This window comes from Saccharothrix saharensis (assembly GCF_006716745.1).
Lineage (GTDB): Bacteria > Actinomycetota > Actinomycetes > Mycobacteriales > Pseudonocardiaceae > Actinosynnema > Actinosynnema saharense.
Genome location: NZ_VFPP01000001.1, coordinates 7,368,456 through 7,426,126, shown reverse-complemented (window position 1 = coordinate 7,426,126; position 57,671 = coordinate 7,368,456). Strand labels below are relative to the sequence as shown.

The window sequence follows — 57,671 nt, the reverse complement described above, 5'->3', positions numbered from 1 at the left end:
GCACTGCTGGTCACGCTGGACCTGGTGCGCGCCACGATCGCCGCGGCGCTGCCGTGGGTGGACGCGATCTGGCAGGTCCACCTGCTGATCTTCCTGCTGCACGCGGCGTCCGCCGCGTTCACGCCCGCGTTCCAGGCCACCATCCCGGAGATCCTGACCGACGAACGCGACTACACCCGCGCGCTGAGCCTGTCCCGCCTGGCGTACGACCTGGAAAGCCTGCTCAGCCCGCTGGTCGCCGCCGCCGTGCTCGTCGTCCTCGGCCACGACGACCTGTTCCTCGGCACCGCCGCCGGTTTCGTCGGGTCCGCCCTGCTGGTCCTCTCCGCCGCGCTGCCCGCGACCCGCGGACCGCGACGCGACGACCGCCCGTTCACCGCCACCGTCAGAGGCATCCGCATCCACCTGGCCACGCCCCGGTTGCGGGGCCTGCTCGCCGTCCACCTCGCGGTCGCCGCGGCCGGGTCGATGGTCCTGGTCAACACCGTCGGCTACGTCCGCGACCTGCTCGGCCGCGACGACACCGCCGTCGCCGTCGCCCTGGCCGCCAACGGGCTCGGCTCGCTCGTCGCCGCCTTCACCCTGCCCGCGGTCCTCGACCGGTTCACCGACCGGGCCGTGATGCTGCGCGCCTGCGCGGGGCTCGCGGCCGTGCTGCTGCTCGCGGTCCCCGTCACCGCCCTGCTCGGCGACTCGCGCTGGCCCGCCCTGCTCGCGCTGTGGGCGTTGATCGGCGCGGGCAGCTCCCTCGTGCTGACCCCCGGCGGCCGACTCCTGCGCCGCTCGGCCCATCCCGCCGACCTGCCCGCGGTGTTCGCCGCCGACTTCGCCCTCTCCCACGCCTGCTGGCTGCTCGGCTACCCCCTGGCCGGCGGGCTCGCCACCGCCGCCGGAATGCCGGTCGCCCTCGCCGTGCTGGCCGCGGTCACCGTCGCCGCGACCGTGCTGGCCGCCCGGTTCTGGCCGACGCGTGACCCCGAGGTGATCGAGCACGAGCACGACCTGGACCACGACCACCACCACCTGGCCGACGCCGCCCTCGTCGACGGCCGCTGGCGCCACGTCCACCACTACCGCATCGACGACCTCCACCACCGCTGGCCCGCGTAGCCGCGGCGGACGCTCCGGGGGCACCACCCGCGCAGCGAGGACGGCCGGTCACGTGGTCGGCGCACCCGCGACGGGTCGGGCCGGGTCCGGTGCGCCGGGCCGGGTGGGCACGGCGGCGTGGATCAGGCGCGTCTCCTGGATGGTGGGCACGAACGACCCGCCGGAGCCGAACGCGGCGCGCCCCATCATGTTCACCACGAACTGGGACGTCTCGGACAGGCGCCGCTGGGGTTGGTCCAAGCAGTGGGTCAGGGTGCGTGCCCGGGACACGCGGGGCTGGGCGTAGCAGTTGACCTTCGCGCCGAAGGTGAGCACCGAGGCCGTGATGCACCGTGGTGTCAGGGATACGCGCTGTGCCTCAACCGCACAACGCGACGAGGGAATCCATCCCACCCGACCGGCACGCAGCGGCGGCCCTGCCGTTGGTGCTGATCCCGATGAGGACCGCGGCGTGCCTGGTTGTCCATCGGCGCCGGCGGCACGCCACTAGGATCGGGTGGTTGCGACGTTGCGGACGTTGGTGGCGGACTGGTCGGGAGGGCCGCCCGCGAACCGGGAGAACCGCTCGCTCCCGAACTATTTCGGCACGCGGGTAGTGGTGCACCCGTTCGTCCGGCGGCTGGTGCACGGGCTCCTCGGCAGGGCGTCGGTATCGCGGTTCAAGGTACCGGGAGGCGGGGTGCGACGACGTCGGCGCCACCGCCCTCCGCGCCGGCAGGATCTCGACCGTGGACGACTCCGACCTGCTCGCGCTGCGCCGGCAGGAACACGAACGCGCGCCGTTCCCACCCCACCTCCGCGGTCGGGACGTGGACGGCCAGGACATGGTGATGCTGGACGCCGACATCGCCGGCTGCGTCCACGCGTTCCTGACCGGGCGCTTCGACGAGCGACACCGCCGGGTGCTGCTCAGGCTCCTCCCGACCGTGGAGCGGATCCTGCCGGCGCTGGACGACGAGGGCGACGCCTTCCGGTACTACGACCGCCTGCGGGAGATGGCCGTGGTGGTGCTCCGCGAGTCGGACGCCCGACCGACCAGCGGCCGGCGGGATCGCCGCGGTCGACGGAGTCGGTAGGCGCGGATGCTGGTCGTTCCCGCCGGTTGCCGTCCGAGTCCGCGGTGCGGGACCGGAGGGGGATCGCGCCGGGCCGTCCGGCCGCACCTGCTCGGGGGAGCTCGGCGGTGGCGAGCAGCCACGACAGGCAGCCGTTGATGACCACGCGCAGGACGCAGCGGTCCGGGTGGTCGGCGGCGCTGATCCGCGACCAGCGCCGGTACAGCCTCACCGGTGAGCGTCGCCGCAGAGCGCGGATCCGCTCCCGGACGAAGTTCTCGCCCGGGATGACGACGCGCGCCGCCCGTGCCGGAACGTCCGGCACGAGCGGCGCGGGCGTCACGCGACGGCGGTGCCTTCGAGCTCGACCATCAGGCTCGGCAGCGCCAGCCGCGTCACCCCGAGCATCGTGGTGGCCGGGGCCGCACCGGCGGCGCCCAGCCTCGACGCCAGCACCCCGTAGTGCCGGAAGAGCAGGTCCACGTCGGTGGTGTAGACGGTGAGCCGGACGAGGTCGCGCAGGGACATGCCCGCCTCGCCCAGCACCGCCTCCAGGTTGTCCAGGCTCGACGCCACCTGCGCCGCCAGGTCGCCGTCGTGCAGGGGCTTGCCGTCGCCGCTCATCGCGGTCTGCCCGGCGACGTACAGGGTCCGGGTGTGCCCGGAGACGAGCTCGCCCTGGTTGTAGCCCAGGTCCACGGACCACGTCCACGGGTTGACCGCCGTGCGCTCCACAGCCACTTCAGCTCCATTCGGATCATCGACGTCCGGCGGCCCGGTGCCGCTGCTCGGTGACGTCGTGGCGGAAGCCTCGCAACGAATCACGACACCCTGTGTCGTGTATTCCGCTAGCGTTTCCGCGTGCGCGCCGACCGGTTGGTCTCGCTGGTGCTGCTGCTGCGCCGGCACGGCCGGTTGTCGGCCACCGCGCTCGCGCGCGAGCTGGAGGTGTCCACCCGGACCGTGCTGCGGGACGTCGAGGCGCTGTCCGCGGCCGGTGTCCCGGTCTACGCCGAGCGCGGTCGGCACGGCGGGTTCTCGCTGCTGCCCGGTTTCCGGACCGAGCTCACCGGGCTGAACCACGACGAGGCGCTCGCGCTGCTGGTCGCCGGGTCGCGGCGGGGCGCGCAGGCGTTCGGCCTCGGCTCGGCGCTCGCCTCGGCCATGCTGAAGGTGGTCGACGCGCTGCCGGAGGGCCACCGCGACGCCGCCGTCGGCGTGGCCGAGCGGCTGCTCATCGACCCGGAGACCGACCTGCTCTCGCGCCGCGTGGTCGTGGAGGAGGTGCCGGACGCGGTGGTGGCCGAGATCCGGCGGGCGGTGTTCGCCGGGCACAAGCTGCGCATCCACTACGCGGCCGAGGGGCAGCCGGCGCGGTGGCGCACGGTGGACCCGATCGGCCTGGTGACCGTGCGCGACCAGGGCTACCTGTTGGCCACGAGGTCCGGCGAGGACCGCACGTACCGGCTGTCCCGGGTGGTGGCCGCCGAGGAGCTGGCCGAACCGGCGCAGCGACCGGACCGGGTCGACCTGGGCCGGGCCTGGCAGGAGCGCGGCACGCGGTTCCGGGCCGGCGGCGACCAGGTCGCGGTGCTGGTGCTGGTGCACCCGACGCGGCGGGAGGACCTGGTCGCCACCGCGGTGGCCGTGCTCGCCGAGGAGGTCGACGCGGACGGCCGGCTGCGGATGGAGGTGACGTTCCAGGACCCGCGCCACGCCGAGTGGGCGCTGTGGCAGCTCGCCGCGAGCGCCGAAGCCCTCGCCCCGCCGTGGCTGCGCGCCTCCCTGCACGACCGCGCCGCCTCGATCGCCGCCCGCTACGCCCCACCGCCCGGAGGACCGTGACGGTGATGTGGTTCTCCCGCGATGGGGTTCTCCCGCGCCGTTGTCACCCGGTGGGACGGTCGGCGGAGGTCGCCGGTGCAGCAGGTGCTGCCGATCGCACCGTCGGTGCCCAGGCGGGTCTCGGTCCACGGGCCGACGCACAGGTGGAACGGCCCGCCGCGAGCCGACCTCGACCTCGACGTAGCCGTTGCCGCGGGCGCGGCGGTGGCGCCCTGAACTCGGGCCCCGCGTGGCGCCGAGCGATCAGACCTCCAGTGCCCAGCGGACGTGCCGCATCGTCGGCGTGAAGCCGGCCCGCTCGAAGAGCCCGGACGCGCCGAAAGGACTCGCCGAGTCCACTCCGGCACTGGCACGGTCGTAGCCGTGGTCGGCGGCGGCCCGCAGCGCGTGTGCGACCAACGCGCCCGCGACGCCACGCTCCCGGTACTGCCGCAGCGTTCCGATGAGCATGAACCGGGCGTCACGGACGCCGGTCGCCGCCGTGTCGGCGTCCCAGCACATGGTCACCAGCACGCCCACCGCGGTGCCGGTCGCCACGTCCCGCAGCAGGAAGCTGACCTCGGGCCGGAACGTCCGGTTGGTGATCTTGTTCTGCCAGGCGTCCGCGGGCATCGGCGTCGCGCCCCAGTGGTCCCGGTAGGACTCGTTGCGGACCGACCGGAACTCCTCGTCGTTCGCCGCCGACCACGGCTCGACCCGCAGCCCGGCGGGGATCGCCACGTCGGGGATCGCGTCGCCGAGCGGGTGTTCCAGGTACTCGAAGTAGCGGACCGGCTCGAAGCCCCGGGACCGCAGGAGATCGGCGATCCCGGCGATGTGCTCGCCCTTGTGCACGTCGACCACGAGCTTGGCCGCCGGGTGGTGCAGGTCGTGCACGACCTTCGCCGCCGCCACCCCGGCCGCGACGAGTTCGGTCCCCAGGCCCCGGCGCCGGTGGTCGGGGTGGACCCCGCCGTCCAGGAAGACCCGGTGGACCTCGTCCGCGGCCGGCTTGTGGCGGACCTTCATGAAGCCGACCATCACGTCACCGTCGAAGGCCGCGAGGCTCGCGCGCTCCAGGTCGGTGTAGGGGTCGATCAGCTCTTGGAGGGTGTCCTCCTCGGTGTAGTGCTCGCCGATCCGGTCGACGGCCTCCATGGCGTTGAGGAGGTCCGCCGACACCTTGGCGTCGTCCCGGGTGAGCGGCCGCCACGTCAGGGCAGGTTGTGCGCGCATGCGGCGGACGGTATTGGCCGCGCGTGCCGCTGTCGCTCCGATTACCGGGCCGGTTGGCGCAGCCAGGGCGCGCCGGTGCCCGCCATGCTCGCGTAGAACGGGTCGCCCTCGGTGATCTCGCCCCGGGCGACCGTGCGGCCGGTGAACGAGGAGGCGTAGACGGCCGCGACGAACTCCATGGTCACCCTGGTGTCGGCGGTGGAGACCGGGGGCGCCTCGCCGGCGTCCAGGGCGTCCAGCACGGCGGTGAACTGCGCGGTGTGACCGCTGGGCACGTCGGCCGGGTCGCTCTCCCACGCCGACGTGACGTCGGGTCCGGCGGTCAGCGACCAGTTGGCGTTCGTGTAGCCGTACAGGTGTTCCAGGTCGACGGTGGCGTGCTCGAAGTCGAAGCGCAACTGGCTGGTCTGGCGCGGTGACACCAGGGAGTTGACCACCGTGGCCACGGCCCCGGACCGGAAGCGCACGAGCGCGGCGGAGACGTCCTCGGTGTCGGTCGGGCGGGCTTGGCGCTCGGCGAGCGCGGTGACGCTGGACCAGGGGCCGAGGATCGACAGCAGCAGGTCGAACTGGTGGATGCCGTGGCCCATGGTCGGTCCGCCGCCTTCGACGTCCCAGCGGCCACGCCACGGCACGGCGAAGTAGTCGTCGTCGCGGAACCACAACGTGTGCGCGGACGCCACCAGCGGGCGTCCCAGCAGGCCCTCGGCCAGCAGCCGGCGCAGCCGCACGGCCCCGGACCCGAACCGGTGCTGGAACACGGTGGCCACGGGCACGCCCGCGTCGGCCTCGGCGGCGCGCAGCCGGTCGAACTCGGCCAGCGACAGCACCGGCGGCTTCTCCACCACGGGCGACGCACCGGCCGCCAGGCACTCCAGCGCGAGCGGCAGGTGGGTGCCGGGTGGCGTGCACAGGTGGACCAGGTCGGGGCGCTGGGCGTCGAGCAGGTCGGCCGCGGTCGGGTAGGTGGGCACGTCCCACGTCGCGGCGAACGCCGCCGCGCGGTCGGGTCGGACGTCCACGACGCCGACGAGCCGGGCGCGGTCGGGCAGCGCGGCGATCGCCTCGGCGTGCGCGCCGGCGATCGCGCCCGTGCCGATGATCGCGCAGGTGCGGGTGGTCACTGTGCGTGCTCCTCGTCTGCTTCGGCGCGGGCGGTGTCGACCGGGCTCAGGCGGCCGCACATGCCGAACGCCCGCCGTCGGGGAGAGTGGAACACGGCGGCGCGCTCCAGGTGCGGGGCCAGGCCCAGGGAGAGGTCCCCGGTGAGCGCCAGGGTGGCCTCGGCCTGGGCGAGCGGGCCGTCGCGCACGATCGGCGCCCACGAGCGGGCCCGCCGCCGGACCAGGGACGCCGCGGCGGCGTGGAACTCGCGCAGCGGAGCCGGGTCGCCGTTCCGGAGCGCGTCGCGGAGCGGCAGGAAGCCCTCGACGGCCAGGTCACGGCGCTTGCGGGCGTCGGCGGCGCGTTCGGCTTCGGTCGCGCGGGGCGGCAGGGTGGCGGCGGCGCGGTAGCGGTCGGGGTCGGCGACGACGTCGCGCGGGAACGTCATCACCGCGTCACCGGCCTCGGGCAGGCCGGCGTTGGCCATCAGGACGATCACGCGCAGGCCGCCGTGGTTGACCGCGCGGTGGATGGTGCCGGGCGTGAACCAGACGACCGAGCCGGGGCGGAGCGGGATCTCGCGGCAGCCGTCGAGGGTGACCGCGTGCAACTCGCCTTCGCCGCCGACGACCACGTAGCACTCGGTCGACGCCAGGTGCAGGTGCGGGCTGCCGCCCACGACGCCGTCGGGTGCGGGGTCGTCGTAGACGTCCAGGAACGACAGCGACGTGCCGCCCGGGAAGGTGGTCATCGGTGCAGCGCTTCGCGCACGGCGTCGGCGAGGGCGTGCGCGTCGTCCGCCGTGCCGTCGGCCACGCCCGCGCCGTAGCGGAACCGGACGGTGCCGCCGTTCGGGAGGGTGAGTTCCTCGCTGAAGAACGGGGCCGGGTTGAGGCAGGCGAACTCGACGGTCCGGGCGAACCACTGCGGGGGGTGGTGCGGGTTGGCGTCGTGGTCGAGCAACAGCACCAAGGATTCCGCCGCGCCGCCGCCGTGCACGCCGCTGATCCGCGCGTGGCCGTGCAGGCCACCGTCGTGCGCGTCGTGCGCGTCACCGTCGTGCCGGCCCGCGAACGCCATCCACTCGGCCCGCCGGCCGCGCACTTCGTCACCGCCCACGCCCTCGGGCGTGACGACGTTCCCTCCGGTGAACGAGCGGGGGCCGCGCCAGAACAACCCGCCGTACCCCGCGTTCTCCCGGCCTCGGGTGGTCGGCGAGCCGAACGCGATCCCCTCGCCGGAGGTGTTCGTCATGGCGGTGTCGAAGGTGAGGGCCCAGGCGTCGGCGGACAGCAGGGCGGCGGTGATGGTCCGACGCTCCGTGATCACGGTCTGCCCGGATTGAGTGACCCAATCCAACTCATGGGTGAACCAGGCCTGGTCCTCCTGCACGCCGACGTCGATCACGCGCCGGTGGCGCTGGGTGCCGTTGTTGTCGAGCTGGACGTACGACCGGCCGTGGACGTAGGTCGGGCCGCCCCAGAAGTTCTCGTCGTCGACGTTGGGCAGCGACCAGGCGAGGCCTTTGTGCCAGACGTGGTCGTGGGGGCGGAAGAGGCTCACCACCCGGCCGGCGCGGGTGCGGATCGGGTGCAGGTAGGGCTTGGGTGACTCGAGCTGCACGGTGTCGGGGACGTAGACGTAGCGGGCCAGGTCGACGTCGCCGACCGACAGCGTCAGCGCCGATCCGATGTCGTGGCGCACGGACAACCCGATCGTCACCGGCAAGCCTCCAGAGTGCTCACGGAAAGCGCTTTCCGCACCCTATTCGAGCTTCAACCGACCCGTCAAGCCCCACCTCACCGCCCTTGGCCCGTAACGGAAATCGCTGCTCGGGGCCCTCGTAGGCCTCGGTGAGCGCATCGCCGAGCTCCTCGGCGGCGACGTGCCGGGCCGTCGTGGGTGAGGCCGCCGGGGCCGGTGGGTGGCGAAAGGACAGTGGAGGCGGGTGGGAGGTGAGGACGCAGGCGGCGACAGGGCGGACCGAGAGGGCGGACTGGGACGTGGATGCGAGGCGGGTTGGGGGGTGGGTGGACAGGGGTGGGGGTTGAGGGCGGCCTCGTTGTTTCAACCGACGTTTCAGGGCTTTGGTAACGGCGATATTGTTCGGTGGGGCGGCAGATTCACTCGATAGTGAATCAAGTCGGCGCGTTGACCTGCGGAAACGGCGGTCGGGGGCCTCGGGGCGGCTGCCAGTGGGTGTACCAGTCGGCGGCGGCGCGAAGGGGTGTCGGGAGCGGGGGGAGGGTGGGGTACCACGCGCGTTCCCACTCCAGCGACACCCAGCCCGACCAGTGTGCCAGCAGTTCGGCGCATTCGGCCAAGGGGACGTCGCCCTCGCCCGGCGGCACCGGGGTCGGGTCGGTTGCGGTGACGTCCTTCAGCTGGAAGTAAGCCAAGTACTCCCCCAGGACGGCACGCGTCCTCGCCGGTGGCTCGCCGGCGCGCCACGGGTGCACCGCGTCCCACAGCACGGCCACCCGCCCGGGAGCGGCGAACGGTTCGGCCAGGCGCAGGGCGGCCGCGCCGGTCGGGTGGGAGTCGTGGGTTTCGATCAGCAGTCGGACGCCGGCGGCACGCAGGTCGGGGAGGGTGGCCGCGATGTGGTCCAGGGCGCGACCCTCCCCGGTGCCGTCGTCGCCGGGGAAGACGCGGATGGCCGGAGCCCCGAGCAGGTCGGCCAGGTCCACCAGTGCGCGCAGTTCGTCGACCACCGGCCCCGGTCCGCACACCTTCACGTAACCGGCCAGGCACGTGATCTCCAGGCCGGCTTCCGCGACCTGTGCCCGCGCCCGCGCGGCCCGTGCCGTGGGCATCCCGACGTGGACCTCCTCCGACGGGTGCACGCGGACCTCCAGTCCCTCGCAGCCGTGCGCCGCCGCGACCCGGGCGGTCTCGTGCAGAGGTGCGCCGGGAGTGCCCAGGGTGCTCACCGCGAATCGCCAGCTCACCGGCACACCACTCCTCCCACCTCCGGAGATGCTCGCACCGCGCGGTCACGCACGGTGGCGTCGATCAGCGACGGTTCCGGCTCGGTGGGCCTGTCCACCCTGAACGAGATCAACGGCCGGTTCGCGCTCGACCCGGGCCGCCCCACGGACCGGGCGCCACGCCGTGGCAGGGTCCGGGCACCAAGGACGCGAATGGCATCAGGACCACCGACCTCCACAACCAGGAGAACAACTCGCTGCTGCCGACCGAGTACCCGGGCGCCGCGCCGGCCGTGCTGTGCCTGCCCGGCCACCCCGACGCGGCGCGTGCGGTGCACGAGTGGCAGGAGGCGACGCCGCCGCGCAGCGTGCGCCGTCGGGCCGCGCTCCGCCGCGGAGGCGGGCAAGGGCGCGCAGCTCGACCAGATCCCGGGTGACGACGGGGTCGCGGCGATCACGTTCGACCGCGAGCCGCCGTCGGCGTGGTCGGACGTGCTGGCGCAGTGGCGGCAGGCAGGCGGGGACCGGGTCGCCGACGAGCCGGCGGAGGAGCACGCCGCGGTCCGGTGAACCTTGCGGTCAGCTTGCGATCCCGGCGCGGGCGGTCGGCGTGCGGCAGGATCGGGTCGTCATGGACTTCTCGGTTCTGCTGGTCGAGGACGACGAGCACATCAGGCAGGCCCTCGGCCTGGCGTTGGGCGACGAGGGTTTCGCCGTCACCGACGCCGTGTCGGGCGAGGACGCCTTGGAGCTGCTCGCCGTCACCGAACCCGACGTGGTGCTGCTGGACCTCATGCTGCCCGGGGTGGACGGCCTGGAGGTCTGCCGCACGCTGCGCGCCCGCGGCGACCTGCCGATCATCATCGTCACCGCCCGCGCCGACGCCGCCGACGTGATCGCCGGGCTGGAGGCGGGCGCGGACGACTACGTGACCAAACCGCTGGTGGCCAGCGTGCTGGCGGCCCGGATCCGGGCGTTGCTGCGGCGGCGCGGCGGCGGGCGGCAGGACGAGGTGCTGCAGGTGGGGCAGCTCGAGATCCGGCCGGACGTGGGCACGGTGCACCGGGCCGGGGTCGAGGTGCACCTGACCCGGACGGAGTTCCGGTTGCTGGTGGAACTGGCGTCGGCGGGCGGCCGGATCGTGACCCGCGAGCAGTTGCTGCAACGCGTGTGGGGTTACGACTACTTCGGCGACACGCGGCTGCTGGACGTGCACATCCGCCGGTTGCGCCGCAAGGTCGAGGAGAACCCGGACGACCCGGCGCTGGTGCTGACGGTGCGCGGCGCCGGGTACCGCGTCGACGGGGACCCCTGACCGAGGTTCACTCCATCGGGTAGGGCGGAAAGGGCTAACGTCCTGGTGTCGTGACCTCCTCCACCGCACCGGACCCCGTCAGGCGCCCCGGCACGCTGCTGCGCGCCCGCCCGCTCGCGTCGCGGTTCCGGCCGGACCACGCCGAAGCCGCCTACCGGGTGTTCTACCAGGGCGTGGGGTACGACGGCCGGGGTCGGCTGGTCACCGGGTCGGTGTTCGTGCCCGACGGCACTCCCCCGCCCGGCGGCTGGCCCGTGGTCAGCTACGCCCACGGCACCACGGGCCTGTCCGACCGCACCGCGCCGTCGCGCACCGGCCTGCTCCGGCTGGAACGGGCGCACATCGCGTCGTGGCTCGCCGCCGGGTACGCCGTGGCGGCCACCGACTACGAAGGCCTCGCCACGCCCGGCCCGCACCCGTACTTCCACGGCGAGGCGGTGGCCGACGACGTGGTCGACATCGTCCGCGCCGCCCGCGGGCTGCCCCACCCGCTGTCGGACCGCTGGCTCGTCGCGGGGTTCTCCCAGGGCGGGCACGCCGCGCTGTTCACCTCGTTGATCGCCACGAGGTACGCGCCGGAGCTGGACTTCCTCGGCACGCTCGCGCTCGCGCCGCCGGTGCACCTGGTGCGCGTGATCGCCACCCGGACCAGCGACGCGGCGGCGGCGGTCTGCCCGTTCGTGCCGATCGTGCTGGCGGGCATGCGCACCCGGTACCCGGACTTCTCCCACGGCTTCCTCACCGACCGCGGCACGTCCCTGGTGGACCTGGCCGAACGGGTGTCGTTGGTGGAGATGTTCCGCGCCACCAAGGCGATGACCAACGACGAGACCGGCATGACGGACCTGACCCGGCACGACCACGTGGCCCGGGTGCTGGACGAGTGCCGCGTGCCGGTCGCCCGGCTGGACCGGCCGGTGTTCCTGGCCGCGGGCGGGGCCGACGAGATCGTGCCGCCCGCGGTGATCCACGACTTCGCCGACGACATCGCCGCGGCGGGCAGCACCGTGCACCTGACGACGTACCCGGGGGCGAACCACGGCGCGGTGCTCACCGCGGCGCACCCCGACGCGACGCGGTGGGCGGCGGCGGTCACCGGGCACCGCACCGTCCCGGCCGCGCCGGCGCCGCGCTTCGACCTGCTGGACGCGACCGGCGACGGCTACCTGCGCCGGGACGACTACGAGGTGTTCGCGCTGCGGCTGGTGCAGTCGTTCGGCCACCCGCCGCGCTCGGCCGCCGCGATGGCCGTCCGCGCCGCCTACCGGGCGTTGTGGCGCGCCCTGGCGGCCGAGTCCGACACCGACGACGACGGCCGCGTCGGCAAGGCCGAGTTCCTGGCGTGGGCGGGCCGCGCCACGCACACCGCGTTCGACCGGACCCTGCGGCCGCTGGCGACGGCCGTGCTGGCCCTGGTCGACACGAACGGGACGGGCGTGGTGGAGCGCGACGAGTTCCTGACCCTCACGACCCGGTGCGGCGTGCCCGACGAGGACGCCCGCACCCTGTTCGACCGCCTCGACGCGGACCACCGCGGCACGGTCGAGACGGCCGAGATCGTCCGCGCGACCAGGGAGTTCTGCCTCGACCCGAGGCCCGGCCACCCCGGTCACTGGCTGTTCGGCCGGTTCTGATCCCGTCAGGTCTGCGGCCACATCGAGTAGACCAGGTTGTCCTCGTCAGCGCACACGACCTGCGGCAGGGACCCTTCGGGGACGACCTGGTTGCACCTCATCGTGCCGACCGCGAGCGGCGGGAGTCCCGGAGTGGGGTCGCGGCGCTCGGCGTAGTAGTCGACCAGGACGGCGGCGGCCTGGTCGCACGTGAGGCGGCCGGACGGGGTCTCCACGACGACGGCCAGCATCGGCTTGCCCAGCGCGCCGGGGAAGGCGTCCTCGCAGTACTGGGCCGGCACGGCCTCGTCGATCGTCGGCAGCGGGCTCGGCTCGGACGTCGGCTCGGGGGTCGACTCCCGCCCGGCCGAGGTGGTCGTGGTCGTCGTGGTCGCCGCCCCGGTGCCGGAGCTCGCCCCCGACACTGTGGTGGAACAGCCCGTGATCAGGGCGAGGACGGCGGCGGCCGACACGAGCGGCGGTACGGAGGTGTGCACGGGACTGTGACGCGCCGGCACGGCCCGCGGTTGCGACCACCGGCACGTCACAGCGCGATAACGGTTGATGGGGGCGCGCGCGGCGGTTCGGCCGTCCGGGTTTGCTGTGCGCCATGAACACGAAGGTCGCGTCCGTGCTGTTGGTCCTGGGGTTGGGCGCATCCCTGGTCGCGTGCTCCAGCAAGGGGGACGAGTTCGTCGCCGAGTTGAAGGCGGCCGGTTTCACCTCGGTCGGCGAGCCGCGCGACGAGACCGAGAAGAAGAGCAAGAAGATCGGCAAGCGCACGGTCAAGTCCTCGCAGAAGGTCTTCGAGGTGACGGTCCGGGTCAAGGGCTGCGACCTGGAGTTCGCGAAGGTGTCCGGGCAGTCCGGCTACTGGTTGGACGAGCTGCACGTCAACGGGCAGGAGCCGGACTGGCCCGGCTACCCGGAGAACCTCAAGCAGTCCGACGTCGTCGCCGCGTTCGCGGGCAACCAGCCCAAGCCGGAGGGCTTCCAGGACTGCTACAAGCCCGGCGAGCTGTAGGCCGGCCGCAGCGCCACGGACCCCGCCCTCGACACCCGAGGGCGGGGTTTTCGCACGTCGGCCGCATTAGTGCGGGTGTTCTGCCGCGCGGTCGTGGTGGTGTAGCGGGTGGCTGAGAGGGAGTGGTGGCACTGGACCCGGACTGGGAGCCGTCGGAGGGGGCGGAACGGCACACTGCCCGCCTGACGGCGGCGCGGGCCGGCGACCGCGCGGCCCTGGACGCGCTGATCGCCGACTTCACGCCGTTGGTGTGGCACGTCGCGCGTGGGCACGGGTTGGACCGCGACACGGCGGAGGGCGTGGTGCAGACGGTGTGGCTCGCGCTGCTGCGCCACCTCGGTCGGCTGGAGGACCCGCGGGCGCTGGCGGCGTGGCTCGTCGCCGCGACGTGCCGGGAGGCGCAGCGGAGCTGGACCCCGGACCGCCGTGCGGCGGCGGTGACCGACGCGCCCGCGGAGCTGGTGAGCGAGCACGGCCTGCCCGAGGACGCCACCCTGCTCGACGAGCGCGACCGGCGGCTGTGGCGGGCGTTCGGCCGGCTGTCGCAGAAGTGCCAGGAACTGCTGCGCCTGGCCGTGTTGGCGGGCCGCCCGGAGTACCGCCCGGTCGCCGACGCGCTGACGCCGCGACGGGGCCGCGCCGGCCCGGCCAAGGGCCGTTGCGCGGACGTGCTGCGGGCACACCTCGACGCCGAGGCCGAGTGGCCGGCGGGCCTCGCGAGCACCCCGGAACAACCCTGAATCCCCGTTACCTGAATGGGTGATAGTCGGGGGCGTTTACGCACGGCTGGCGGGTGTCGCCTACCAGATGTGCAAAATTCTCTCCTGATCGTTACGCCGTTGTGCCACTATTGCCCTGTTCGAGCGGTAGGAGGGGCCCGCCGAACCTGACTCAGAGCAATCAGCCTGAGTCGCTTGTCAGGCCGGGACAGATCCCAGGGGAGGGAGATCGTTTTGTCTACGCCCACCGAGACCAAGACCGATTTCGTGGACGAGGCGTTCGAGGACGTCGACACCGTCGAGCAGGTCCGGCAGGACGGCACCACGACCACCGTCGTGCCGGAGACCGAGCCCGACCGGCACGAGCACCACCACCACACGCACGAGGACGGCGAGCTGTCGCCGCTGTGCGCCGGGGGCGGCTGCCCGGACGGTCAACCGGCGAAGTGACCTGTCAACCGTGATCGAGCCCGCCGGCCAGGTCTCCTGGTCGGCGGGCTTTGTCCGGTACCGTTCTGTGATGTCATAGAACGGTGCCGGTAACCGCTTCTCTCGACGATGTCGCCGTCATCCGCGAAGCACGCGAACTGCACCGCGTCGGGCTCGACGCGACGTGCGCGGGGCGGCACCACGAGGCGGCCCGACTGCTCCGCCGGGGGCAGGGCCTGACCGACACGATCGACCCCGCCGACCCGGGTGTCCGCGCCGACTGGCTCGCGACCCGGATCCGGCTGTCCTCGACGTTCGCGAGCGTGCTCGCGGAAACCGACGGCCCCGCCGCCGGGCTGGCCGGGCTGGCCGAGTCGCGGCAGCTCATCGAGGACGTGGCCGACCCGGTGGTGAGGGCCGAGCTGCTCGGCCGGGTCGAGCACAACCGGGGCCTGATGCTGTTGAACGCGGGGCTCATCGAGGACGCGATCACCGCCTTCGACGCCGCGCTGGAGCACAAGGAACGCCGCCTCGCCGCGGGCGGGCCGGTCACCCCGCTGGCCGACCTGATCGTGAAGACCCTGCGGAGCAGGGGCACGGCCCACACCCGGCTCGGGTTGGTGCGTCAGGCGCGGCAAGACCTGACCAGGGCCGTGGCGCTGGCGACCGAGCACGGGCTGCTGGAGCGGGCGGCCGACGCGAACCACGCGGCCGGGCTGCTGGACCTGCGGGTCGGCGACGTGCCGGCCGCCCCGCGGCGGTACGGGCTCATCGAGCGGTCGTACCGGGAGCAGGGCCTGGAGGTGCCCGCCCTGCTCGGCATGGACCGCGGTCAGGCGCTGATCGCCGCCGGGCTGGCCGACGAGGCGGGCACCCAGCTCGACGGCGTGCTCGCCGCGCTGCGCGCGGACCAGGGCGTCATCCGGACCCTGGCCAACGTGGAGCTGTACCGGGCCGTCGCCGCGTACATGACCGACGACCTCGAACTGGCCCGCGCCGCGGCCTCCTCGGCGCGGCAGCGGATGCGGCGCTGGGGCTGCGAGACCTGCGTCGCGAACGCCACGATCATCGGCCTGCGCGTGGACACCCGGCTGGCGCTGCGGTCGGGGCGGGTGTCCCGGTCGCTGCCCGGACGGGCGCTGGACTTCGCCGACTCGCTGCCCGTGCCCCGGCTGGCCGAGCAGGCGGCGCTGGCGCGGATGCTCGCGGCACGGCTGGAGATCCGGCGCGGTGACGTCGACGCGGCGGAGGCGATCCTCGACCGGGTGCCCCGGCCGGGCAGGCTCACGCCCATCGACTACCGGATGCTGCGCCGCCTGTGCCGCGCCGAACTGGCCGTCGCCCGCGGCCGGCGGGCCGCCGCGCTCACCGAGATCCGGGGCGGGCTGACCGACCTGGACCACGTGCGCGACCGGATGGGCGGCCTGGAGCTGCTGTCGGGCACCGCGCTGCACGGCCGGGAGCTCGCCGAGCTGGCCGTGCGGCTGGTGCTGGACGGCGGCAACGCCCGCCGGCTGTTCACCTGGCTGGAGCGGACGCGGGCGCAGACCTACCGCTACGAGCCGTTGAGCCACGTCGACGACCCGGAGCTGGCCGAGCGCATCGCCGAGGTCCGCAGCCTCACGCAGTCGATCCACCAGGCCGAGCACGACGGCCACTCGACCGCCGCGCTGCACGCCCGCCGGGCCGAACGCCTGCGCGAGGCCAACCGGCTCGGGTGGCACACCGGCCGGTGGGGCAGGCCGCGGCCGGTCGCCGGGCTGACCGACGTGATGGCACGGCTGGGCGAACGGGCCCTGGTCAGCTTCGCCTCGTCCGGTGACTGCCTGGTCGCGGTGGTCGTCGTGGGCTCCGACGTGCGGCTGGCCCGGCTCGGGTCGGCCGAGCAGGCGGCGGAGAGCGCCCGCATGCTGAACGCGGACCTCAACGCGCTCGCCCCCGACCACCTGCCGGGACCGTTGGCGCAGGTGATGGCGACGTCGGCGCACAAGCAGGCCGACCGGCTCGACGCGCAGCTCATCCGGCCGCTGACCGGGTTGATCGGCGAGCGCGACCTGGTGGTCGTGCCGACCGGCGCGCTGTACGCGGTGCCCTGGGGCGTGCTGCCGACGTTGCGGGGGCGGCCCACGGTCGTGGCGCCGTCCGCCACCGCGTGGTTGGCCGCGGACCGGGCCGCGACCGCGCCCGCCGGCCGGACCGTGCTGGTGCGCGGCCCGGAGCTGCCCGCCGCCGTGGGCGAGATCGACAAGCTGGGCGCGCACTACGCCACCGCCGCGCTGCTGTCGGACGAGCGGGCCACGGTCACCGACGTGCTGGCGGCGTTGGACGGCGCGGAGGTCGCGCACCTGGCCGCGCACGGCGTGCACGAACCGGAGAACGCGCTGTTCTCCCGGCTGGAGCTGGCCGACGGCCCGGTCTACGCGCACGAGATGGCCGGTCTGGCGCACCCGCCGCGGCAGGTCGTGCTGGCCGCGTGCGAACTCGCCCTGAACCGGATCCGCCCCGGCGATGAGCCGCTGGGGTTCGCCAGCGCCCTGCTGGCCAGCGGCTCGCAGGTGGTGGTCGCGCCGCTGAGCCGGGTCGGCGACCAGGCGTGCGCCGCCGCGATGGACGACTACCACCGCAGCCTGGCCGCCGGCGCGCGACCGGCCGTGGCCCTGGCCGACGCCATCGCCGTCGACCCGCTGCGCCGCCCGTTCGTCTGCCTCGGCAGCGGGTAGGGGTGCGCGCCGGCGGTGACCGGGGAGGTCAGCCGCCGAGGGCCTGCCGGATGGCGGTGGCCACGTGCTGCGCCTGGATGTCGCGGCCGCGGGTGTTGGGGTGGAGGTACCAGGGCAGCGGCTGGGCGAAGAAGTCGACCTGGGACTGCTCGAACAGGCCGCCGATGCCGCGGTCGTCGCCGTCGCACGCGGTGTTGTGGCCGGTGACGGCGTAGAGGTCGACGAAGGTGGCGTCGTACTCGGCGGCCTTGGCGCGCATCAGGTCGTTCAGGCGCGCCTGGATCCGGTCGAACACGGGCAGGGCCGCGAAGGGGACGTCGGCCAGGGGCTTGTCGGCCTGCCCGGGTGCGGGGGTGTGGCACCTGACGATGTCGGCGGGCACGATCCGCGGGTAGCCGACCAGCACGGCCGAGGCAGCCGGCGACAAGTGCCCGATCCGGTCGAACAGCTCCTCCAGTTCGGCCTCGACCACGTCGAACCGGCGGTCGAGCCAGTCCTTGCCGTCGCCCCCGGTGAAGAAGACCGCGCAGCGCTCGGCGGGGTCTTCGGGGTCGACCGCGTCGGCGGGCAGCCCCGCGCCTGCGACGCGGAGCTCCTGCGAGCACTGCTTGAGGATCCGGGCGAAGCCGAGGGTGTTGCCACCGAGGCTGCCGACGACGAGTCGGGTGTCGTCGCTCAGGGCTTCCTGCTGGGGCGGCTTGCTCCGGTGGCCCGGCAGGGACTGCTCCGTCCAGAAGTCCTCGATCAGCGCGCCCCCGCAGGAGCGGTCGGAGGCGACGGCGAGCGCGGTGCCCTCCTCGGCCAGCGCCCGGGCCGCCACCGCCGGGTAGTTCTCCTCGGAGCGGAAGCAGAAGTACTCCTTCGGGTCCCACGCGCCGAAGACCGGGGCGACACCGAAGTTGGCGGTGTAGGAGTCGCCGATGAAGACCGTCGACACCGGTTCCGCCCGGGTCGGTCCCTGTGCGGCGGCGGGCACCGCGGCCCCCGCGCACACCACGACGGCCACCGCCGCCACGACCAGGCCACGGCCCCGACTCATCGTCCTCACCACTGCCATCCCCTACCGGTCCGCTCGGCGCGCTCCCGTCCGCTCCGGACGGACAGCGGCGGTCGCCCGTCCGACGACCGCGAAGCAAGCTAGGCACCACCCGGGCCTGCCCGCCGGCGGCGGAGGGGAAGTCCACCCGGTCCGGTGATCGTCCGCTGCTAGGCTCGCCGGCTCCGTTGTGGCTTCGAGGGGGACGACGTGAGCACGATCGACGACTTGGCGTGGGCGGACGCGAGCCCGGGTGACGAGCAGGAGCTCGACGAGATCTTCTGCCTCACCTTCATCAAGGGCGTGGACGAGGGCGAGGCGTTGCGGCGGATGGGCGCGCTGCCCGACAGCGTCGCGACCCGGACCGCGGCGGACGTCGGGCGCCTGCACGACTTCGAGCACGGCTACCCCACCGTGGCCTCGGCCCTGCCGCTGGGCGCGTGGACCGTCGTGTTCGAGCCGAACGGCTTCGAGGGCGCGCACCTGGTCGAGGCGCTGTCCCGGGGCACCGAGGCGGTGTCCGTGCTGCGGCACGACTACGCGTCCGACTCGTTCGGCTACGCGGTCGACGGGCGGCTGATCACCGGCTTCGACCCGGCGTTCCCGCCCGCCCGCCACGGCGCGGACCCGGACCGCCTGCTCCCCCTGATGCGCGAGGTCGGCTTCACCGAGGGTGACCGGGGCCACTACGAGGACACCATCGCCCGCTGCCTGCTGGTCGTGGAGCGCATCACCGGGGTGCTGCCCGGCTTCGACGCCCTCACCGGCCCGCTGACCAGCGCGCACGTCGAACCGTGGTTCAGCGAGGGGCCCCGGCGGCCCGCGTCGCGGCCGGGCCGCGACGAACCCGTGGACGCCGTGGCCGAAGTGCGGCGGCTCACCGGGAAGCACGGCCTGACCGACACGCCCGGGCTCGCCGGGGCGCTGGCGGCGGCCCGACGCGGCGAACCCGTCGACGTCACCCCCGACAGCCCGCTCGGCGCGCACGTCCGCGCCTGGCTCACCGAGTCGAGCCGCGCGAGCTGGTCCCTCAACGACCACGGCGGGCGGCACCGGATGACCGAGGCGCAGCGCGGCCGCGCGTTCGAGCTGGGGTGGCTCGCCCGCGCGCTCGGCGCGGCCCTGCGGCCCGACCTCGTGCGCTGAGACACCGACCGGCCGCCACCCGCGTGGGGTGGCGGCCCGCATGCCGTGCGATCAGGAAGCGCTGCCCGATGTCGTGACCCACCGTCACTCCCCGCTCGGCGACGCCGACACCTCGCCCCACCGGCACATCCGCGCGTCGGCGGTGTCGCCGAGGCCCGGAACGGGTAAGGGTGGGAGGCGGTGATGCGGCCGGATCGGGGTGAGGGAGCGGCGTGCACGGGGATGTCGATCAGCCGTCGGTGACGGTCCGCGAGGTCGGTGAGGACGGCGTGGTGATCGCCGCCGTGCACGGCGACTTCGACGTCGACACGTTCCGCGACGTGCGGGAAGCGCTGTTCACCTGCCTGAACGGCCGCGCGTCCGCGCTCGTGGTCGACCTGGGCGACGTGGGGTTCTTCGGGTCGATGGGCATCGCGGTGCTGGTGGAGGCGCGGCAGCGGGCCGACGTCGTCGGCGCGGGGTTCGCCGTGGTGGCGGGCAGGCGCTCGGTCGCCCGGCCGATCCGGATGACCGACACCGAGGACCTGCTGCGGTTGCACCGCACCCCGGAGGAGGCGCTGGACGCCGTGCGCGACCGGTCCGGGCCCGAGGCCGACCGGGAGTTCTCCTGGTGGTCGTCGTGAGGGCCCGGTGACGACGACCGGGTCCACCGGCCCTCGCTCGACTACGCTCGACGGGGTCGGGAGGAGGGGCCGTGACGGACGAGGAGCTCGTGGTCGAGTTCGCCCTGACCCGGCTGGACAACCCCGGCCTGGACCTGGAGGAGATCGCCGCGCTGGTCGTCCGCCGGGTGGGCCACGACCGGATGCTCGACTTCGCCTCGCACACCCTCGCCGCGCGCGGTGAGCTGCGCGGCGCGGCGTTCCCGGCCGCGGTCGAGCACGTGCTGCGGGTGCTGCTGACCCTGCGCGGGCCCGTCGACTGACGGGTCAGAGCACCTTGGCGGGCGCGCGGTCGGCGTACTCGACCAGCAGGTCGGCCAGGTGGTCCTCGGCGGGCATGGCGGGCGGCACGGGGTGGTCGGCGCGGCGGCCCGCGACCAGGTCCGAGACGAACACCGTGACGGCCTCGGGCGGGGGCAGCACCGGCGGGCCCAGGTAGGTCAGCGGGACCAGCTCCGCGCCCCGGCCCACCTCGATCCCGGCGCACCAGCCCGTGTGCTCGTCCCACACCAGCGCCAGGTCGTCGTCCGGGTGGCGCGGCACGCGCTGGTCGAGGGCGATGTAGGCGGTCGCGTCGGGCGCGCACTCGTACCAGCACGACTCCAGGTCGACGCCCAGTCTCCGGGCGATCAGCCGCAGGTACTGCCGCAGGCCTCGGTCCTGCGGACCGTCCGCCTCGATCCCGACCATCGACGACCTCCGCCCGCGGCGACACCGCGGCTGGCACCCATCTCGATTGGCACCAGTCTGCATCCACTCGACTACCGAGGGCATTAGCCCATTCGAATGAGAGGAGGTGACGCGAAGTGTCCGCCGATCGCCGTAGCGCGGGGTGTCAGACGCTGCGCAGCACCGAGACGACGGTGCCGAGCACGACGGCCCGGTCGCCGTCGATGACGTCGTAGGCCGGGTTGCGCGGTTCCAGGTGGACGTGCCCGCCGCGGCGGCGGTAGACCTTGACGGTCGCCTCGCCGTCGATCATGGCGGCGACGATCTGGCCCGAGTGCGCCTCGTGCTGCCGGCGCACCACGACGATGTCGCCGTCGCAGATCGCCGCGTCCACCATCGAGTCGCCGCGCACCCGCAGGCCGAAGACGGTGCCGCGGCCGGTCAGCTCGCGGGGCAGCTCCAGCACGTCGTCCACGTGCTCCTCGGCCGCGATGGGCGTGCCGGCGGCGATGTGGCCGACCACGGGCACGGACACCGAGGCCCCACCGGACCGCCGCGCGGACGGCTCGTGCAGGAACAGGCGCACGTCGATCGGCCGCGACACCGTCGTGCCGCGGCGCAGGAAACCCTTCTCCTCCAGCGCCGCCAGGTGCTTGGACACCGAGGACGACGACCGCAGGCCGACCGCGTCGCCGATCTCCCGCGTGCTCGGCGAGTACCCGTGCCGGACCACCCAGTCGCGGATCGCCGCCAGGATGCGCTGCTGGCGCGCCGGGAGGGTGGAGGTGTCCAGGTGCTCGAACGCGTCGAGATCGTCGTAGGCGGTCACCTGCGGGATGATAGAGAAGGGTGTCGTCGACCCCTCCCGGGCATTAAGTTACCGACTGGTAGCCCCTTGTCCGGACCCCGGAGGACCCCATGCCGACGCTCGACCGCCAGGACGACGTGTTCATCCTCGACCTCGGGGACACCGAGAACCGGTTCCACCCCGACTGGATCGCCTCGGTCGACGTCGCGCTCGGCGAGGTGGAGCGGGCAGAGGGTGCCCGCGCCCTGGTCACCACCGCGACCGGCAAGTTCTTCTCCAACGGCCTGGACCTCGACTGGCTGATGGCCAACGGCGAGCACCACCGCGACTACGTCGTGTCGGTGCACGAGCTGTTCGCCCGGGTGCTGACCCTGCCGGTGATCACCGTGGCCGCGCTCCAGGGCCACACCTTCGCCGCCGGCGCGATGCTGTCGCTGGCGCACGACTTCCGGGTGATGCGCGCCGACCGCGGGTTCTGGTGCCTGCCCGAAGCCGAGATCGACATCCCGTTCACGCCGGGCATGTCCGCGTTGGTCCAGGCGCGGCTCGCGCCGCGGACGGCGCACGAGGCCATGACGACCGCCCGCCGCTACGGCGGCCGGGACGCCCTCGCCGCCGGCATCGTGGACCACGCCGTGGACGAGGACGCCGTCCGGTCCACCGCCGTCGGGATCGCCGCCGCCCAGGCGGGCAAGGCGGGACCGACCCTGGGCACCATCAGGTCGCGCATGTACGCGTCCGCGCTGGAGGCGTTGCGGGACAAGGAGAAGCCGCTCGGCTGAGACACCGAGGGGGGACGCCGAGGGAGTGGCCTCCGACCTGGGGGTCGACGTCGGAGGCCACTCCGGGGGCAGCGCCCGACCTGCGCGTGCGCGGTCGTGCTGCGGCGTGGTGACATCGCGGCGCGGCGGGCGGGCCGTCGCGTCACCGTGATTCGTGGGCGTCCCGGGCGAGTTGGCGCAGTTCGGCGGTGCACATCATGAAGCGGTCGGTCGGCAGGTGCTTGAAGTAGTAGCCCACGTCGCCGCCCAGCGCGAACACGTGGACCGGGACACCGGCCCGGCGGCCTGCCTCCACGGACTGGCGCAGCCCGGACATGACCGCCGGGTGCCGGGTCTGGTACGACGAGGCGACCCGGTGGTTGCCCCGGTCCGCGGCCAGGTAGAACTGGGTCAGGTCCTTGGTGCCCACGAAGATCTCGCTCGCGCCCGCCGCGAAGAACTCCGCCGCCGAGTGGACCGCGGCCGGGGTCTCCACGAACACCGACAGCGGCACGTCGTCGGGCAGGTCGAGCCGGACCCGCAGGCGCAGGTACTCGTCCTGGTCGTTGATGAACGGCACCGCGAAGCTCAAGCGGTCCACGTCCGGGCCCAGCCGTTCCGCCACGTACGCGCGCAGAGCCCGGAACGCGTGCGGGTAGTAGGGCTCGTGCAGCAGCCACCGCGCGCCGTGCAGGCCGAGTTCCGGGTTCGACTCGTGGTCGACGTCCACGTCGTTGGTGATCTGCGCGGCGTCGTCGGACCGGAGGTCGAGCAGCCGCATCACCAACCGCTGGCCGGGCAGGAGTTCCTTGACGATGGCGCTCAGCTCCGCGCCGATCGCCGCGCCGTACCGCTCGGCCTCCGGCACGCCCGCGCGCAGCGCGTCGAGCGGGCTCAGCCCCGAGGCCAGGCACAGGAACTCCTCGCGGATGAAGAACGACGTGACCTGGTCGACGCGGGGGTGGATCGCGTTGGTCGACCGGATGTCCGTCGCGTCGGCGATGACGACGCAGACCGAGCGGAGGTCGTCCGGGGTGACGGTGGGGTATTCCGCGGACAGCTCGGCGTGCTCGGGCTCGCCGAGGGTGACCGACTCGCGATCGGTCCGGACGGTCAGGTGCCCGACCAGGCCGGGGAGTTCGTCGGGCGGAATCCGGAGCACCGGGATCCCGCGTGACCGGCACAGCGATTCCATGTGACCGGTGCGGCCGCCACCGGAACAGACCACGGCGGCCGACCTGACGATGGTGTCGTAGAGCTCGGGGCCGAGCGCTTCGACCACCAGCACGGAACCGGGCAGGGGTCTGCCGGTGTGGTTGGCGATTCCGCGAACACTCGTCGACGGCGAACCGACGAGCAAAACCCCGGGAATCTCGCGCGGGCTCACGGCATCCTCCTACCGATTCCGGTCGTGGTGCGGACAGGGGCGGAAGAGTCGGCTCGGGTGCCGACTCCCGGGGCCGGCGCCGTTCGGCACGGCGTCGGCCCCGGGTTTGCGTCGAACTCGGTGGGACATGGTTCGAGCGTCGCAGTCGCCGGACCGGCCGCGCATCTTCTCGAGTGCGAGGTGGACGTCCATTCGGTGCCACTTCGCGCGCCCTCGGCGGGCAACGGCGGAGTAGTCGACTTGTCGTCGGGTTCCGTAGAAATGGTGACGTGGAGAGCGGAACGGGTCCGATCGATCCGACGGGTTCAGCCGACCGGTTCCACCGACCCTTCCAGGCCGAGCGCGAAACGCAGCTCGCGCGGCGTCACGGACAGGTCGGTGAGCTTCGCGGTGGCGGCCGAGCTGACCGCGAACCGCACCGCGCGATCGGACGGCGGCGTGCCGTTGCGCGAGGTGAGCTCACGTATCCGCTGGATGTCGGCCTCCAGCCGGGCGGCGTGCGGATCGCGGTCGTCCCGGCGGCGGGTCGCCATCCGGCGGATGTCGAGGTCCACCGACCGCGACACCACCTCGCGCAATTCCGGGTCGGCGGTTTCGGTGAGCACTTCGGCGAGTTCGACGGCGCGCTCGTCGTAACACGACTCGATCCGGTGCAGGGTGGTGGCCGCGACTTCCACCGAGTGGTTCTTGATGGCGGCGAGGTTGAACGTGAACGCGCCCGTCCGGCCGTTGCGGATGATTTCGTCGCCCTCGCGCGGGCTGCCCACCACGGATATCGGACCGGACGGCGTCCCGTCGGGACCGAGGAGCCGGCCGCACGGGTCGACTTCGACGCCGCGGCCGGTGCGCCGGTGCGCGACGGCGATTCGCTTGCGCAGCAGGGTCGACCAGAGCGTGGAATCGGCGCGTTCGTAGTTCGACTCGCGGCCGAAGTTCGAGATGACGAGATCCGCTTCGACGGTGAGCGGTCCCCCGGAGCCCGCGACGGAGAGCGCGAGCCGGCCTTCCGCGGTGGCCCGGATCTGGTGCACGCGGCCGGTCGTGAGCACCACTCGGCCTTCGCGCAGCGCGGCGTCGACGATGTCGGTCGTGTACGCCATGGCGCTCACCCGCAACACCGCGAGGAGGCTGCCGTAGCTGTCGAGCAGCGCGCGGAGTTCGTCGGTGGGAATGCGTTCGAGGATCGCGGGGAGGTGCGGTTCCCACGATTTGGCGACCCGTTCCGTCACCACCACCGGTGATACTTCCGGGTGTTCGCGGGTCACCATCGCACAGGCCCGATCCCATTCCTCGCGGAATCGGCGGACGAACTCCTCACGGCCTTCGTAGGTGTCGCCGAGCAGCTGCGGTGGAGGCAGTTCGAGCACTTGGTGCCGGTGGTCCGACGGGTACGTCCGGGGCGTGAGGCCGGACCCGGAGATCATGTGGATCGCGCCCTCGTGCCCCTGGCGTAACAGGAGGGTCGCCGAGTCGTAGGCGCTGAGCAGCGTGCCGATGATGGCCACCACGCCGTCCTCGGGCACGGTGAGCACGCGTTCGATGCCGTCCTTCGAATACGGGCTGCGGATGAACGCGGGGTGCTCCAGCACCTCGGCGGCGAAGGCCGGGTACTTCGTCTCCAACCCGGTGGCGAGCACGACGTGGTCGGCTTCGAGGACCGCCCGGTCGCTCGGCGTGCCACCGCTCGGCATCGCGAGGTCCTCGACGACGACGTGCGCGCGGCCGTCGAAGACCTCGACGTCGACCGCTTCACCGTCCGCCTCGACCAGCGTCACGCCCTCGGCGGCTTCGCGGACGGCCTCGGCCAGCCGGCTCTCCAGGTAGTCGTGGTAGATGCGGCGCGGCGCGGGACCGGACTCGGTGAACTCGAAGTCGCGCCAGCCCGCCGGCCAGCCCGACCGGTCCGCCTCGGTGTTGGCCCAGGCGACGAAGTCGTCCACGTCCTCCCGGAACGCCGACATGCGGCCCGCCTGGATGTTGAAGACGTGGTGCCAGTGGTTGCTCTCGCGCTGGTACGCCACCCCGGAGTTCCGGTATTCCGGGCGCCGTTCGAGCAGTACCACCTGTAATGGTTCGCGGGCGAACCGGAGAAGGCGGATGGCGGTGGCGGCACCGGCCAACCCCGCTCCCACGACGACCACCCTGCGGAACCGGTCGAAGCTCTTCACCATGCCACCCCTGTCCCCTCCGGCACTGCCCGTCCGGGTAGCATAACGGTGATTTAGACTGGTGGGCAGGCCGTTCGGAGCGCGTGACGCAATCGTGCTTCGGATTTCACGCGCGCCCGACCGGACCGGAGTCTACCGACAGGAATCCGGACATTCCCGAAGCGATTTCCGCACGGGCGCTTGACAGCCTTCCGGAATGGCCGCCGGCGGTGTCAGGAGCCGTTCCGCGCCGGCCCGGCGGCCGACAGCAGGCGTTCGGCCAGTCCGCGCGCCCGCTTCGCCGGGCCGTTCGGGCCGAACGACTGCCCCGAGGCGTGCAGCCCCTCGAACAGCAGCATCAGGTGGTCGGCCAGCTCGGCCGGGTCCGGCGCGCCGAGCGCCTCGGTCAGCTCGCCGATCCGCGCCCTGGTCCACGACTTCGCGGCGAGGGCGTTGCGGTGCGCGGGCAGCTCGGGCTCGGGGAACTCGGCCAGCGACATGAGGAACTTGCAGCCGCGGAACGCCCCGGACGACACCTCGGCGAACACGACGTCGAACACCGCCAGGATGCGGTCGCGCGGATCGGGGCCCGCGCCGTCGACCGCGGCGGTGAACCGGCCGCGGAAGTCGAGGTCGGCGCGTTCGACGTAGGCGCCGACGAGGTCGTCCTTGGAGGCGAACAGGCGGTAGAGGGTGGTGGGCGCGACACCGGCCTCGGCGGCGACGAGGTCGACGCCCGTGGCGCGGATTCCCCTCAGGTAGAACAGGTCGCCGGCCACTCGCAGCACGTGGGACCGGGTCTCAGCAGCGGATCGGTGCACGGTTCCCCTCGCCGTCGCCACGCTAGGGATGGTTCCCTCCACCCTACCTCCGAGCCGGTGGCCCCACCATGGCCCGCGTGCGCGGGGTCAGGACTCCGCGAGCCAGGTCGCGCGGTGCGACGCCGGCACCGCGAACGGCAGGCGCACCACCGCGACCGGCGGGCCGGCGAGGTCGGCCGCGTCCAGCACCAGCAGCTCGTCGCCCGCGACGGCGACCACCCAGCCGTCGCCCTCGTCCTCGCCGCGCGGCACGAACACCGGCCGGCCGGGCGTGACGCCGAGCTCGCGCCGCCACGTGCAGCCCAGCGCCACGTCGTGGCGGACGATCGCGGTGCCCGCCGTGCCGAACACGAAGCGGTGGCGGCGGCCGGTCAGGCGTTCGTCGACGGAGGCGACGTCCATGGCGGGCAGGTCGACCCGGCGCACGCCGCCGGTGGCGAGGTCGAGCGTGTGGCGGCGCAGCACGCCGGGCGCCCAGACCGCGTCCACGACCACGCGGCCGAGGTCCTCGTAGACGTTGGCCAGCGACAGCACCTCGCCCTCGCCGACCTCGAACCAGTGCGGCCCGCCGTAGGCGAGCAGGCCGATGCGCGCGGGACCGGTGGCGGGCCCCGAGTACGGGTCGCGCAACCCGACGAGGTCGGCGGCGCGGCTGTAGTACGGCGCGGAGTCGAAGACCACCACGAACCGCTCCGTCACCCCGACCGCGCGCATCCGGGGCGCGCCGTCCAGCGGGAAGGGCTCGGCGCGCAGCACCTCGCCGTCCACGCCGAGGGTCACGTGCTCGGCGTACCCGAGGTCCGGGTGGGACATGGCGGTGTGCCAGACCTCGTCGTGCAGGACCGGGTCGGCCATCGTGGCGCCCGAGGGCCAGTCGGCCGGCGCGAGGGCGGCCGGCCGCGGGCCCCGGTACCAGCGGGCGCCGTCGGGCCCGAGCCGGACACCGGAGGCGCCGTACTTGCCGGACCAGACGAGGGCACCGTTCAGCCCTGCGGGCAGCGCACCCCGCACCACCAGCGCTTCCGCGACTTCCCGCACCGACGCGACCACGCCCACCACCCCGTCCCACGTTCCATAACACTGTCTTACTACCATTTATAGCGGCGTTATGGAACCTCGTCAAGGCGCTCCCACCCGCACGGGCAGGTATACCCACCTGGAGTATTGCCCACACCCCGCCCCGTCGCGCAGGACACCACGTCCGACCTGCTGATCACCCGATCGGCACCCGCTCGACCCGCGTGTTCCGGGGCCGACGCAGGGAGGTGCCCGCGGCCGTGCGCGACGAGCCGCCGGGCGCGGACGGGCTGCGGTCGTCCTTGGCGCACGCCGAGTCGGTCCGGCCGCACGGATCGTCCGCCCGGCCGGGGGTCAGGCTGCCCGGTCCGATGGCGGAAACGCGCGCCGCGGTGCGTGAACCGACGGGTGGAGATCAGGTCAGGGCCTGCGGCCCGCGGTCGGAGGTGGTCCGGATCGCCTCGACCGTGCTGACCGCACCGGGCAAGCCGCATATCGGGTACGTCGGGCTGATGCGCGCCCGGGAAGCGGCGGCGTTGCGGAAGGCCGAGCAGCTTGAGCCCGATGTCGTCCGCGGTACGGCCGGGAGCTTGGCGGTGCGGGGCACCCTGATGCTGCGCGCGGCCGGGGCCGCGGTGCGGAGGACGCACGGGGCGCGGGCTAGGGCCTGGCCTACGGAGTCACGCCGACATCGCTCCGGCGGAAGGCGACTTCCGCCTGCGGTCCGACCGCGTCGAGAGTGCCCGGCCGCTGTTCGAGATCACGAGCGGCGACGCGGGAGTGGGGCGCGTGCACGTCGTCTGGCCGAGCCGACGCGAGAACGGTGACGGCACCCCACCGGGGAGGTGGGGTGCCGTCGGCGTCTCGTGGTTACAGCGGCACGTTGCCGTGCTTGCGGGGCGGGGTGGGGCGGCGCTTGTCGCGCAGCATGGCCAGGCCCCGGGCGACCGCGGATCGGGTGTGGGACGGGTCGATCACGTCGTCCACCAGGCCCCGTTCGGCCGCGTAGTACGGGTGGACCAGCTGTTCCGAGTACTCGGCCAGCAGTTCGGCGCGCAGCGCGTCCGGGTCGGCCGCCGCGGCCAGCTCCTTGCGGAAGATGACGTTGACAGCCCCTTCCGCGCCCATCACCGCGATCTCGTTGGTCGGCCAGGCCAGCGACAGGTCCGTCCCGATGGACCGGGAGTCCATCACGATGTACGCCCCGCCGTACGCCTTGCGCACGATCACCTGGATGCGCGGCACGGAGGCCTCGCAGTAGGCGTAGAGCAGCTTCGCCCCGTGCCGGATCACGCCCGCGTGCTCCTGCGCCGTGCCCGGCAGGAAACCGGGAACGTCCACGAGGGACACGAGCGGGATGCCGAACGCGTCGCAGAACCGCACGAACCGCGCCGCCTTCTGGGACGCCTCGATGTCCAGCACGCCCGCGAACACCATCGGCTGGTTGCCCACCAAGCCCACCACCGCGCCGTCCACCCGGCCGAACGCCACCACGACGTTGCGCGCCCAGCCCTCGTGGACTTCGAGGAACTCCCCGTCGTCCACCAGCTCCCCGATCACCGCGCGCATGTCGTAGGGCTTGTTCGGCTCCACGGGCACGATCGAGGCGAACTCCGGCCGCACGTCGTCCACCGCGCCCACCGGCTCGTACGCGGGCGGTGGTTCCAGGTTGTTCGACGGCAGCAACGACACCAGGTGGCGGACGTCCTCCAGGCACGACTCCTCGTCGTCGTGCACGAACGACGCCACGCCGGACAGCTCGCCGTGCACCGAGGCGCCGCCCAGCTCGTCGTGGGTCACCCTCTCCCCCGACACGGCCTGCACCACGTCCGGTCCGGTCAGGTACATCTGGGCGGTGCCGCGCACCATGAACGTGAAGTCGGCCAGCGCGGGCGAGTACGCGGCGCCGCCCGCGGACGGGCCGAGCACCACGGCGATCTGCGGGATGATGCCGGACGCGGCGACCTGGCGGCGGAAGATGCCGCCGTAGCCGTCCAGCGCCATCACGCCTTCCTGGATGCGGGCGCCACCGCTGTCGTTCAGCGCGATGACGGGCGAGCCGGTGTCGAGGGCCATGTCCATCACCTTGTGGATCTTCGCCGCGTGCGCCTGGCCGAGCGACCCGCCGAAGATGGTGAAGTCCTGCGCGTAGACGAACACGCGCCGCCCGTCGATGGTGCCCGAGCCCGCCACCACGCCGTCGGTGTGCGGCCGGTGCTCGGACACCTTCAACCCGTACGCCTGGTGCCGCCGGTACAGCTCGACCTCGGTGAACGAGCCGGGGTCCAGCAGCATGTCCAGGCGTTCCCGCGCGGTGCGCTTGCCGAGCGAGCGCTGGCGGCGCACGGCGTCGGCGTTGGACACCGCGCGGTCGCGCAGGTCGTCGTTGCGCTCGCGGAGCAGCTCCATCGTGCGCACGGGCAGTTCGGGCCGGAAGTCCTGGTGCCCGTTGACGCGGTCGATCCCTGATGTGGTCATCGGCGGCCTGCCTGGCGATCGGTCACCGCGCCGGTGTCGGCGAGCCACCGCACCGTGTCGGCGACGGTGTCGGCGAAGGGACGGGGTTTGAGGTCGAGCGTGCTCGCGGCCGGGTCGACCCGGACCGCCGCGCCGACCGTGGCGATCGCCTCGTGCTCGGCGGGCAGGTGCCACGGCCAGGCGGGCTGCACCAGGTCGACGAACCGCCCGACGGGCGTCATCATCGCCGCGGGCAGGAAGACCGCGGGCAACGCGCGCCCGGTGGCCTCCCTGACCGCGTCGACGTACTCCCGGGTCGTCAGGTAGTGCCCGGGACCGAAGTGCCGTCCCGTCACGTCCGGGGACAGCAGCGCCGCGTGCAGCGCCGCCGCGTCCCGCACGTCGCCGATCTGCAGCCCACCCGCGGGCCACATCGGCATGATCCCGCGCACCGTGTCGCGCAGCCGCACGGTCTGGTCGCCCAGCTTCGGGTCGTGCGGCCCGAGGAGCGCCGGCGGGTAGCTCACGACCACCGGCGCCCCTTCGTCCTGGTGCCGCCGCGCGATGGCCTCCGACGCGGCCTTGGTCGCCGCGTACGGCGCGCGGGTCGTGCCCACGGGCGACTGCTCGTGGATGACCCGCACGCCCGGCCCGAACAGGGCCGCCGTGCTCGACACGTGGACGACGCGCCCCGCGCCGGCACGGCGGGCGGCGCCGAGCACCACCTCCGTGCCGTGCGCGTTGGTGCGCAGCATCTCCGCCCGCTTGCGCCGGTCGAACGAGTACACCGACGCCGCGTGGACGACGGCGTCCGCGCCGCGCACCGCCGCGGCGACCGACCGCTCGTCGGTCACGTCCCCGACGACGACGTCCAGCGCGTCGGGTGGCACCTCCAACGGTCGCGTGGCGGCGTCCACCGCGCTCGCGTCCCGGACCAGCAGGCGGACCCGGTGGCCGGCTCGCACGAGCTCCGCCACCGTGTGCGAGCCGACGAACCCGGTACCCCCGGTGACGGTCACCAGCATGTGTGCTCCCTCCCGATGCGTGTGCGGACCGCGCGGTCAGACCCGGTGGAAAGCGCTGCTGTAGAACAACAGCGCCTCCGTGCCCGCGCCTCGGCTGGAGCTGAGCACCTGGCCGACGAAGATCGTGTGGTCGCCGCCGTCGTAGACCGACACCAGCTCGCACTCCAGCCACGCCAGCGAGCCGTTGAGCAGCGGCGCGCCGCTGTGCGGGCCCTCCAGCCAGTCGACCGCGTCGAACTGCTCCGGCCCGAGCGGGCGGCGCTTGTCGGCGAAGTACTTCGCGGTGTCCCGCTGGTCCGCGCCCATGATCGACACGCCGAACCGCTTGGTGCTGCCGATCGCGTCGTGCATCACCGCCGAGCGGGAGATGCAGCACAGCACGAGCGGCGGGTCCAGCGAGACCGAGGTGAACGCGTTGGCCGTCATGCCGTGCGCGTGCTCGCCGCCGACCGTCAACACCGTGACCCCGGTCGCGAACAGGGACATGGCGTCCCTCAGCGAGGTCTCCTCCATCGTGGGAGCCGCTTCGTACATGTCCGTCATCCCCCCAGCCCGGCGCGCGCCAGCGCCGGGGCCTCGGCGTAGGGCGCGAGCGCCTTGCGCAGGTCTTCGGGCACCCGGGAGGGCACCGTGTTGGTGTTCGGGCCGCGCATGCACGCGATCCGCTGCCTGCCCTTGGCGACCAGGACCTCCTGGCCGCCGGTGACCTTGACGTAGTCGAAGCTGAACTGGATCTGGGTCTGGGTCAGCTCCTCCAGCCGCATCCGCACCGACAGCTCGTCGAACAGCGTGATCTCGGAGAAGAACTCGCACTCCACCTTGAGGGTGAACAGCTTGAGGTCGTCCTGGAGGTCCCGCAGCACGCTCGGCGCCTTCTCCTTGAGGAACATCTCGCGGCACCGGCCCTGCCAGCGCAGGTAGTTCACGTAGTACACGTTGCCGACGAGGTTGGTCTCCTCGAACCCGACCGTGTGGCGGATCTCGTAGTAGTCGGTCATGTCAGCCCTCCTTGCCCACGAGCACCGCGAACACCACCGGCGACGTCCGGTCGTTGACGGTGGTCACCCAGGTGGCGACCTTGGCGTCGCCGGTCGACAGCACGGCCCAGCCGTCCGGGTGGACCCGGTCGACGGTCAGCGCCTGCGTGGTGGAACCGGTCTTGCGCAGGCACTCCACCGCGCTCCACACGCGGGTGCCCGAGACCGACGCCGTCTCGCCCGCCTCGGCGGCGATCAGGTCGCGCACGGCGACCAGGTCCTCGCCGAGCAGCCCGGCCCAGTCCTCCTCCGGCCGCGTCACGGCCTCCTCGACGTCCACGCCGAGCGCACCGCCCCGCGCGACCGCGGCGAACGTGATGCCCGCGCTGTGCGAGGCGGACACCTCCACGCCGTCGACCTCGGGCTTGCCGTCGGGCCGGTAGCGCACGTCCACGGGCCGGTCCAGCGCCCGGCCGATCGCGAGCGCGGTCTGCGCGCGGCGCTCCGGCGTGGCGTCGGTCGGGTCGGGCTCGACCACGACCGCGCGGCTGCCGCCCAGGACCCGCTCCAGCGAGCGCTCCAGGTACGAGCCGAGCATGGTCGGCGTCCACGGTCCCGCGCCGTCGCGCTTGCGCACGGCCCGCAGCACCAGCCCCTCCCACCGCTCGACGAGCCGCCCGTCGGGGTCGCGCACGTCGATGTCGTAGGTGTAGCTGTCGCCGTCCTGCGACCGCTCGCGGGCGTCCAGCACCACGTACTGGGCCAACTGGTCGACCGGTGCGGCGAGGTAGAGCCGCTCCACGCTCTGCGGCAGCAGCGTGGCGTCGGGGACGCAGCACTGGATGGCGTGCATCATCACGTCCCGCGTGCCGGGGTCGGCCAGCATCCGGTCCTGCGGCAGGAACGGGGCGAACCAGGAGGCGACGGACGCCGTGGCGACCTCGGCCACCGCGTGCCGGGCGCTGGCCCGCCGGTAGCCCTGCAACCGCTGGAACCGCTTGCCCTGGAACAGGACGCTGCCGTACAGCTCGGTGACCGGGTCGACCGGCACGAGCGGCAGCACGGGCGCGCCGTCCACCGCGTCGCCGGGGATCTCCGGCCGCGGGAACCGCAGGCGGGCCCGGAAGTGGTCGGCGGAGAACCCGGTGTCCTCGGCCCGGATGGCCACGTCCACCGTCTCGGCGTCCCGGGCCAGCGCGGCGATGCGCACCGTCAGCGAGCCGCCCGGCCGCACGACCACCGGCCGCAGGAACTCGACGTCGGACAGCAGCGGCGGCGAGTCGTGCCCGGTCAGGGCGCTCGCCACCTGGGTCATCGCCTCCATGCCGATCACCGCCGGGAACAGCAGGTCGCCTTCGAGCAGGTGGTCGCCCAGGTACGGGTCGCTGCCGTCGGACAGGTCGGCCTCGGTCACCAGCTCGACGGTCGGGTAGTGCACCAGGACGCGGTCCACGAACCGGGCCAGCGGCAGCTCGGTCTGCGCCATCTCCAGCGTGGGCAGGCCGGCGGCACGGCCGGAGACCACGAGCACGGGGCCCACGGTCGGGTCGGCCAGCACCTCGCGCAGCACCGCGATGCCCGCCTCGGTGGAGATCGGCGTGATGCCGTCGCGCATCAGCGCCTCGACCACGCCCAGCCGCTCGCCCATGCCCGCGCCGGACCAGACTGACCACTCCAGGGCCAGCACGCGCGCCCCGGGGTGCCGCACGCCGAAGTCGACGGTCAGCTCGGACATCCAGTCGTTGGCGGTCGAGTAGTGCGCCTCACCGCGCAGACCCGCGCGGCCGATGATGCTGCCGAACGTGACCAGGAGCTTGATCCGCTCCGGGTCCACGGCGTCGAGCACCGCGTTCAGGCCGGCGATCTTCGGCGCCAGCGTGGCCCGGAAGTCCTCTTCGGACAGCCCGGTCAACGCCCTGGGCTCGTTGCGGCCCGCGCCGTGCAGCACGGCGGTCACCTCGCCCAGCTCGGCGCGGAACCGCTCGACGGCGGCGGCGATCTGCTCGACGGAGGTCACGTCGGCCCGCTCGTAGCGGTGCGTGATGCCCGCCGCGGTCATCCGGGCCAGGTTGGCGGCCAGCTCGGCGTCGGCGGCCGGGTCGGCCCGGCCGATCAGCGCCAGGGACGCGCCCGAGTCGGTCGCCATCGCGATGGCGCACTCGGCCGTGATGCCCTTGCCGCCACCGGTGACCAGCAGCACGTCGTCCGGGCCCAGCGGGGTCGCACCGGGCGAGCCCGGCTCCACCCGGCCCGAGACCGCCCGCAGCACCGGCACCGTCCGCACGCCGTCGGCGTCGTACCGCACCTGCGCGAAGTCGGTGGTGGCCGCGACCTCGGCGGCGACCCGGCGCACCGCGTCGGTGCCGTCCGCGAGGTCGACCAGCGTGACCGGGATGTGCGGTGCTTCCAGGTGCAGCGTGCGGGCCAGGCCCGACGCACCCAGCCGGTGCTGCACGACCGCGAGCCGGCGGCCGGAGGCGAGCACGTCGCGCGCGGCTGCCAGGAACAGGCCGACGTGCGCGTCACCGCCCTCCGGCGGGAGCAGCAGGAGCACGCCGTCGCCGGGCAGGCCCGCCTTCAGCGGCTCGGCCAGCGGGTGGCCCTCGGGGGCGTACACGGTCCACTCCCCCACCGGTCCCGGTGTCGCCGCGACGAGCTCGCGCTCGACGTGCTCGACCAGGAACGGCCGCACCCAGGGCGCGATGCCGGGCACCTCGCCGCTGTCGCGCTCCTGCGCGTGCGCCGTGTCGGCCAGGTTGTCGATCAGGTCGGCCAGCTCGCCCATCCGCACGGTGGCGAAGTTGGTCGTGCCCTCCAGGGCCGGGCGGCCCAGGGTGCGGGTGACCTCGTTGACCAGCTGGCCGACCGTGATGGAGCTCAGGTGCAGGTCGTCCAGCGGGTGGGTCTGCGCGGTGATGGCCTCCAGCGGCAGCTCGACGCGTTGCGCGGCCAGCCGGCGCAGCAGCTCCAGCGTGGACTCGCCGTCCGAGCCCGCCGCCGGCTGGGCCGACTTGGCCGCGGCCGGCGCGTCGAGCTCCGCCGCGAGCAGGTTCGAGTCGAGGGCGGGGGCCGTCTCGCAGGGGCTGGCCAGGAAGGTCATCGAGCCGTCCAGCGGCAGGTCGCGGATGACCCGGTCGGCGAACAGCACGTCGGTGCGGACCTCGCCGCCCAGCGCGTGGGTGGCGGCGACGACGGTCAGCAGCGAGGTGAGCGACGCGCTGTCGGTGTCGACCGAGAGCACGGGCTTGTCGGGGGCGATCTCCTCCAGCAGTCCGCCGAGGACCCGGCCGGGGCCGACCTCGACGACGAGGTCCGCGACCGCGGCGGCCTTGGCGGCGGCCTCGTGGAACCGGACCGGGAGGGTGATCTGGTCGCGCAGCAGCGTGCGCACGTCCGTGTCCGCCTCCAGCACCCCGCCGGTGACGGTGGACAGCACCGGCCGGATCACCCGACCGAAGTCGAACTCGGTCAGCCGCTCCCGCATGGCCTCGGCCGCCGGGGACACCAGCGGCGAGTGGAACGCGTGGGAGACGTTGATGCGGGTGGCCTGCACGCCCGCGGCGCGTGCCACCGAGATCACCCGGTCGACGGCCTCGGCCGGGCCGGACAGCACGGTCTGCGCCGGGCCGTTGTAGCCCGCGATCACCACGTCCTCGCCCGCGGCCAGCTCCAGCGCCCGCTCGGGCGTGGTGCCCAGGCCCGCCATCGCGCCGCCGCCCTGGCTGGCGCTCGCCATCACCCGACCGCGTTCCGCGGCCAGCGACAGCACCCGGTTGGCGTTGATCGCGCCACCCCAGTGCAGGGCGGTCAGCTCGCCGAGGCTGTGCCCGACCGCCGTGTTCGCGTCGATGCCCAGCTCGCGCAGCACCTTCAGCGCGGCGAGCGAGCCCGCCACGATCCGCGGCTGCGCGACCTCCGTGGCGACCTGGTCGCCGTCGGTGGGCAGGTTCGCGGACCGGAAGACCTCCTCGGCGACGGGGAACCGACGGCGCAGCGCGCCGACCGCGCCCCGGCCCGAGCCCTGGCCCGGGAACAGGAACGCCAGGCGCGGTGGCGCGGTCCACTCGTCGAGGAACACGCCGTCGGCGACGTCGAAGGTGGTGACGCCCTCGGCGACCGCGGCGACCAGCTTGGCGACCTTGCGCTCGGCCTCCTCCGGGGTGCGGGCCACGACCGCGCCGCGCAGGGGCGCGCCGGTGAGCCGGTCCGCCAGCGCCGCCGCCAGGTCGCCCAGCTCGGCCAGCGCGAGCTTCGGCAGCAGCGCGGAGACCTCGGCCAGCTTGTCCTTCAGCGCCGTGCGGTCGGGCGCGTCGAACAGCAGCACCTCGGCGTCCTGGCGGCCGGAGACGACCGCCTTGGTCCGCACGTCGAGCTGCTCGCGGCGGGGCGCGTCGGGCGCGGCCTCCAGCGCGATGTGGGTGTTGATGCCGCCGAAGCCCATGGCCGACACGCCGGCGCGCACCGGGCGGTCCTCCGGCCACAGCTCGGCCTCCAGCGGCACGTACATCACCGCGTCGTCCGCGGTCAGCTTCGGGTGCGGGTCGAAGTGCCCGGTGCCCGGCGGGATGACCTGGTGGTGCACGGCGAGGGCCGCCTTGATCAGTCCGGCGACCCCCGCCGCGGCCTTGGTGTGCCCGAAGTTGCCCTTGACGGTGCTCAGCGCGGCCGGCCGGGCGTCCGGGTCGGCGGCGCGGCGGGCCGAGGACAGCGCCTCGATCTCCGTCTCGTCACCCAGCGCCGTGCCGGTGCCGTGGCCCTCGAAGTAGGACACGGTCTCCAGGCCGTAGCCCGCGCGGCCGTAGGCGCGGTGCAGGGCCAGGCGGTGGCCGTCGGCCTCGGGGCGGGTGATGCCGCCCTTGCCGTCCGACGAGACGCCCCAGCCCGCGATGGTGGCGTAGATGCGCATGTTCTTGGCCAGCGCGTCGGCCTCGCGCACCAGCACGAGCGACCCGGCGCCCTCGCCCGGCCAGAAGCCGTTGGAGTCCTTGTCGTAGACCTTCATCACGCGCTTGGCCAGCGCGCCGGTCTTGGCGAAGCCGATGACCTCGAACGGGTCGATCGACAGGTCGACACCGCCCGCGATGGCCACGTCCATGTCGCCCTCGACCAGCGACTTGGCCGCCGTGGCGACCGACAGCAGCGACGAGGAGCAGGCGCCGTCGACGGTGTAGCCGCCGCCGCGCAGGTCGAAGTAGTTGCAGATGCGGCCCGCGATCGTGTTCGCCAGGCCACCCGCGAGGGTGTCCTCGTTGATCTCCGGGAACGGTGCCTTGTAGTCCACTTCCAGCTCGCGCAGGAAGCCCGCGATCTCGTCCTCGGGCCACCCCTTGCCGGCCAGCGCCGCGGCGACCGTGCGCCGCACGTAGGGCCAGCGCAGCCGCATCACGTTCGCGCGGGAGAACTCACCGGTGAGGCTGTTGCCCAGCACCACGCCGGTGCTCTGCTTCGGCAGGCCCTCGGCCTCCGGGAAACCCGCGTCGGCCAGCGCCTGGGAGGTGACGTCGAGCGCCAGCCAGTGCGTCATGTCCGTGGAGCGGAACGTGCTGCCGGCCACGCGGTAGCGGACCCGGTCGAACTCGAAGTCGCGCAGCACGGCCGCCATCTTCGAGTAGAAGCGGTCCGGTGCTTCGGGATTGGGGTCGTAGTAGTCCGCCTGGTTCATCCGTTCGTCGGGCAGCCTGCGGAAGGCCCGACGACCGGCCAGGACGTTTTCCCACAGTTCCCCGGTGGAACCGGCATCGGGGTAGCGCAGGCCGATGCCGACGATTGCGATCCGCTCACTGCTCATGCTTTCACCGTCTTTGAGGACATCGGGGGTTTGACGAGGACGGAAAAACACCGTGCGATCAGGAAAACAAACACACGGCACTTCGAAAAATGTGTGCAACGTAAGCCTGCACGACCACCCGACGGGCCTGCTTCTCCGATTTTGCCGAGCTGACCCGGCCTTTTTCCATAACAGCGTGATTTCCATTTACAGCCGACCGGGGCGGCGCGCGGCGGCCGGCGCAGCGACCGGGGACCGTTCGGCCCAGCGGGTGCGCACAGCGGAAGAAGCACCCGAGCCATAACACTGGGATGCTTTGTCGGCCCCCGAGTGCGCTCGCCGGAGGGGGCGCACACCGGCCGACCCCGCACTGCTCCGGAGAGGGATCACATGGCGCGCACCGGCACCAGGCAGCTCGACCGACCGGGGTCCGGAACCCCCGGCACCTCGACGTTCGTCACGGGGGACTTCCCGCGCAGGCGCGGGCTCATCGTCCTGCTCAGCTCGATCGCGGGCTTCCTGCTGACCGTGGTGTGGTCGGCGCACTTCGTCGACTCGGTGATCGGTGACAACGTGGCCAACACGCTGCTCGGCCACGACGCCAAGGAGACCCCGATCCAGGGCATCGCGGCGGGCATCGCGTTCGCGTTCGTCAGCGGCATCGCGGGCACGTTCACCGCGTGCAACATCGCCGCGTTCGGCGCCGTCGCGCCGATGCTCGGTTCCACCGGGACGCGCTGGGCGAAGCTGGTCGCCACGCTCAAGCCGATCGGGTGGCTGGCCGTCGGCATGATCCCGGTGTCGGCGCTGTACGGCGTGCTGGTCGGGATCATCGGCACCCGGATGCCGCAGTTCTCCACCGCCGCGAACGCGCCGGGCACGCTGAGCAGCCGCAGCATCCAGTCGTTGGTCGTGTTCGGCGTCATCGGCCTGGTCATGTTCTACCTGGGGCTGGCCGCCCTCGGCCTGGTGCGCGACCCGTTCCGCAAGATCTCCCAGCGGTTCCCGAACGCCCCGATGGTGTTCATGGGCGTGCTCATCGGCGGGTTCCTCATCGGTCGCCCGTTCGGGTTATTCCGGCAGATGTTCCGTGACGCGGCGGAGAGCCACAACCCCCTGTACGGCGCAGCGGCGTTCACCCTCCAGTCGGTCGGCAACATCGTCATCATGGCCCTACTGTTCCTCGTGCTGGCGTACTTCACCGGCGGCCGCTTGCAGCGGTGGCTCATGGCCAAGCCGGGCCGGATCGCCGCCGTGACGGCGGTCGCGCTGATCGTCGCCGGCGTCTTCACCTTCCTGTACTGGGACATCAGGTTGCTGGCCCGCCGGGAGATCATCCCGTGGTACCCGACGGCCCCGTGGGCCTGATCGCGTCGAGGGGAACAACGACACCATGGGCATTCCGACCGAGCCGATCGGCAGCGTCCCGCGTCCCGCGGAGCTCCTGCGGGGCTTCCAGGACCACGCGGAGGGCCGGCTCGACGCCGCCGGGCTGCGGGAGCTGACCGACAAGGCGCTGGCGGACACGGTCAGCCGGTTCGAGGCCACCGGCTCGCCGGTGGTCACCGACGGCGAGCAGGACAAGCCGAGCTTCCTGACCTACCCGGTGGCGGGCATACCCGACCTGGCGGCGGGCGGCGCGGTCGTGCCGTTCGCCGACGGGCACACCCGGGAGCTGCCCGTGCTGACCAGCGGGCCGTTCCGCTACACCGCGCACGCCGTCGACCTGCTGCGCGCCACGCGGCGGCTCACGTCGCTGCCGGTGAAGCAGCCGGTGATCGCGCCGTCGGCGCTGAGCCTGCTCTACCCGGCGGGCGGCATCGACGGCTACCCGCGCGACGAGTTCCTCGCCGACCTCGTCGACGAGACCGAGGCCGACATCCGCGCCTGCCTGGACGAGGGCGCGGAGGTGGTGCAGCTGGACTTCACCGAAGGACGGCTGTCGCTCAAGCTCGACCCGTCGGGCGGGCTGCTGCGCGACTTCGTGGCGCTGAACAACGCGGTGCTGGAGCGGTTCTCCGCCGAGGAGCGGGCCAGGATCGGCGTGCACACCTGCCCCGGCGGCGACCAGGACTCCACGCACAGCGCGGACGTCGACTACGCCGACCTGCTGCCGGACCTCTTCCGGATCAAGGCGGGCCGGTTCTACGTGCAGCTGGCCGGCGAGCCCGACCGCCGCCGGGTGCTCGGGATCATCGCCGAGCACCTGCCCGCCGACGCACGGGTCTTCGTCGGCGTCACCGACCCCATCGACCCCCGGATCGAGACGGCCGAAGAGGTGCGCGACCGGGTGCTGGAAGCGGCGGAGTTCATCCCGGTCGAGCGGCTCGGCACGTGCGACGACTGCGGGTTCGCGCCGTTCGCCGACGACACCTCCACCTCGCGCGACACGGCGTTCGCCAAGATCGCCGCGCGCGTCGAGGGCACCAGGCTGGCCGAGGCCGCACTGGGCCTCTGATCCGCGATCCCACGACGCCGGGACCACCGCCACGCGCGGTGGTCCCGGCGTCGTTTCGCGTGCGCACCCCTCGAACCGTCCACACCGGACCCGTCGGTGACCGGGAGCGGAACAGCAACGTGCGAGAAGAGGAACACCGACACGTAACGCTGTAATGCATCAGTGGAATCCCCCGCACGCTCGCAAGGCACGGAGGGAGTAGGCGGCGGGAGACCCGCGCCGACACCATCGCAGGCGGGCGGCGCCGTGCCGCCCGACCGGTGCACGACAGCCCAATCGCACGACAGGGGGCGAGGATGACCAAGACCACTGGCCGCCTGGTGCGGCTGCCCGGACTGGTGCTGCGCTGCGCGTGGGTCGGCCTCATCGTGGCCTGCTACGGCGTGGTCATCGCGGGCTCCGCGGCCGGCGCGCGCTTGCGGCGCTCGACCGGCGGCCGAGGCGTGCGCGACGGCGACCGCTGGGTCCGGATGCTCACCCGCCTCGGACCGTCCTACATCAAGATCGGCCAGCTGCTGAGCACCCGGCGCGACCTGCTGCCCGAAGAGGTGACCACGCCCCTGGCCCGCCTCACGGACGGCGCCGCGCCGCCGCGCCGGCGCCGGATCGAGCGCGCCGTGCGCGAGGCCTACCGCGACCGGCCGTGGCCGTTCCGGGAATTCGACTGGGAACCGGTCGCCTCCGGCAGCATCGCGACCGTGCACGAGGCCGTGACGCTGGACGGTCGGCGCGTGGCGGTCAAGGTGCGCCGGCCCGGCATCGAGCGCGTGATGTGGCAGGACTTCACCCTGACCGCCTCGGCGATGAGCCTCATGGGCATGCTGCCCAGGCTGCGCAAGATGCCGTTCAAGCTGATGCACGCCCAGGTCGGCGGCGCGATCCTGCGCCAGCTCGACTTCGCCGCCGAGGCCGCGTCGCTGCGCGCGCTGCGGGACAACCTGGAAGGCGGCACCCGCACCGTGACGATCCCCGCGCCGCTGCCGGAGCTGTGCACGCCCGAGACCGTGGTCATGGAGTTCATCGGCGACCTGCGGCGCTTCGAGCCGGGCGAGCTGGACCTCGACACCCGGCGTTCGGTGCAGCGGGCGGTGCTGGGCACGGTCTACGAGATGCTGTTCATCGACGGCTTCGTCCACTGCGACCTGCACCCCGGCAACCTGTACTTCGACCTCAACGCCGACCTGGTGATGCTGGACGCGGGCTTCGTCATCAAGCTGCCCGACCCGGTGCGCCGGTCGTTCGCCGACTTCTTCATCAACATGGCGATGGGCGACGGCTGGATGTGCGCCCAGATCGTCATCGAGAGCGCTGCCGAGATCGCCGACGACTGCGACCTGGAGGGCTTCCGGGCCGCGCTCGGCGAGCTGGTGTCGGAGACGTCGGGCGCGAAGTCCGGCGAGTTCGACCTGGCCCGGTTCGCGGGCAGGCTGTTCGACCTGCAACGCCGGTTCGGCCTGTTCCCCGCCCCGGAGTTCGCCTTCCCCCTGCTCTCGCTGCTGGTCATCGAGGGCATGATCAAGGGCTTCGACTCCGACCTCGACTTCCAGGCCGAGGCCATCCCGGTCCTGCGTCGCCGCAACATCCCCCGTGACGCCCAACCCGCTGTTGAAAGGTGAGTCGAGCATGGACGCAACCACCCACGTCCGGGTTCCGCTGGTCGAGGAGGGTCAGGCCGAAGGCCGCCTCGCCGAGCTGTACGCCGACATCAAGAGCAACACCAACCTGCCGTTCGTGCCGGACATGTTCCGCCTGCTGTCCACGCGGCCGGACCTGCTCGAGGGCGTGGTGGCCGGTTACAAGGGCATGTTCATCACCGGCATCATGCCGCGGGCCACGCGCGAGCTGATCGCCGCGTGGACGTCGAAGGTGAACCAGTGCCCGTACTGCGTCGGGACGCACAACTTCTTCTTCCAGGCGTTCGGCGGCCCGCAGGAGACGGCGCAGGCCGTCGAGTCCGCGGAGAGCGTGGAGGACCTGCCGGTCGACGAGCGCACCAAGGTCCTGCTGCGCCTGCTGACCAAGCTGAGCAAGGAGGCGTACAAGATCACCGACGCGGACTGGAAGGTCGCCACGGACGCCGGCTGGACGTCCGAGGAACTGCTGGAGGGCTTCTTCATCGCCGGCATGTTCAACTTCATCACCCGGATGGTGGACGGCCTCGGCCTGGGCTTCTCCGTGGCCGCGAGCCGGGTGTCGCAGCAGGAGGTCCCGACGGGAGGTGAGGTGTGACCGGTTCGCGCGCGGTCCTGATCACCGGCGTCAACTCCTCGGGCGGCCTGTCCTCCGGCACCGGCCGCGCCACCGCGCTGCGCCTGCACCGCGCCGGCTGGCCGGTGTACGCCACCGGGCGCGACCTGCGCGGCCTGAAGGACCTCGCGGACGAGGGCATCACCACGCTCCAGGTGGACGTCACCGACGAGGAGTCGATGGTCGCCGCCGTGGAGCGGATCACCGAGGACCACGGCGCGGTCGGCGTCCTGGTGAACAACGCCGCCTACAGCCTCAACGGCACGATCGGCGAGACGCCGATGGAGCAGGTGCGCCGGCAGTTCGAGACGAACTTCTTCGGCCTGTCCCGGATGACGCAACTCGTGCTGCCGGGCATGCGCGAGCAGCGGTCCGGGCGGATCATCATGATGTCGTCGATCTTCGGCTTGTTCGCCACGCCCGGCCGCGGCTACTACCAGGCCACCAAGCACGCCCTGGAGGCCATCAGCGACTCGCTGCGGCTCGAGGTGAAGCCGTGGGACATCAAGGTGTCCATCATCGAGCCGTCGCCGATCCTGGGCTCGTTCGTGCCGACCACCGTCGGCGACCTGGGCCTGGCCACCGACAGCGACCTGTACGCCGACTTCTGGGAGCGCTTCGTCGTCTGGCACGGCGCCTACCGCGAGGTCGACAAGCCCAAGGGCCGCGGCCGCACGGCGGTGCGCTCCGGCAAGGTCGCCGAGACCATCGAGAAGGCCATCACGGACCCCAACCCGCGGATCCGCTACCGGCTCGGCCTCCCGACCCACCTGCTCAAGCCGCAGCGCGCGATCTTCGGCGACCGCGCGTGGGAGGTGTTCGTCACCAAGTTCTTCCCGCAGCCGTAACGGTTCCCCGCCACGACGAAGCGGCTCCGGACCTCCTCGGTCCGGAGCCGCTTCGTCGTGGCGGTGCCGTCAGTCCTCGCGCAGCCAGGCCGCCATCCGCTCCCCGATCATGATCGAGGTGAGGTTGGTGTTGGCGCGCACCGTGCTCGGCATGATGGACGAGTCGGCGACGTACAGCGACTCGGTGCCGTGCACCGCGCCCCGCTCGTCCACGACCGCGTCCGGGTCCGAGGCCGGGCCCATCCGGACCGTGCCGACCGGGTGGTAAGCGCTGTCCAGGCTGGTCTTGACGTACTGCCGCACCATGTCGTCGTTGTCGATCATGGCGTCCCGCAGCACCACGAAGCCCTGGCCGAGCTTCATGATGTCCGGGTGGTGGGCCAGCTGCCACGCCGTGCGGACGCCGTCGACGAGGATCTCCATCTCGCGCTCGTCGTCGAGGAAGTTCAGCACGATCGTGGGCTGGGCCGCCGGGTCCGCGGAGGGCAGCGTGATCCGACCGCGGGAACCGGGGCGCTGCGACACCACCATCACGCCGAGGATCTCGGTGGCGCCGGCGAGCATCTGCAGCTCCGGGAAGTGCGACAGCGAGAAGTGGTTGACCATGTAGTACTGGAGGTCGTTGAACTCGCCGGTGACCGGCGAGGTGGTGCGCAGGATCTGCTGGAGGAACGCCTCGGTCGGGTCGATCACCCCCGGCTGCGGCACCAGGAACGCCCCGGTGCGCTGGTGGTCGACCAGGTTTCCGCCGACACCGGGCAGGTCCGCGCGGACGTCGATGCCGAGCCGGCGCAGGTCCTCGGCCGGGCCGATGCCGGAGCGCAGCAGGATCATCGGTGACGCGACCGCGCCGGTGGCCAGGATGATCCGGCGGCCCTCGACGAGCTCGTAGGAGCCGCCTTCCGCCGCCGCCATCACGCCGACGGCCTTCGCGCCGTCGAACACCACCCGGTCGACCGTGGTGCGGCTCCTGATCTCCAGGTTGGGCCGCTGCCGGATCAGCCGCAGGTAGGTCGTGCCCGTCGTGGCCCGGTGCACGAGGTCGTGCCGGGTGGACGGGATCGAACCGACGCCGGTCGCCTCCGGGTGGTTGTGGTCCTTCACCTCCGGGAAACCCGCGTCCAGGCAGGCCTCGACGAACGCCGTCTGCCCCGGCGACAGCTCCTCCGGCTTCCACCGGCGGATCGGCATCGGGCCGCCGCCGCCGTGGAACTCGCTCTCGCCGAAGTCGTAGTCGTTCTCCAGCTTGCGGAAGTAGGGCAGCACCTCCTCGTAGGACCACCCCGGGTTCCCGGCGGCGGCCCAGTCGTCGTAGTCCTCCGCGACACCGCGCAGGCCCACCGTCGCGCCGACCGCCGACGAGCCGCCGGCGAGCTTGCCGCGGGGGAAGCGGATCCGGCGGCCGTCGTGCACGTCCGCCCGGAAGGTCCAGTCGTTGCCCTCGAACGACATCGCGCGACCGTAGAAGATCTCCTCCGGCAGCTCTTCCGGCTCGGCGTAGTCCGGGCCGCCTTCCAAGAGCAGCACGCGCCGCGCGGGGTCCTCGGTCAGCCGGGCCGCGAGCGCCGCACCGGCCGATCCGGCGCCGACGATGATGTCGTCATATTGAGCCGTCATAAGCAGTCCTCGAAGATTGGGCGCTTCGGGCGCAGGGTTCTGCGACCCACCCGCCGAGCGTCGCACCGGCCGCGATGACCTTGCTACTCGCGCGTTGCCCCGCCGGGATTGCCCGCCGGCCCGGACAACGCGGTCCGCGACCCCTTCTCCGATCATGCCGACTTCACCGGCCGGCCGTGCCGTGACGTGCTCCCGGTGGGCACGCTGGGAGTAGGCATCCGGTCGTGGTGGCACCGACCATTTCATTCAGTCCCCATCGCTGCGGTCTCCCGTAGCGGGACGGAGGGAGCGAACAATGTCCAGCCCGTGGGGTGCGCTCAGGCGTCGCGTCCTGACTCCCAACATTTCCGCGACGAAATTGTCGGTGCGCGGTTTCCACTACAAGGACGAGACCGCCCGGGAACTGCTGGAAACAGTCGGCCGGTCGTTCCTGGAGGGTTACGGTTTCGCGGCCGAGTCGCGCACGCCGGTCGAGGCGGAGCGCAAGCTGGAGGAGATGCCCCACAAGTTCCGCGGCTTCGCCTACGAGGGCGCGGGGATGGGGTTCGCGGTGCGCGACGCGCTCCCGTTCGGCCGGGGCGGGCGGACCCTGAGGTTCCTGGAGGGCAAGGCCAGGGCGCACGACTACATGGTGATCGTGGGCGTCGGCTGGGCGATGGCCCGGGTGCCGCGGTCGCGGTGGTCCAGGCTCGGGCTCGACGAGGACCCGCTGCTGCGCTGGCTCGCGCTCGACGGGTACGGCTTCCACCAGGCGTTCTTCCACACCGAGAAGTACGTGCGGGACCAGTACCGCGAACCCGCGTTCCCGTGGCCGGTCGACGGCCACCGCGAGTACTCGCCCCGCGGCATCGACCAGGGCATCGGCCGGGCGCTGTGGTTCGTCGGCGGCGCCGACCCGAAGGTCGTGGTCGACCTGATCGAGTCGTTCGACGAGGAGCGCCACGCCGACCTGTACGCGGGCTCGGGCCTGGCCGCGACCTACGCGGGCGGCCTGCCCGCGGACGAGCTGCGGTGGTACGCCGACCGGGTCGGCCCCTACCTGCCCAACGTCGCGCAGGGCAGCGCTTTCGCCGCCACCGCGCGGGTCGACCAGGGCCTGGTGGTGGAGCACACCGGGGTGGCCACCCGGATCTTCTGCGACATGACGCCCGACGAGGCGGCGCGACTGTGCCACGACACGCGACCGCCCGCGGTCGCCGAGCTGCCCGAGCACCCCGGCATCCCGGCCTTCGAGGTGTGGCGCAGGCGCATCACCGCGGCGTTCACGACCGATGCGGATGTGACGGCATGACCACGATCGACCTGACCGGAGCGCGGCGCGCCGTCCCGGGCCCGCCGCGCAGCGAGACGCTGAGCCTGCTGGCCAGGATGGCGCGCGACCGCCTCACCGTGATGACCTCGGTGTCCCAGCAGTACGGCGACGCGGTCCGGCTGCGGCTCGGACCGAAGTCGATGTACTTCTTCAACCACCCCGACCACGCCAAGTACGTGCTGGCCGACAACCCCGGCAACTTCGTCAAGGGCATCGGCCTGGTGCACGCCCGCCGCGCGCTCGGCGACGGCCTGCTGACCAGCGAGGGCGAGCTGTGGAAGGCGCAGCGCAAGACGATCCAGCCGGTGTTCCAGGCCAAGCGGATCGCGGCCAAGGCCGACGTGATCGCGCAGGAGGCCGCGGGGCTGGTCGCGAAGCTGCGCGCCCACCGCGGCGGCGAGCCGATCGACATCAGCGAGGAGATGACCGGGCTGACGCTCGGCGTGCTCGGCCGCGCCCTGCTCGACGCCGACCTCGGCGCGTTCGAGTCCATCGGGCACTCGTTCGAAGCGGTGCAGAACCAGGCGATGTTCGAGATGATGTCGCTGAGCACGGTGCCGCACTGGGTGCCGCTGCCCATCCAGCGGCGGTTCCACCGCGCCCGCGCCGACCTGGACCGCATCGTCGCCCGGTTGGCCGACGAGCGCCGCGCCAACCCGACCCCCGACGGCGACGACATCCTGTCCCGGCTGGTCGAGGCGACGAGGAACGAGCCCGACCCGGCGGTCGCGCACCAGCGGATGCGCGATGAGATGGTGACCTTGCTGCTGGCCGGCCACGAGACCACCGCGAGCACGCTCAGCTGGACGTTCCACCTGGCCGACGCGCACCCCGAGGTGTGGGAGCGGATGCACGCCGAGGCCGTCGAGGTGCTGGGCGACCGGCAGCCGACGTTCTCCGACATCCCGCGGTTGCGGTACATCACGCAGGTGATCCAGGAGGTCATGCGGCTCTACCCGCCGGTGTGGATCCTGCCGCGGGTGACCCGCGAGGAGGACGAGATCGGCGGCTACCACGTGCCGGCCGGCGCCGACGTGCTGATCTGCCCGTACACCCTGCACCGGCACCCCGGGTTCTGGGAGGAGCCGGACCGGTTCGACCCGGACCGGTTCTCGCCGGGGCGGTCGTCCGGGCGCTCGCGGTACGCCTACATCCCGTTCGGCGCCGGTCCGCGCGTGTGCGTCGGCAGCGGGCTCGGGATGATGGAGGCCACCATCGTGGCGGCCAGCGTGGTGCGCGAGCTGCGATTGTCCACAGTGCCCGGTTACGAGGTGCGCGGCGAGCCGATGCTGACGCTGCGCGTGCGCGGCGGGCTGCCGATGACGGTCCGGTCCGCGGCGTGACCCCCCGGGCTGCGGCACCGAAGCGCCGGACGGCCGAACCCGGGCGCGAAACCTCACGGACCGACCCCGGAAGCCATTACGCTGTGATTCTTCCTGATCCCTGAAGCGCCGGCGGAGGAACCGATTTCGATGCGAGCGACATTGGTACAGGCCGGCTTGCGCGGTCTCTCCACCGCGCAGGTCCGGCAGGTGCGCGCGGTGAGGTACGGCGCGGCCGACGAGAAGGTGGCCCGGGTGTACCGGGAGCTGGAGCGGGACTTCGGCGTGCTCGCACCGCCGATCGCCCTGCACGCGCCGTCACCGGACGTGCTGGCGGGCGCGTGGTTGATGCTGCGGGAGACGCTGCTCGTGCCCGGCACGGCGCCGCGCGCGCAGAAGGAAGCGGTGTCCACCGCGGTGTCGGAGACCAACAACTGCCCGTTCTGCATCTCGATGCACTCGTCGATGCTGATCGACCTGGTGGGCTACCACGACGGCGCGCTGCGGGAACCGGAGGCGCGGGCCGCCGCCGCGTGGGCGACCGCGAACGCCACGCCGGACGAGGGGGCCGGGCACCCCGTGCCGTTCCCGGTGGAGCAGGCGGCGGAGATGGTCGGCACGGCGGTCGTGCTGCAGTACCTCAACCGGATGGTGAACATCTTCCTGGGCGAGCTGCCACTGCCACCGGGTGCGCCGGCCGCGTCGATGACCGTCGTGCGCCGGGTCCTGGTGTGGCTGATCAAGTCGGCCGAGCGCCAGGGCCCGCGCCCGGGCGCGTCGCTCGACCTGCTGCCGGACGCGCCGCTGCCCGAGGACATGAAGTGGGCCGAGGGGCACGCCGCCATCGCCGGCGCGTACGCGCGCGGGGCCGCCGCCATCGAGGGTGCGGGTCGGCGTTCGGTGCCGGCCGAGGTGCGCTCGCTGGTGCTGGAGCACCTGGAGCACTGGGACGGCAGGCCGATGGGCGTGAGCCGCGCGTGGGTCGAGGACGCCGTCGCCGGGCTCGCGGCGGACCAGCGGGACGCCGGGCGCCTGGCCCTGCTCACGGCGCTGGCGTCGTACCAGATCGACCAGTCCGTCCTGGACCGCTTCCGCGCGGGCAGCCCTGACGACCGGTCCCTGATCGACCTGACCTCGTGGTCCAGCCTGGCCGCCGCACGCCGGGTGGGGAGCTGGATGAGGTTCCGCCCCGAGGACGCACCACGACCGCCCGCGGCGAGCACCACGCCCGAGTGACGGAACGCGCCGGTGGCTCCGGTCGGCGACGATCGGAGCCGCTCGCACGAGCCGGACCGGCGGGTGCGGCGGGCGCGCGCTCCGGTCGTTCGGCCGGAACCGCCGACCCGCAAGCGTTCTCGTCACTCCCGCACCCGGCCGCGATCTCGGCACTCGGCCCGAAACCCCGTGCCGCGAACGATCCCGTCAGTCCCGCACGCGCCGCCGCCCGGGTGGCGAGACCAGCCGGTCGACCGCGATCCCCAGCAGCGCCGCGACCACCAGCCCCACGCCCGCGCCGACGGCCACCCCGACCCACGCGCCGATCCGCCACCCGAGCACGCCGCCCGCCCCCACGAGGGTGAGCAGCGCGGCGAGGGCGGCGGGTTGGCGCGGCCACTTACCGGAACCGGCGCGGTGCACCGACCACCTCCAGGTGTGGGAACGGCGCGACTAGCGGGGCGCCGGCACGGCCAGTCCGACGTCGGACGGAGCGCGGGTGTCCAGTTCGGGCAGCGCGAGCAGGATCGGCAGGTCCAGCGCGCACGCCGACCTGGTCTCGATGTCCGCCTCCGCCGTCCGGCCCGCCCGCACGGACGCCGCCTCGGCCCCGCCGACGAACAGCGGCCGCCGCTTCGACGGGTTCGGGTCCAGGTCGTCGAGCGCGACCACGGCCGCCCGGAGGTAGAAGCGGCCCTCCGGCATCGCCTCCAGCCGGTACGGTCCCGCGCCGTCGCGGATGTCGCACGCCACCGGCATGCCCTGCGCGATCGGGTCCTTGAACGCACCCACGTACACGCGCACCGGCGTCCCGGTCTCCGGCACGCCGACCCACCCGGCCACCGACCCGGCCGGCGTGCCCCGCGCGGGCCCGGACAACGAGGACGGCGGCAGGACGCCGCCGCGCGACAGGGCGCGGTACCGCGCGGGCGGCACGCCGACGCTGCGGGTGAAGCGGCTGGTGAACGTGCCGAGGCTGTTGTAGCCCACCATGTACGAGATCTCGGTGACGCTCGACGACGTCTCCAGCAGCAGCTGCTTGGCCTTGGTGAGCCGGATCGCGGTGAGGAACCGGCCGGGCGAGGTGCCGGTCAGCGTCCGGAACACCCGGGAGAAGTAGAACTTGCTCAATATCGCGGTGTCCGCCATGTCGGCCAGTGAAAGCGGCTCGTGGTAGCGGCTCCACATCGTGTCGATCGCCCGCTCTACCGCAGTCTGCACAACAGTCCCTCCAGTTTACTCGCTCCAAGCGGTCGCGGCGAGGACCCCGACTCCCCCGACGCGCGCCGACGGTCCGTCAAGCCCGGCCCGACGCGCGGAACTCGTCCGCGATCCGCTGCCGCCACACCTCGTACGCCGGCACGTCGCCGCCGACCGGCCCGCTCGGCCGGGTGCGCACGCTGACCTCCGAGGCCTCCGCCACGGACATGCCGCAGAACACCCGGGTCGCCAGTTCGTTGTGCGGCACGGCGAGACCGGCCCGGACCCGCGCGGTGGCCGCGAACGCCGCCGCCTGGGCGACCAGCGGCCGGTGCTCGCCCGCCCGTGCCCACAACAGCTCCAGCTCGTGCCGCTCGACGCCGCCGGCGTAGGTGGCGGCGAGCCCGGCACCGCTGTAGAGGTCGGCCCGCCGGTCCGGCGCGAACCCGTCGATCAGGTCGGCCGCGACCGCCGGGTCCGTGCCCGCGACGAACCACAGCGCGCGGCCGATCCCCTGGTCGATGGCCCGGTCGACGTACCACCCGGGACCGCCCGCGGGCCACGGGAACCGCCGCTCCCGGTACTGCCCGCGCACGTACCGGTCCGGGTGGAAGTACGCCTGGTGGAACCCGTAGCCGTCGAGCACGAGCCACTGGACCAGCTCGTCGGTCACGTTCGCGGTGACCGCGCTCCAGCGGAACCCCGGCACCCGGGCCGGCGCCCAGCCGATGCCCACGTGCACCATGTAGTCGTGCGCGCGGGCCCGGCCGGTGAGGAACACCCGGCCGACGGTTTCCAGCAGGTCCGTCGACGCGGACGTCTTCCCGTGGAACCCGCGCACCGAGGGCTTCGTCTCCGACATCGCCGGGGTCAGCACGCGCAGCGACCGGTAGAGGGTGGTCAACTCGTTCTCCCGTCACGCTCCGGCCACGGCGGGTGGCAGTTCGTCCGAGGATGCCCCGGCGGTCCGACCCGGTCTGCTCCACGCTTGCGCGCCGGTCCGCGCACGTCACCGCCGACCTGTGCCGACCGGGACCGGCGCCGGTGCCCGGTCGCGCATCCGGACGCCGACCCGCAGGTGCTGTCCCGCGCCGACGGTGATCGCGTGGCTCACCCCGCCCGCGAACGCCAGGCCGGCCGGCGGGTTCGGGCCGCGCAGCGCGACCGCGACGCATCGGGTGGCCGCGGCCCCGACGACGAGCTCGGGCCCGCGCGGCCCGTCGACGAGGGTGCTCGCCGCCGGCGCGCTGCGCGGGATCAGGTCGTCGATGACACCGACGGTGACCTCGGACGCGTCGTCCGCCGCCGCCACCTCCAGCGTGCCGACCGGGGAGCCGCTGCCGCCGAAGCGGGGCACCGGCATCGCGTCGAAGACCGGCGAGCCGGTCTCCAGCGGGTTGTCGAAGTCGGGCAGCGCGACGGCCGCGAGCAGGCCGCTGACCTCCGGGTTGCGGTACTGGGTCGGCGAGAGGCCGACCGCACGGGTGAACCTGGTCGTGAAGGTGCCCACGCTGCTGTACCCGATGGTGGCGACGATGTCGGCGACGTTCATCCACGTGGTCAGCAGCAACCGTTTGGCCTCGAATAATCGGACCGCCGTCAGGTACCGGCCCGGCGGCACGCCGACCGCCGCGTGGAACAGGCGGGAGAAGTGGAAGGGACTGACCAGTGCGGCGCCCGCGACATCGCGCAACGTGAGTGGTTCATAGTAGTTCGCACGCATCATGGTGATGGCGCGCTGGACGGCATCGTGCACGGTCGTTCCTTTCGGCCTGAATCGCGGTCGGACGGTTCGCGGCACGGCGCCACCACGGCCGGACAAAGGCGTACCGGCTGGTCGCGGTCCGGAAGAAAGCCGCGACGACGCGGCGCGAACACGTCTTCCCGCTTTTTCGTGAATACGGCGGATACTGCTCTTTTGCCGATCTCCACCACCCCAGATGGCCTTTGTGCGGAGCCCCCATAACTCCGCAGCGAGAAGGACGCTATCAGGGCGTCGGGCCACAGGTAATTACCCGGAACCAGTACCGCAATCTGTGAGACGGCTATCAGCCGTTGCGGGCAACCGGTACGACCGCGCAGTCCAGCGCGACGGCACCCGATCGCCGAGGTGGCCCATCGTCCACCACGGAGCGTGACCGCCCGGGGTGTACCGCCGGGAACGGCGGGCGCGACCGCACGCCGGGCGCCCGATCGCGACCCGGGGCGCCCTTCGCCGCTCCCGTCGACCGTGCCCGCAGGTCGATCGCGGTGATGCGGCCGTCACCCCACCCCGTACCCGCCACCGGCCACCCGCACACCTGCCGACCGCGCCGGAACCGGCCCCCTCCGCGCCATCGCGACGCGTGACCACCACCCGCCGCGACCGCATCCGCGCCGAACAGGACGAACCGTCACCTGCAATGCGCAACGGCAATTCCCCCGAAGACGCACACCGTGTCCGATCCGACGCCATTCAGCGCATCCGAACGACACCATTACCCCACCAGCCTGATCTGCTCGCGCCCGGCGCAATCGGAGGACGGGAACCGGCTTCCACATCGGGATCCCGCAGGCGTCGGCGCGGACCGGAACGACGACCACGCCGGACGAACACCGGCATCACCGAGCCGACTACCCGGTGCGATGCGCGACTTCCCCGAGCCACCTCATCCATTTGCCGCGGGGAGACCGCGCTGGTGCCGACCTTGCCCGTCCGATGCGCCTGCATTAGTGTGGCCGACAAGACGCTAGGGATGGTTCCCTTACATCCCCGCGACCGGCCGGAGCCGCGAGCGCGCCCCACATCGAACCGGGCGCGCCGAAGCCACCAGACCGGCTCGACGCCGACACCGGGGAAGGCAGGAATGAGTGCAGACGCGCGCAGCGGCGGCCTGGCGGTCGCCCGCGGCTCCGCCGACCCCGCACCCCCGTCGTCGCCCACCCGGCCGGCCCTCACCGCGGCCGCCGGGCTGATCCGCGTCCTCAAGCCCATCGCGGAGTCGGCACCCCAGGCCGGCTCGACGATGGCGCCCGCGGTGGTGGAGGAGAAGTCGGCGAACTGAGTCGTCTGCTCCACCACGGGCGAGGCAGCGGCAATCCCCCGACCGCTGCCTCGCCCCACCCGGCCGGCCACCGACGCCGACGCACCACCGCGAGGGTCCGGAGTGGACGGACTGCGCAGCGTTGTGCCTGTCACATCACGGTTTCCCGCCGAGCCGACCGGCCGGTGCGCAAGAACCGACCGCGTGCCGGTTCGGCAAGCCGAACGGCCCGACGAGCCCGACCCGGACGGTCGCGCGCGACCGCTGCGCTGCGTCACCGCGCGCGGGGATGCCGTGGACGCCGTGCCGCGGCGGTCGCCGTGCACCCGCCCAGCCGCGAAGCCCGTCAGCGCGGACACGTCCCCGAACCCCCTGCCATCCACCCGCGGCGACTCGGCCGTTCCGGGCGATCCGAGGGCGAGTCCGAACGCGATCACGACCACGGCGACGTGGTCGCCGACCTCCGATCGGGGCACACGTATCACACGATTGCCACACTTTTAGCATAACAACGTTACACTAAGAATAACGGCGTTGTGCAACACTGTCAAGGTGAGTCCTCGCAAGCTGGATCCCGAAACCCGTGCCGCGCTCGTCGACATCGCCGCGAGGCTGCTGGCCGAGCACGGCGCCGAGGCGCTGTCCACCAGGAAGATCGCGGCCGAGGCCGGCACGTCGACGATGGCCGTCTACACGCACTTCGGCAGCATGAGCGGCCTGGTCCGGGAGATGGTGCACGAGGGCTTCTCCCGGCTGGAGCGCCAGTTCGCGCAGGTGCGCCGGACCGACGACCCGGTCGCGGACATGGCCGTGCTCGGCTACGCCTACCGGCAGAACGCCAAGGCGAACTCCCACCTGTACGCGGTGATGTTCGGCGGGCAGTCGCTGGCCGGGTTCTCGCTCACCGAGTCCGACCGCCAGTTCGGCCGGTACACGCTGCTCACCGTCGTGGACTGCGCCACCCGCTGCATCGAGGCGGGCCGGTTCCGCCGCGACGACCCGATCCTGATCGCGCACGAGATGTGGATCGCCACGCACGGCCTGGTCAACCTCGAGCTCGGCGGCTACCTGATCGACCCGGTCGACGCAGACCGCTGCTACGACACGATCCTGAACAGCCTGCTGCTCGGCGTCGGCGACGACCCCCGGTCGGTGTCGGCCTCGATGACGGCCTCCCGGAAGCGCAGGCGGCGCGAGGTGGAGGCCGACCCGGAGCCGGCCGAGGCGGTCGCTAGCCCGCGCTGAGCGCGTCACCCGGCTCGGCGGGCGGGGTGAACGGGCCCCACGTGAACGCGGGCAGCCACCGTCGCGGGTCGTCGCTCCAGTCCATCGCGGTGAGCTGGACGTGGCTGCGACGCCCGGCCAGCGCGCGGTGCGCGTCGTGCCGCGACGCGACGAGCGTCACCGCGGGCGCGCCCGCGCCGCAGACCCACTCGGCGCCGTCGCACAGCACGCGGACCGACGGCAGGCCGTGCGCGCGCACCGACTCGCCGAACCCGGCGGTCAGCAGGCCGAGCGAGCGCCGGTAGGCGACGTGCTCGGCGGGCACGGGCGCGCCGAGCGCGTACCGCAGGTCGACCTCGTGGGTGAACGCGTCCATCACCAGCACCGCGGGTCCGCGTTCGCCGTCGTTGGCGTGCAGGTGCACGTCCAGGCCCTCGCCCAGCCGCAGCCAGGCGTCGAGCAGCTCCCCGGGTGACGCGTCGGCGGCGGGGACTTCCGGCGGTGCGACGGACGCCCGGCGCAACGCCGTCAGCACGTTGTCCACCATGTGCGCCACGACGTCGCGGACCGTCCACTCCGGACACGCCGGGAGCCGGACGTCCGCGCGGGCCCCCGGTTCGGCCAGCAGTGCCGCGAAGTTCTCCCGGACGGTGCGGTAGGCGATGTCGTCGGTGACCCGCACCCGGCTCGTTCCCGGCATCGGCCGTGCTCCTCGTCGTCGTGGGGGTGCGGAGGACGTCACGCCCCGCCCGGGCGGGTACGACGCGAGCGCGGGTGCCGGGCCGTGCGCCGGCCCTGCTCCCGCGCTCACAAGACGTCGATCGGGTCGGCCCGGCCGCCCGCGGCTACGCCTGCTGGTACCTGGTGCCGTTCCACCAGTTGTCGCCCGGCCCGTGCGACTCCTCGGCGTCGTAGGTGTCCTTGAAGCGCCACCAGTCCCACGGGTGGTCGAGCTGCTCCTCCTGCCGACCGAGGTGGGTGATGTCGAGGTAGTTGTAGAAGCTCTTGAAGATGTCCCCGCCGCGGTCGAAGATCGAGTAGGTGAAGAAGACGTCGTCGCCCTCGCGGTAGAACGCGCTGACCCCCGGCGACTCGCCCATCTCGGTGGAGACCTCGTAGTCGTAGTTGAAGTCGCTGCCGAACGACGAGTACCACGGGATGTTCCAGCCCATGCGCTGCTTGAACGGCTCGAAGTCGGCCACCGGCGCGCGCGAGATCATGACGAACGTGGTGTCGCGGGCCCACATGTGGGCGAGCTCGCCGACGCTGTCCGCCTGCATCGAGCAGCCGATGCAGCCCTCCTTGGCGCCGGGGCTGAACATGTAGTGCCGGACGATCAGCTGGCGGCGGCCCTCGAACAGGTCGAGCAGCGTGAGCCGGCTGCCGCCGGGCCCTTCGAAGGTGTAGTCCTTCTCCACCTTGACCATCGGCAGCTTCCGGCGTTCCTCCGCGATCATGTCGCGGGCGCGCGTGACCTCTTTCTCCTTCTCCAGCAGCGCTTTGCGCGCCTCCAACCACTCCGCACGCGAGACGACTTTCGGCTGGGTCATCAGATCTCCTTGAGGACTGTCGGGAACGACTCCACCGAGACCCGACACGACGGATGACGAGGGGGGTGCCACCCGGTTCCGGCCGGGGACTGTCCCTCGTCAGGCTATGGCGGCTCGGCGTGACGGCACTTCTTCGAGGTTGACGTCTTCCCGGTGCGCCGGACGTGGGCGCGGACCGCACGCGGCCCCGAGGGCCGGACTGTCCAGCATGGGTGCCGGACGGGCGGCGCGCATCCGGGATCGTGCTCACCTCAGGCAAGCCGGGAGAATCGCTCGGACACCGGTTCCACGGACAATGCCGGGGCCCCGTGACCCCGGTCATTCGATCGCCCCAATGTGGCCGGGATGACCGTCGGCGAGCGGGCGGAAATGTTACGGAACGGACTGCGGAGCACCGGACGGCGTACTGCGGCAAGTGCCTGAAAGTCGGTAGCCAAATACAACCCGCACCGTGTGCGAAGTAGGCCGGAACCGCTGACCGAACCCACCTAGAACCTCACTGACCTGCGGAAACACTGTCACAAATGCCTGGTCACGACGGGTGTCCGGTGAGCAAGCCTGAAGTAGCAGTGCTCGCGAAGCCTCTGCAACGCTTTTCCTCGTTCGCTTGTCCGGTGACGGGTCACCCGAGCTGGGGGGACGAGGTTGAGTGCAGTGGGCGCCGGGCGGAGCAATTCGCCCGGGAACGCGGGCCGGCAGTTCCACACCGACTCCGCCTTTGCGGTCGGCACGATCACCCCGGAATGGGATTCGGCACGGGTCGCGGCATCGGGTGGGCGATGGCCCGCATGCCGTGGCACGGGAAAGGGCGGCCGGCACGGCTCCCGCGCCCCGGACCACCGGGACATCGGCCGCGTCACGTGGCTCGTCGGCTGGTCCGACGCCCAGCGCGTCGCCGACGTGATCGAGCAGTTCACGCCCCCGTTCGGAACGTGGCGGCGACGCATCGCCGAGGAGTTCGTCCACCAGGAAGGAGTCAGCTTGTGACCTCCACAGCCAGTTGGCTGCGCAGGCAACTACCCGGCGTCATGGCACTCGTGCTCGTCGCGGCCACGTTCTTGGTGGCCCGGCTGCCGGAGGTGTCGGCCGAGGAGAAGCAGCAGGTCGCGGCCCAGTTCGGCTTCACACCCGAGTCGATCGCCCTGCCCGGCGGCTACACCCACCAGTCCATCCGGCAGGTGAACCAGCGCTACGCCCACATCAACGCCTGGATCTCCTCGGTCGGTTCCGCGGTCGCGCTGAACGACCTCGACGGCGACGGGCTGTCCAACGACCTGTGCTACGTCGACGTGCGCATCGACCAGGTGATCGTGACGCCGGCGCCGGAGTCGGGCAAGGCGGCGCGCTACGAGCCGTTCGCCCTGTCGTCCGGGTCGCTGCCGGTCAACGACGTGATGGCGCCGATGGGCTGCGTGCCCGGCGACTTCAACGAGGACGGCCGGATCGACCTGCTCATCTACATGTGGGGTCGCACCCCGATCCTGCACCTGGCCAAGGCCGACGCGACGGGCCTGAACGACGACGCCTACCTGGCGACCGAGCTGGTGCCGGGCAAGTCGTCGGGCACCTACGACGGCCCGCAGTGGAACGCCAACTCGGCGACCGTGGCCGACTTCGACGGCGACGGCCACGACGACATCTTCATCGGCAACTACTTCCCCGAGGGCCCGGTGCTGGACCCGTCCAAGAGCACCGGCGTGGAGATGAACCACTCGATGTCGCAGGGCTTCAACGGCGGCGAGGACTACATCTTCCTGTGGAAGGGCGGCACGGCCGGCGACGAGCCGAGCACCGAGTGGGAGAAGGTCGACCCGTTCGAGAAGGACGTCTCGAAGGGCTGGGCCCTGGCGTCCAGCGCGAACGACGTCAACGGCGACCTGCTGCCCGAGCTGTACG

At 72.8% G+C, this 57,671-nt stretch carries 53 protein-coding genes (2 of these 53 cut by a window edge); 26 read left to right on the top strand and 27 right to left on the bottom strand.

The window, feature by feature from the left end; all coding sequences use genetic code 11:
• A protein-coding gene (locus tag FHX81_RS34015) for an MFS transporter (RefSeq protein WP_141984286.1) crosses the window boundary here: on the top strand, nt 1-1,110 show its 3' portion. The gene continues 225 nt to the left of window position 1, outside the view; the window shows 1,110 of its 1,335 coding nt (coding positions 226-1,335); the start codon falls outside the window, past its left edge; its stop codon occupies nt 1,108-1,110.
• Between the two features lie 48 nt (nt 1,111-1,158).
• Here FHX81_RS34015 and FHX81_RS34010 read toward each other — a convergent pair whose 3' ends face one another.
• On the bottom strand, nt 1,159-1,425 hold the full coding sequence (locus FHX81_RS34010; RefSeq protein ID WP_246108110.1) for a hypothetical protein: 267 nt from the start codon (nt 1,423-1,425) through the stop codon (nt 1,159-1,161).
• Between the two features lie 413 nt (nt 1,426-1,838).
• Between FHX81_RS34010 and FHX81_RS34005 the strand changes: the two genes are divergently transcribed.
• On the top strand, nt 1,839-2,186 hold the full coding sequence (locus FHX81_RS34005; RefSeq protein ID WP_211363632.1) for a hypothetical protein: 348 nt from the start codon (nt 1,839-1,841) through the stop codon (nt 2,184-2,186).
• Nucleotides 2,187-2,504: 318 nt separating this feature from the next.
• On the opposite strand, the gene FHX81_RS34000 is transcribed toward FHX81_RS34005, so the two are convergent.
• Nucleotides 2,505-2,900: a RidA family protein gene (locus FHX81_RS34000; RefSeq protein ID WP_141984285.1), complete on the bottom strand. Its 396-nt coding sequence runs from the start codon at nt 2,898-2,900 to the stop codon at nt 2,505-2,507.
• A 126-nt stretch (nt 2,901-3,026) separates the two neighbouring features.
• On the opposite strand from FHX81_RS34000, the gene FHX81_RS33995 reads away from it, so the two are divergent.
• Nucleotides 3,027-4,010 (top strand): helix-turn-helix transcriptional regulator, encoded by a 984-nt coding sequence (locus FHX81_RS33995; protein WP_141982609.1) that lies wholly within the window; start codon nt 3,027-3,029, stop codon nt 4,008-4,010.
• Nucleotides 4,011-4,253: 243 nt separating this feature from the next.
• Here the strand turns inward: FHX81_RS33995 and FHX81_RS33990 are convergent, their stop codons facing one another.
• The 5 genes from FHX81_RS33990 to FHX81_RS33970 form a co-directional block, all read right to left on the bottom strand.
• The gene (locus FHX81_RS33990; protein ID WP_141982608.1) at nt 4,254-5,225 is read right to left on the bottom strand and encodes a GNAT family N-acetyltransferase; all 972 of its coding nucleotides are present in this window, start codon (nt 5,223-5,225) and stop codon (nt 4,254-4,256) included.
• 41 nt (nt 5,226-5,266) lie between these two features.
• A complete protein-coding gene (locus FHX81_RS33985; protein WP_141982607.1) occupies nt 5,267-6,349 on the bottom strand; it encodes a Gfo/Idh/MocA family protein in 1,083 nt (360 codons plus the stop codon).
• Nucleotides 6,346-7,080, bottom strand: a complete 735-nt coding sequence (locus FHX81_RS33980) for a cupin domain-containing protein (protein WP_141982606.1) — start codon at nt 7,078-7,080, stop codon at nt 6,346-6,348. The genes FHX81_RS33985 and FHX81_RS33980 overlap by 4 nt, the downstream gene beginning before the upstream one ends.
• Entirely contained in the window at nt 7,077-8,051 is a 975-nt protein-coding gene (locus FHX81_RS33975; protein ID WP_246108332.1) for a DUF6807 domain-containing protein, read from the bottom strand. The genes FHX81_RS33980 and FHX81_RS33975 overlap by 4 nt, the downstream gene beginning before the upstream one ends.
• 416 nt (nt 8,052-8,467) lie before the next feature.
• Nucleotides 8,468-9,280 (bottom strand): sugar phosphate isomerase/epimerase family protein, encoded by an 813-nt coding sequence (locus FHX81_RS33970; RefSeq protein ID WP_141982605.1) that lies wholly within the window; start codon nt 9,278-9,280, stop codon nt 8,468-8,470.
• A gap of 306 nt (nt 9,281-9,586) precedes the next feature.
• On the opposite strand from FHX81_RS33970, the gene FHX81_RS33965 reads away from it, so the two are divergent.
• The 3 genes from FHX81_RS33965 (at nt 9,587) to FHX81_RS33955 (ending at nt 12,208) form a co-directional block, all read left to right on the top strand.
• Nucleotides 9,587-9,829 (top strand): hypothetical protein, encoded by a 243-nt coding sequence (locus FHX81_RS33965; RefSeq protein ID WP_141982604.1) that lies wholly within the window; start codon nt 9,587-9,589, stop codon nt 9,827-9,829.
• Nucleotides 9,830-9,890: 61 nt separating this feature from the next.
• On the top strand, nt 9,891-10,574 hold the full coding sequence (locus tag FHX81_RS33960) for a response regulator transcription factor (RefSeq protein ID WP_141982603.1): 684 nt from the start codon (nt 9,891-9,893) through the stop codon (nt 10,572-10,574).
• A 50-nt stretch (nt 10,575-10,624) separates the two neighbouring features.
• On the top strand, nt 10,625-12,208 hold the full coding sequence (locus tag FHX81_RS33955) for a lipase family protein (protein ID WP_141982602.1): 1,584 nt from the start codon (nt 10,625-10,627) through the stop codon (nt 12,206-12,208).
• Between the two features lie 5 nt (nt 12,209-12,213).
• On the opposite strand, the gene FHX81_RS33950 is transcribed toward FHX81_RS33955, so the two are convergent.
• Nucleotides 12,214-12,684 carry a hypothetical protein gene (locus FHX81_RS33950; RefSeq protein ID WP_141982601.1) on the bottom strand — a complete coding sequence of 157 codons (471 nt, stop codon included), beginning with the start codon at nt 12,682-12,684 and terminating at the stop codon, nt 12,214-12,216.
• A 113-nt stretch (nt 12,685-12,797) separates the two neighbouring features.
• On the opposite strand from FHX81_RS33950, the gene FHX81_RS33945 reads away from it, so the two are divergent.
• The 4 genes from FHX81_RS33945 to FHX81_RS33930 all read left to right on the top strand — a co-directional run bounded on the left by FHX81_RS33945 (nt 12,798) and on the right by FHX81_RS33930 (nt 17,079).
• On the top strand, nt 12,798-13,211 hold the full coding sequence (locus FHX81_RS33945; protein ID WP_141982600.1) for a hypothetical protein: 414 nt from the start codon (nt 12,798-12,800) through the stop codon (nt 13,209-13,211).
• Nucleotides 13,212-13,336: 125 nt separating this feature from the next.
• Entirely contained in the window at nt 13,337-13,951 is a 615-nt protein-coding gene (locus FHX81_RS33940) for an RNA polymerase sigma factor (RefSeq protein WP_246108109.1), read from the top strand.
• A gap of 213 nt (nt 13,952-14,164) precedes the next feature.
• The gene (locus tag FHX81_RS33935; protein ID WP_141982598.1) at nt 14,165-14,380 is read left to right on the top strand and encodes a hypothetical protein; all 216 of its coding nucleotides are present in this window, start codon (nt 14,165-14,167) and stop codon (nt 14,378-14,380) included.
• 83 nt (nt 14,381-14,463) lie between these two features.
• Nucleotides 14,464-17,079 carry a CHAT domain-containing protein gene (locus FHX81_RS33930; protein WP_141982597.1) on the top strand — a complete coding sequence of 872 codons (2,616 nt, stop codon included), beginning with the start codon at nt 14,464-14,466 and terminating at the stop codon, nt 17,077-17,079.
• Nucleotides 17,080-17,107: 28 nt separating this feature from the next.
• Here FHX81_RS33930 and FHX81_RS33925 read toward each other — a convergent pair whose 3' ends face one another.
• Entirely contained in the window at nt 17,108-18,118 is a 1,011-nt protein-coding gene (locus FHX81_RS33925) for an SGNH/GDSL hydrolase family protein (RefSeq protein WP_141982596.1), read from the bottom strand.
• A gap of 207 nt (nt 18,119-18,325) precedes the next feature.
• Here FHX81_RS33925 and FHX81_RS33920 point away from each other — a divergent pair, with 207 nt between their 5' ends.
• The 3 genes from FHX81_RS33920 (at nt 18,326) to FHX81_RS33910 (ending at nt 20,186) form a co-directional block, all read left to right on the top strand.
• Entirely contained in the window at nt 18,326-19,261 is a 936-nt protein-coding gene (locus FHX81_RS33920) for a DUF6461 domain-containing protein (RefSeq protein WP_141982595.1), read from the top strand.
• A 212-nt stretch (nt 19,262-19,473) separates the two neighbouring features.
• Nucleotides 19,474-19,884 (top strand): STAS domain-containing protein, encoded by a 411-nt coding sequence (locus FHX81_RS33915; protein ID WP_141982594.1) that lies wholly within the window; start codon nt 19,474-19,476, stop codon nt 19,882-19,884.
• Between the two features lie 71 nt (nt 19,885-19,955).
• Nucleotides 19,956-20,186 carry a hypothetical protein gene (locus FHX81_RS33910; RefSeq protein WP_141982593.1) on the top strand — a complete coding sequence of 77 codons (231 nt, stop codon included), beginning with the start codon at nt 19,956-19,958 and terminating at the stop codon, nt 20,184-20,186.
• Nucleotides 20,187-20,190: 4 nt separating this feature from the next.
• On the opposite strand, the gene FHX81_RS33905 is transcribed toward FHX81_RS33910, so the two are convergent.
• Together FHX81_RS33905 and lexA are read right to left on the bottom strand one after the other, a co-directional pair.
• Complete coding sequence (locus tag FHX81_RS33905; RefSeq protein ID WP_141982592.1) at nt 20,191-20,613, bottom strand: DUF6292 family protein; 423 nt, start codon at nt 20,611-20,613, stop codon at nt 20,191-20,193.
• Between the two features lie 145 nt (nt 20,614-20,758).
• On the bottom strand, nt 20,759-21,421 hold the full coding sequence (gene lexA / locus FHX81_RS33900) for a transcriptional repressor LexA (RefSeq protein WP_141982591.1): 663 nt from the start codon (nt 21,419-21,421) through the stop codon (nt 20,759-20,761).
• Nucleotides 21,422-21,510: 89 nt separating this feature from the next.
• Between lexA and FHX81_RS33895 the strand changes: the two genes are divergently transcribed.
• The gene (locus FHX81_RS33895; RefSeq protein ID WP_141982590.1) at nt 21,511-22,182 is read left to right on the top strand and encodes an enoyl-CoA hydratase-related protein; all 672 of its coding nucleotides are present in this window, start codon (nt 21,511-21,513) and stop codon (nt 22,180-22,182) included.
• Between the two features lie 142 nt (nt 22,183-22,324).
• Here the strand turns inward: FHX81_RS33895 and FHX81_RS33890 are convergent, their stop codons facing one another.
• The 9 genes from FHX81_RS33890 to FHX81_RS33850 form a co-directional block, all read right to left on the bottom strand.
• Entirely contained in the window at nt 22,325-23,449 is a 1,125-nt protein-coding gene (locus tag FHX81_RS33890) for a putative PEP-binding protein (protein WP_246108108.1), read from the bottom strand.
• A 404-nt stretch (nt 23,450-23,853) separates the two neighbouring features.
• Complete coding sequence (locus FHX81_RS33885) at nt 23,854-25,719, bottom strand: FAD/NAD(P)-binding protein (protein WP_246108107.1); 1,866 nt, start codon at nt 25,717-25,719, stop codon at nt 23,854-23,856.
• A gap of 209 nt (nt 25,720-25,928) precedes the next feature.
• A complete protein-coding gene (locus FHX81_RS33880; protein WP_246108106.1) occupies nt 25,929-26,483 on the bottom strand; it encodes a TetR/AcrR family transcriptional regulator in 555 nt (184 codons plus the stop codon).
• 120 nt (nt 26,484-26,603) lie between these two features.
• Entirely contained in the window at nt 26,604-27,566 is a 963-nt protein-coding gene (locus tag FHX81_RS33875) for a carotenoid oxygenase family protein (protein WP_170232260.1), read from the bottom strand.
• 837 nt (nt 27,567-28,403) lie between these two features.
• Entirely contained in the window at nt 28,404-29,942 is a 1,539-nt protein-coding gene (locus tag FHX81_RS33870) for an acyl-CoA carboxylase subunit beta (protein ID WP_211363879.1), read from the bottom strand.
• Between the two features lie 65 nt (nt 29,943-30,007).
• Nucleotides 30,008-31,015 (bottom strand): SDR family NAD(P)-dependent oxidoreductase, encoded by a 1,008-nt coding sequence (locus FHX81_RS33865; RefSeq protein ID WP_141982587.1) that lies wholly within the window; start codon nt 31,013-31,015, stop codon nt 30,008-30,010.
• 36 nt (nt 31,016-31,051) lie between these two features.
• Nucleotides 31,052-31,549, bottom strand: coding sequence for a flavin reductase family protein (locus FHX81_RS33860; protein ID WP_425473859.1), 498 nt, complete (start codon nt 31,547-31,549; stop codon nt 31,052-31,054).
• A 5-nt stretch (nt 31,550-31,554) separates the two neighbouring features.
• Nucleotides 31,555-32,013: an acyl-CoA thioesterase gene (locus FHX81_RS33855; RefSeq protein ID WP_141982585.1), complete on the bottom strand. Its 459-nt coding sequence runs from the start codon at nt 32,011-32,013 to the stop codon at nt 31,555-31,557.
• A 1-nt stretch (nt 32,014) separates the two neighbouring features.
• A complete protein-coding gene (locus FHX81_RS33850) occupies nt 32,015-37,780 on the bottom strand; it encodes a type I polyketide synthase (protein WP_141982584.1) in 5,766 nt (1,921 codons plus the stop codon).
• A 369-nt stretch (nt 37,781-38,149) separates the two neighbouring features.
• On the opposite strand from FHX81_RS33850, the gene FHX81_RS33845 reads away from it, so the two are divergent.
• From FHX81_RS33845 to FHX81_RS33825, 5 genes are all read left to right on the top strand, one after another.
• On the top strand, nt 38,150-39,127 hold the full coding sequence (locus FHX81_RS33845) for a hypothetical protein (RefSeq protein ID WP_141982583.1): 978 nt from the start codon (nt 38,150-38,152) through the stop codon (nt 39,125-39,127).
• A gap of 25 nt (nt 39,128-39,152) precedes the next feature.
• Nucleotides 39,153-40,217 (top strand): cobalamin-independent methionine synthase II family protein, encoded by a 1,065-nt coding sequence (locus FHX81_RS33840; protein ID WP_141982582.1) that lies wholly within the window; start codon nt 39,153-39,155, stop codon nt 40,215-40,217.
• Between the two features lie 296 nt (nt 40,218-40,513).
• Nucleotides 40,514-41,833, top strand: coding sequence for an ABC1 kinase family protein (locus FHX81_RS33835; RefSeq protein ID WP_141982581.1), 1,320 nt, complete (start codon nt 40,514-40,516; stop codon nt 41,831-41,833).
• 7 nt (nt 41,834-41,840) lie between these two features.
• Nucleotides 41,841-42,446, top strand: coding sequence for a carboxymuconolactone decarboxylase family protein (locus tag FHX81_RS33830; RefSeq protein ID WP_141982580.1), 606 nt, complete (start codon nt 41,841-41,843; stop codon nt 42,444-42,446).
• On the top strand, nt 42,443-43,312 hold the full coding sequence (locus FHX81_RS33825) for an SDR family oxidoreductase (protein ID WP_141982579.1): 870 nt from the start codon (nt 42,443-42,445) through the stop codon (nt 43,310-43,312). Before FHX81_RS33830 ends, FHX81_RS33825 begins: the two co-directional genes overlap by 4 nt.
• Nucleotides 43,313-43,381: 69 nt before the next feature.
• On the opposite strand, the gene FHX81_RS33820 is transcribed toward FHX81_RS33825, so the two are convergent.
• On the bottom strand, nt 43,382-44,929 hold the full coding sequence (locus tag FHX81_RS33820) for a GMC family oxidoreductase (protein ID WP_141982578.1): 1,548 nt from the start codon (nt 44,927-44,929) through the stop codon (nt 43,382-43,384).
• A gap of 295 nt (nt 44,930-45,224) precedes the next feature.
• On the opposite strand from FHX81_RS33820, the gene FHX81_RS33815 reads away from it, so the two are divergent.
• From FHX81_RS33815 to FHX81_RS33805, 3 genes are all read left to right on the top strand, one after another.
• Nucleotides 45,225-46,220, top strand: a complete 996-nt coding sequence (locus FHX81_RS33815) for a DUF1702 family protein (protein ID WP_141982577.1) — start codon at nt 45,225-45,227, stop codon at nt 46,218-46,220.
• Nucleotides 46,217-47,584 carry a cytochrome P450 gene (locus FHX81_RS33810; RefSeq protein WP_141982576.1) on the top strand — a complete coding sequence of 456 codons (1,368 nt, stop codon included), beginning with the start codon at nt 46,217-46,219 and terminating at the stop codon, nt 47,582-47,584. Before FHX81_RS33815 ends, FHX81_RS33810 begins: the two co-directional genes overlap by 4 nt.
• 129 nt (nt 47,585-47,713) lie before the next feature.
• Nucleotides 47,714-48,799, top strand: a complete 1,086-nt coding sequence (locus FHX81_RS33805; protein ID WP_141982575.1) for a carboxymuconolactone decarboxylase family protein — start codon at nt 47,714-47,716, stop codon at nt 48,797-48,799.
• A 186-nt stretch (nt 48,800-48,985) separates the two neighbouring features.
• Here FHX81_RS33805 and FHX81_RS42715 read toward each other — a convergent pair whose 3' ends face one another.
• The 4 genes from FHX81_RS42715 to FHX81_RS41475 all read right to left on the bottom strand — a co-directional run bounded on the left by FHX81_RS42715 (nt 48,986) and on the right by FHX81_RS41475 (nt 51,734).
• Complete coding sequence (locus FHX81_RS42715) at nt 48,986-49,120, bottom strand: hypothetical protein (protein ID WP_281291762.1); 135 nt, start codon at nt 49,118-49,120, stop codon at nt 48,986-48,988.
• A 111-nt stretch (nt 49,121-49,231) separates the two neighbouring features.
• Nucleotides 49,232-49,999 carry a helix-turn-helix transcriptional regulator gene (locus FHX81_RS33800; RefSeq protein ID WP_141982574.1) on the bottom strand — a complete coding sequence of 256 codons (768 nt, stop codon included), beginning with the start codon at nt 49,997-49,999 and terminating at the stop codon, nt 49,232-49,234.
• Nucleotides 50,000-50,075: 76 nt separating this feature from the next.
• On the bottom strand, nt 50,076-50,882 hold the full coding sequence (locus tag FHX81_RS33795; protein WP_246108105.1) for a DUF1702 family protein: 807 nt from the start codon (nt 50,880-50,882) through the stop codon (nt 50,076-50,078).
• Between the two features lie 105 nt (nt 50,883-50,987).
• A complete protein-coding gene (locus FHX81_RS41475) occupies nt 50,988-51,734 on the bottom strand; it encodes a helix-turn-helix domain-containing protein (RefSeq protein ID WP_246108104.1) in 747 nt (248 codons plus the stop codon).
• A gap of 1,090 nt (nt 51,735-52,824) precedes the next feature.
• Here FHX81_RS41475 and FHX81_RS33785 point away from each other — a divergent pair.
• Both FHX81_RS33785 and FHX81_RS33780 read left to right on the top strand, forming a co-directional pair.
• Nucleotides 52,825-53,022 (top strand): hypothetical protein, encoded by a 198-nt coding sequence (locus FHX81_RS33785; RefSeq protein ID WP_141982573.1) that lies wholly within the window; start codon nt 52,825-52,827, stop codon nt 53,020-53,022.
• A gap of 531 nt (nt 53,023-53,553) precedes the next feature.
• Nucleotides 53,554-54,246, top strand: coding sequence for a TetR/AcrR family transcriptional regulator (locus FHX81_RS33780; protein WP_141982572.1), 693 nt, complete (start codon nt 53,554-53,556; stop codon nt 54,244-54,246).
• Here FHX81_RS33780 and FHX81_RS33775 read toward each other — a convergent pair.
• On the bottom strand, nt 54,233-54,925 hold the full coding sequence (locus FHX81_RS33775) for a maleylpyruvate isomerase family mycothiol-dependent enzyme (RefSeq protein WP_141982571.1): 693 nt from the start codon (nt 54,923-54,925) through the stop codon (nt 54,233-54,235). The genes FHX81_RS33780 and FHX81_RS33775 overlap by 14 nt on opposite strands.
• A 145-nt stretch (nt 54,926-55,070) precedes the next feature.
• A complete protein-coding gene (locus FHX81_RS33770; RefSeq protein ID WP_141982570.1) occupies nt 55,071-55,775 on the bottom strand; it encodes a DUF899 domain-containing protein in 705 nt (234 codons plus the stop codon).
• A gap of 654 nt (nt 55,776-56,429) precedes the next feature.
• On the opposite strand from FHX81_RS33770, the gene FHX81_RS33765 reads away from it, so the two are divergent.
• Nucleotides 56,430-56,762, top strand: a complete 333-nt coding sequence (locus FHX81_RS33765) for a hypothetical protein (protein WP_141982569.1) — start codon at nt 56,430-56,432, stop codon at nt 56,760-56,762.
• Nucleotides 56,759-57,671, top strand: the start of a protein-coding gene (locus FHX81_RS33760) for a CRTAC1 family protein (protein WP_141982568.1). 1,046 nt of this gene lie beyond the right edge of the window; the window shows 913 of its 1,959 coding nt (coding positions 1-913); the start codon lies at nt 56,759-56,761; the stop codon falls past the right edge of the window. Before FHX81_RS33765 ends, FHX81_RS33760 begins: the two co-directional genes overlap by 4 nt.

Bases quoted from the DNA above. Each gene is read 5' to 3' on its own strand.
- FHX81_RS33990 (WP_141982608.1), bottom strand. From the start codon at position 5,225: ATGCGCGCACAACCTGCCCTGACGTGGCGGCCGCTCACCCGGGACGAC.
- FHX81_RS33980 (WP_141982606.1), bottom strand. From the start codon at position 7,080: ATGACCACCTTCCCGGGCGGCACGTCGCTGTCGTTCCTGGACGTCTAC.
- FHX81_RS33960 (WP_141982603.1), top strand. From the start codon at position 9,891: ATGGACTTCTCGGTTCTGCTGGTCGAGGACGACGAGCACATCAGGCAG.
- FHX81_RS33945 (WP_141982600.1), top strand. From the start codon at position 12,798: ATGAACACGAAGGTCGCGTCCGTGCTGTTGGTCCTGGGGTTGGGCGCA.
- FHX81_RS33925 (WP_141982596.1), bottom strand. From the start codon at position 18,118: ATGAGTCGGGGCCGTGGCCTGGTCGTGGCGGCGGTGGCCGTCGTGGTG.
- FHX81_RS33905 (WP_141982592.1), bottom strand. From the start codon at position 20,613: ATGGTCGGGATCGAGGCGGACGGTCCGCAGGACCGAGGCCTGCGGCAG.
- FHX81_RS33895 (WP_141982590.1), top strand. From the start codon at position 21,511: ATGCCGACGCTCGACCGCCAGGACGACGTGTTCATCCTCGACCTCGGG.
- FHX81_RS33885 (WP_246108107.1), bottom strand. From the start codon at position 25,719: ATGGTGAAGAGCTTCGACCGGTTCCGCAGGGTGGTCGTCGTGGGAGCG.
- FHX81_RS33870 (WP_211363879.1), bottom strand. From the start codon at position 29,942: ATGGAGCTGCTCCGCGAGCGCAACGACGACCTGCGCGACCGCGCGGTG.
- FHX81_RS33865 (WP_141982587.1), bottom strand. From the start codon at position 31,015: ATGCTGGTGACCGTCACCGGGGGTACCGGGTTCGTCGGCTCGCACACG.
- FHX81_RS33860 (WP_425473859.1), bottom strand. From the start codon at position 31,549: ATGTACGAAGCGGCTCCCACGATGGAGGAGACCTCGCTGAGGGACGCC.
- FHX81_RS33855 (WP_141982585.1), bottom strand. From the start codon at position 32,013: ATGACCGACTACTACGAGATCCGCCACACGGTCGGGTTCGAGGAGACC.
- FHX81_RS33850 (WP_141982584.1), bottom strand. From the start codon at position 37,780: ATGAGCAGTGAGCGGATCGCAATCGTCGGCATCGGCCTGCGCTACCCC.
- FHX81_RS33845 (WP_141982583.1), top strand. From the start codon at position 38,150: ATGGCGCGCACCGGCACCAGGCAGCTCGACCGACCGGGGTCCGGAACC.
- FHX81_RS33840 (WP_141982582.1), top strand. From the start codon at position 39,153: ATGGGCATTCCGACCGAGCCGATCGGCAGCGTCCCGCGTCCCGCGGAG.
- FHX81_RS33835 (WP_141982581.1), top strand. From the start codon at position 40,514: ATGACCAAGACCACTGGCCGCCTGGTGCGGCTGCCCGGACTGGTGCTG.
- FHX81_RS33830 (WP_141982580.1), top strand. From the start codon at position 41,841: ATGGACGCAACCACCCACGTCCGGGTTCCGCTGGTCGAGGAGGGTCAG.
- FHX81_RS33820 (WP_141982578.1), bottom strand. From the start codon at position 44,929: ATGACGGCTCAATATGACGACATCATCGTCGGCGCCGGATCGGCCGGT.
- FHX81_RS33815 (WP_141982577.1), top strand. From the start codon at position 45,225: ATGTCCAGCCCGTGGGGTGCGCTCAGGCGTCGCGTCCTGACTCCCAAC.
- FHX81_RS33810 (WP_141982576.1), top strand. From the start codon at position 46,217: ATGACCACGATCGACCTGACCGGAGCGCGGCGCGCCGTCCCGGGCCCG.
- FHX81_RS33805 (WP_141982575.1), top strand. From the start codon at position 47,714: ATGCGAGCGACATTGGTACAGGCCGGCTTGCGCGGTCTCTCCACCGCG.
- FHX81_RS33785 (WP_141982573.1), top strand. From the start codon at position 52,825: ATGAGTGCAGACGCGCGCAGCGGCGGCCTGGCGGTCGCCCGCGGCTCC.
- FHX81_RS33775 (WP_141982571.1), bottom strand. From the start codon at position 54,925: ATGCCGGGAACGAGCCGGGTGCGGGTCACCGACGACATCGCCTACCGC.
- FHX81_RS33770 (WP_141982570.1), bottom strand. From the start codon at position 55,775: ATGACCCAGCCGAAAGTCGTCTCGCGTGCGGAGTGGTTGGAGGCGCGC.